The organism is Haematobacter genomosp. 1 (assembly GCF_002196855.1).
Taxonomy (GTDB): Bacteria; Pseudomonadota; Alphaproteobacteria; order Rhodobacterales; family Rhodobacteraceae; genus Haematobacter.
In genome coordinates, this window is the sequence record NZ_NIPW01000025.1 from 1 (window position 1) to 54,554 (window position 54,554).

The window sequence follows — 54,554 nt, forward strand, 5'->3', positions numbered from 1 at the left end:
GCAAACAGACCACATTTTTCACATTACCTTCACAACACCACTTATCCACAGAACACAATGCGCAAACCACCCACTCAAAGACACAATATTACCACGCACGCGTAAGCGCAGGTTTCACTCCCGCGAATCTGCCGTCTTCCGCCCCGTGCGCACGCCCTGCGGCCAGAATCGGAGGCCCAGAAGCACCAGGATGAGTGCGCAATAGACCATGGGCTGCATGGGCCAGGATTTCACGACCATCAGATAATGCACGCCACCTGCCAGAACGGCAGCATAGGTGAGCCGGTGAAGCCGCCGCCATTGCGGGCCCAGCCGACGGATCGACAGGTTGTTGGATGTCATCGCCAGCGGGATCAGGAGAACGAATCCCGCCATTCCGATGGTGATATAGGGGCGCTTCAGAATATCGGCCCCTGCCGCAGCCCAGTTCAGACCGATATCGAACACGAGCCATGCCATCAGGTGCAGCGCCGTCAATCCGAAGGCCGTCAGCCCGATGGCCCGCCGGAACCGCAGCAGATTGAGACCTGTGAAACGGCGGAGCGGCGTGATCGCCAACCCGAGGATCAGGAGCTGAAGCGCGCGCAGCCCCAATGCATGCTCCAGCTCCCGTACCGGATCGACGCCGATCGCCCCGGTAACCGCCTGCCAGAAGACAAACGCAGCCCAAAGCAAACCTGCCAGATAGATCGTCCACGTCGGGACTCGGCGGAGCCAGCGGTTGACGCTTTCCATCAGTAGTATTTCGTGAGGTCCATGCCCGAATAAAGGCTCGCGACCTGCTCGGCATAGCCATTGAACGGTTCAGTGTCCCGCCGGCCGCCGAACAGGCCCGCGCCGATGACCCTTTCCGTCGCCTGACTCCAGCGGGGGTGATCCACCTTGGGGTTCACATTGGCGTAAAAGCCGTATTCCCCCGCGTTCTGTTCCTGCCACGCCGTTTTGGGCTGAGTGTCCGTCAGCGTGATGGAGACGATCGACTTGATCGACTTGAACCCGTATTTCCACGGCACGATCAGGCGGAGCGGTGCGCCGTTCTGGTTCGGCAGCGGCTTGCCGTAGAGGCCGGTGGCCAGAATGGCCAGCGGATGCATGGCCTCATCGATCCGCAACCCCTCCCGATAGGGCCAGTCTAGCAGGCGGCTGGACTGGTAAGGCATCTCGCTCGGGCGGTAGAGCGTCTCGAAGGCCACGTATTTCGCGGACGGCTGCACACCGAACTTTGTCAGCAGGTCGGAAAGCTGCACGCCCTGCCAGGGGATGACCATCGACCATGCCTCCACACAGCGCAGCCGATAGGTACGGTCGCGGACCGCCACGCCTTTCAGCAGGTCGGCAAGGTCATAGGTGCCGGGCCGGTCCACCAGGCCGCCAACCTTGACGGACCACGGGCTGACGGTCAGGGCCCCGGCATTGCGGGAGGGATCCTCCTTGCCGTAACCGAATTCGTAGAAGTTATTGTAGTTGGTGATATCCGACAGCGCGTTCGGCTTTGCATCGGTGGACCACTTGTCCGCGGCAAAGGCAGGAGAGGCGGCCAGCGCCCCCATACCGGCAAGAACCGCGCGGCGATCCAGCCACAGACGTTCAGGAGTGATTTCGGACCAGTGGAATTTCAATGCCGCCTCCTCACGCTCTCAGGCGAGAACGGGATAATAGCGCGGTACCGGTGCAGGTCCGGTCACATTTAGCGGAAACCGGACAGGAAAACGCCGGGCGGAGGTCCGCCCGGCGCTGATTGCGTACAACCGATGGCTCAGTGCAGCACGGCATGCGCCTCGGGCGGATGCTTCCGGGACGGCGACGCGACGCGATCCCCGATGATCAGCCCGTCCTCGCCCGCCGTCACATGCACGGTCGCACCATCCAGAACGTCACCGCCCAGCAACATCTCCGCGAGCGGATCCTGCAGCGACCGCTGGATCACCCGCTTCAGGGGACGTGCACCGAAGACCGGGTCATACCCCTCATCGGCGAGCCACTTCCGCGCGCTTTCGTCCAGCTCCAGCGTGATCTTCCGCGCCGAAAGCCGTTTCTCCAGCCGCCGAAGCTGAATGGTGACGATACCGTCCATGTCGGCCCGCGTCAGCCGGTCGAAGATCACCATCTCGTCGAGGCGGTTGAGGAATTCCGGCCGGAAGTGCATCCGCACAGCCTCCATCACCTCCGCGCGCGCCGCGCCCGGATCGGACCCTTCGGGCAGCAGGGAGAGCGCCTGACTGCCCAGGTTGGACGTCAGCACGATCAGCGTCTGCTTGAAATCGACCCTCCGTCCCTGTCCATCGGTCAGAACACCGTCATCCAGCACCTGCAGAAGCACGTTGAACACGTCGGGGTGGGCCTTCTCGACCTCGTCGAACAGCACGACCTGATAGGGCCTGCGCCGCACGGCTTCGGTCAGCACACCGCCCTCGTCATAACCGACATAGCCCGGAGGCGCGCCGATCAGACGGGCGACGGAGTGTTTCTCCATGAACTCCGACATGTCGATGCGGACCATCGCGTTGTCATCGTCAAAGAGATAGTTGGCCACCGCCTTGGTCAGTTCGGTCTTGCCGACGCCGGTCGGCCCGAGGAACAGGAACGAGCCCAGCGGGCGGTTCTCGTCGTTCAGGCCGGCGCGGGCACGCCGCACGGCGTTGGAGACAGCGCGCACAGCCTCTTTCTGGCCGATGACGCGCTTGCCGAGTTCCTCTTCCATATGGAGGAGTTTCTCGCGCTCGCCTTCCAGCAACTTGGAGGTGGGAATCCCCGTCCAGCGTTCGACGACTTCGGCGATCTGCTCGGGGCGGACCGCTTCCTCGACCATCATGTCGGAGTTGCTCTCTGCCGCCGCGAGTTTCTTCTCAAGCCCCGGAATGATCCCGTAGCTCAGCTCACCGGCGCGGGCGAGGTTGCCTTCCCGTTTCGCCTGATCGAGTTCGGCGCGCGCCTTGTCCAGCTGTTCCTTCAGACCGCGGGATTCCTCCAGCTTGTCGCGCTCCGCCTGCCACTTGGCCGTCATCTCGGCCGAGCGTTGGGTGAGGTCGGCAAGCTCCTTCTGGAGTTTCTCCAGCCGGTCCCTGGAGGCCGCGTCGTCTTCCTTCTTCAGCGCCTCCTCCTCGATCTGGAGTTGCAGGATCTGCCGATCCAGCGCGTCCAGTTCCTCGGGCTTGGAATCCACCTCCATCCGTAGCCGCGACGCCGCCTCGTCCATCAGGTCGATGGCCTTGTCCGGCAGGAAGCGGTCGGTGATGTAGCGGTGCGACAGGGTCGCCGCCGCGACCAGCGCGGAGTCGCTGATCCGCACGCCGTGGTGCAGTTCATACTTCTCCTTGATGCCGCGCAGGATGGAGATCGTGTCCTCCACCGTCGGTTCTTCCACCATCACGGGCTGGAACCGGCGGGCGAGGGCCGCGTCCTTCTCCACGTATTTGCGGTATTCATCCAGCGTGGTGGCGCCGACGCAGTGCAGTTCGCCCCGCGCTAGCGCCGGCTTGATGAGGTTGGCCGCATCCATCGCGCCGTCCGTCTTGCCCGCGCCGACCAGCGTGTGCATCTCGTCGATGAACAGGATGACCTCGCCCGCCGCCGCGGTGATTTCGGACAGGATGGATTTCAGCCGCTCCTCGAACTCGCCACGGTATTTCGCGCCCGCGATGAGCGCACCCATGTCGAGCGCCAGCAGCTTCTTGTTACGCAGGGACTCCGGCACATCGCCGTTCACGATGCGCAGCGCGAGACCTTCCGCGATCGCGGTCTTGCCGACACCGGGCTCGCCGATCAGAACGGGGTTGTTCTTCGTCCGCCGGCTCAGCACCTGCATGGTGCGTCGGATCTCGTCATCGCGCCCGATGATCGGGTCGATCTTGCCTTCCTCGGCAGCTTCCGTGAGGTCGCGGGTGTATTTCTTCAGGGCGTCATAGCCTTCTTCCGCCGAAGCGGAATCGGCGGTGCGGCCCTTGCGGATATCGTTGATCGCCGTATTCAGATTCTGCGCCGTGACAGCGCCCAGTTCCAGCGCATCCTTCGCGGCGGATTTCACCATGGCCAGCGCCATGAGGATCCGCTCAACCGGCACAAAGGAATCGCCCGCCTTCTTGGCGATCTTTTCAGCCTCGTCGAGAACCTGGCCAAGCTTCGGGTCCATATAGACCTGACCGGTATCGCCGGAGACCTTGGGCAGCTTGTCGATCGCCGCCTCCACACCTTCGGCAACACGCGCAGGTTCTCCACCCGCGCGGCGGATCAGGTTGGCGGAAAGCCCCTGATCGTCATCCATCAAAGCCTTCAGAAGATGCTCCGGAGCCAGCCTCTGGTGGTTCTCGCGCATCGCAATGGTCTGTGCGGCCTGAAGGAAACCGCGGGACCGTTCGGTGAACTTTTCAAGGTTCATGACAACTCCTTCCAAGCGCCCGGATCGAATGCCTGCCATGCAGCACATTTCTCCCGAGCCTTCGTCGTTTCAAGATTTGGGAAGCGCATCCGCCGCTTGCAAGGTGGCGCCGGCGCTTCTTTCTTGCGCGGTGGGACGAGCGGCATTAGGAAACGCGCGACCGTGAAAAAAGGGGAAACGCCATGACCGCCGATGATCGCCTTATCGTTGCGCTCGACGTGCCCAACGCCCTTGCGGGGCTGGATTTGGTGGACCGGATCGGCGATGCCGCATCCTTCTACAAGATCGGCCTCGGCATGCTGACGGGCGGAGGTCTCGCCCTTGCGAACGAGCTGAAGCAGGAGCGGGGCAAGCGCGTCTTTCTCGACATGAAGCTCTTCGACATCGGGGCGACGGTGGAGGCAGCCGTGCGCGGCCTTGCGCAATACGATCTCGATTTCCTCACGGTTCACGGCGATCCGCATGTGGTCCGCGCCGCTGTGGAGGGGCGCGGCGGACATGCCACCCGCATTCTCGCGGTCACTATCCTCACCTCGCTGGACCGGGCCGATCTGGATGCTGGCCTGATCCGCGACGGCGATGTTGCCGATATCGTGGTGGAACGCGCCTCCCGCGCGTTCGAGGCCGGAGCCGATGGCATCATCGCCTCGCCCTGGGAGGCCGCGATGATCCGCGCACTTCCTGCCGCAGAAGGACGGCTGATCGTCACGCCGGGCGTGCGGCCGGCCACTTCCTCCAGCGACGATCAGAAGCGTATCGCCACGCCTGCCCGGGCGATTGGCGATGGGGCCGACCATGTCGTCGTAGGGCGACCCATCTGGCGCGAAGATGACCCGCGCGCCGCGGCGCAAGGCATCGTCGCGGAACTCTCCTCCGTTCAGGCGCGGCACCCGAACCGGGCCTGAGACTCAGTTGGCGGGGGCAGCAGGCGCGGGATTGACATCGGGTGCCTGTCCCGGAGCGACGGACGGCGCCGTCTGGGTCGGGGTCGGGGTCGATGGGACCGTTTCCACCGGCGTGCGCCCCATCGTCAGGAAATACACGGCGACGATCACCACCACCGCGCCGATGATCATGTACCAGCGATTGGACCCGGTACCGGACCCCGGGTGCGGCGTGCCGGGCAGCGGTCCCTTACGCGGGGGCGGGCTGTTGTCGGGGATGGCCATGCGATTTCTCCTCCTCTAACCTCTCACGAAACCCCCTGGGGCGGCGGGATGTTCCCTCGACCCATCGGTTGGACCATGAAACCGGGGGTTTTGGCATGAATCGCTTGACGGGAAGCCGTTTTGTCCTTAGACGGCCCGCAACGAATTCAGGGTCCGGGTCCTTCCGCGCCCCTACTCTGCAATGTAATGTGAGGATCTGAACGATGTCGCGCGTTTGCGAATTGACCGGCAAAGGGGTCATGACTGGTAACAATATCAGCCATGCCAACAACAAGACCCGTCGCCGCTTCCTGCCGAATCTGAACGAAATCACCCTGATTTCCGATTCGCTTGGCCGCAGCTACCAGCTCCGCATCTCCGCTGCGGCGCTCCGCACGGTGGATCACCGCGGTGGTCTGGATGCTTTCCTTGCCGCGGCGAAGGACGATGAGCTTTCCCCGAAAGCTCTGAAGATCAAGAAAGAAATCGCCAAGGCCGCAACTGCTGCCTGAGCGCTGTCCTTTCGATCCAGCAACAGCCCCGCTTTCTGCGGGGCTTTTTGCATTTTGAGGTTTGCCGGTATGGAAGATGCTGCGGAAAGACCCCGGGTGAGCATAGCCTATTGCACCCAGTGCAACTGGCTCCTGCGCGCCGCCTGGATCGCGCAGGAACTGCTTCAGACGTTCGGTGAAGATCTGGGGGAGGTCGCCCTGCTGCCGCGCACGGGCGGCATGTTCGAGATCAGGGCGGGCGATTCGCTGATCTGGGAGAGAAAGCGGGATGGCGGCTTCCCGGGCCCCAAGGAAATCAAGCAGCGCCTCCGCGATGTCATCGCGCCTGAGCGTGATCTGGGCCATACCGACCGCTGATCCGCATCAGAAATCGATCGCGAGGCCTTTCTTCTCCCAATCGCCGTAACGGACCGGCTCCGGCCCGTCGCGGCCGCCCAGCTCCACCGGCAGGCCGGGCTTGCTCTCTGCCGCCCGCCGCCGCGCTTCTGCTTCGGCAAGCGCGCGTTGCGCGGCCGGGGGAAGATCGGCGCGTGCTTCGGCGCGCTGCTCGGAGCTGTCATCGGACATGGGTCACCCCCTGCTTGTCTTGAAGGGCGGGATGCTATAGCGCCCCACCGGTCAAGGCAAGTCGCCGCCCGAGGGCGGGTCAGGAGGACGGATGGAAGTCACCGGACTGGCGGCGCGAGCCGCTGCACTGCGTCTCGTGGACGGGGTTCTGACCGACGGTCGGCCGCTGGCTGACCTTCTGCTGCCGGATGGCCCGCTTCAGCGTGAAACGCCCGACACCCGCGCGCGGGGTCAGCGTCTGGCTCTTGCCACGCTGCGCAATGTCGATCGTGCAGACGCCGTTCTGAAGCCCTTTCTGCGGCGGAACCCTATCCCACCTGTCAGGAATGCCCTCCGCCTCGCGGTGGTGGAGATGCTGGCGGAAGGCGCTCCGGCCCACGGCGTCGTCAATGCGACGGTGGCGCTGCTCGGGAAATCGGAAAAGACCTCCGGGCATGCCGGTCTGGCGAATGCCGTGCTGCGCAAGGCGGCGGAGGCTCGGGACATCTGGGACCGGCAGCCGCCGCAGCGTCTGCCGGGCTGGCTCCGCGGACGGCTGAACTCGGCCTGGGGCAACCGGGCCACGCAGGCCATCGAAGCCGCCCATGTGGCGGGGGCACCGACCGACATCACCCTGAAAGGCGCGCGACCGGAAGGTCTGGCGGCAGATGCGCTGCCCACCGGGAGCTTCCGCCTGAGCGGGACCGGCGCGCTCACCGCCCAACCGGGCTATGAAAGCGGCGACTGGTGGGTGCAGGACGCGGCCGCTGCCCTGCCCGCGCGCGGGCTGGCCATTCGCGACGGGGAGGAGGTGCTCGACCTCTGTGCGGCCCCCGGAGGTAAGACGCTGCAGCTCGCCGCGGCGGGCGGCCGGGTGACGGCGGTGGACATCTCCACCCCCCGCCTCGAGCGGCTGAAGCAGAACCTTGTCCGGACCGGCCTCTCCGCCACCATCGTGGCGGCGGATCTGGAGCATTGGTCCCCTGCGGCCCCGGTTCCCGCCATCCTGCTCGATGCGCCATGCAGCGCCACGGGAACGATCCGTCGCCACCCTGACCTGCCCTTCGTGAAGGGCCCCGACAGTCTCCGCCCCCTGATCGCCCTGCAGGAGCGGCTGATCGACCGGGCGCTCGGCTGGCTCGCCCCCGGGGGCAGGCTCGTTTACTGCACCTGCTCGCTCTTGCCGGAGGAGGGGGAGAAGCAGGTGGTCGCCGCTGTCTCCCGCCACCCGTCAGTCCGCATCGAGGCTGCAGCGTGGGACTTTCCCGGCATTCCGCTCGGCTGGCGCAGCCCCGAGGGGGGCTTGCGCATTCGGCCGGACGACTGGGCGGAAATCGGCGGGATCGACGGTTTCTACATGGCCCTCCTGCGCCGGGAGTGAATCGCGAGCGTCGATGACAGCCGCCGCGCGGCGCGCTAACCTCCGGCTGACCTGAGACGGGAGACGGGCGTGCGCAAGCGACAGGGGAATATGCTGGACGGGTTAGCGGCGCGGCTTGCTGCAGTCGGGCGCGTGGCACCGCATGTCGCAACCCTGCCGCCGCCCCGTATCGACGGTGATCCGGCGCGGGGAGCGCGGCTGATGGCAGCCGCACGCTCGCCTCTGGATGCCCCCCGAAATGCCCCCCGAACGCCCTTCGCCGAAACTGCGGCCCTTACCTTTCGCTGGCTTGATGACCTTGCCGCGCTTGGGAGCAGGGCGGCACGGGAACGGGCATGGCTGTGGGTGGAGGGCTGGGACAGGCAGACAGGCTGGCGCGCCGACCTTTCCGCAGGACGCCTCCGGCGCTGGATCGGACATGCGGAATTCCTGACCGGTCCCGGCAGATCGCCCCCCCGCGCGCTTCTTTCGGGCGCAACCCGCGAGATGCACTTCCTCCGGCGTCGCTGGAAATCCCTGCCTGAAGGACCCGCCCGGGTGGAGGCCCTGACGGCTCTCGTCACCGGCTCGCTGGCTCTGGCGCGGATGCGGTCCTTCACCGGACCTGCCGCCAGAGGGCTGGCGACAGAGGCGGCGCGGTCGGTCGATCCCGGGGGGGCCGTGGCTTCCCGCAACCCGGAAGAGCTGCTCGACCTGCTGACGCTGCTGCTGGAGGCCCGCGACGCGCTCTCGGCCGCGGGCCTGACGGTTCCGCCCGCCGTGGCTGACGCCATCCAGCGGGGCGCGCCCACCCTGCGCCTGCTGCGACAGGCGGATGGCGGACTGCCGCGCCTTCATGGCGGGGCCACACCCCCGCCCGGACGGCTGGAGCGCGCACTCCTTGCCTCCGGGGCGCGGGCCAATTCCATCGCCGGCGCCCCTGCGGTGGGAGCCATGGGATATCTCCGGCTCGCGGCGCCGCGGACGACGCTCATCGTCGATGCGGCACCGCCGCCGATGGGTGCGGCCTCGCGGCTCGCCCATGCCTCCACGCTGGCCTTCGAGCTGACCTCCGGCCGACGGCCGCTGATCGTGTCGTGCGGGCCGGGGAGCGCGCTCGGCCCCGATTGGGAGAATGCCGCCCGCGCCACCCCGTCCCACTCCGTTCTGGGCATAGAGGGACTGTCCTCCGCCCGGCTCGGGACCAGCCGGGACACGGAGGAGTTGCTCTCCGACGGGCCGCGAAACGTGCGGGCCGAGGTCACCACCGGCGACGATGGCCCGCTGCTCGTCCTCAGCCATGACGGCTATGTCGCGAGCCATGGCCTCACCCATGTGCGGGAACTGGAGCTTTCCCGCGACGGGCGGATGCTTCGCGGCTATGACGCGCTCGGCGCGGCGACAGAGGCCGATCGCCGGGTGCTGGAACGCGCGATCCTCAACAGCCGCCTGCAGGGCGTGCATTTCACCATCCGGTTCCACCTGCATCCCGCAGTGGAGGCTGAGGTGGAGGGAGAGCAGATCGTCCTCCGCCTGCCCAGTACGGAGGTCTGGATCTTCCGGCAGGCGGGGGCGGCGCGGATGTCGCTGGATGCCTCCGTCTGGCTCGATCCGCATCTTGCCGCCCCGCGGCCGAGCCGCCAGATCGTTCTTTCGGGCCTTGTGGCCGACAAGGCGGGCGAGGTGGGCTGGACGCTGGCGAAATCAGAGGATACTCCGCTGGCCATCCGCGACACCGAACCGGCGGAAGAGGAGCTTCCGCAGGCCGCCCGCGCCATCCGAGCCGATGCCTGAGCCGAAGGATCTGACCATGCCCGACCTGCTGCCGATCGCCCGCGCGCTGATCTCCGTTTCCGACAAGACCGGCCTTCTGGAGTTCGCCCAGAACCTTGCCGCGCGGGGGGTGGAACTGCTGTCCACCGGCGGGACATCGGAGATGCTCCGCAAGGCGGGTCTTTCCGTGCGCGACGTGGCCGACCTGACCGGCTTCCCGGAGATGATGGACGGCCGGGTGAAGACGCTGCACCCCAAGGTGCATGGCGGCCTGCTCGCCCTCCGCGATCAGCACAAGCCGGAGATAGAAGCGCATGGGATCGAGCCGATCGACCTGCTCATCGTGAACCTCTACCCGTTCGAGGCGACTGTGGCGAAGGGCGCCGACTACGACACCTGCATCGAGAATATCGACATCGGCGGCCCGGCCATGCTGCGCGCAGCGGCCAAGAACCATGCCTGGGTGACGGTCGTCACCGATGTGGAGGACTACCACGCGCTGCTGGCCGAACTTGACCGCAACGACGACCGCGTGTCCTACGCCTTCCGCCAGCGGCAGGCGCAGATCGCCTATGCCCGCACCGCCGCCTATGACGCCGCCGTCTCCACCTGGATGGCCGCCGCGCTGGAAGAGGCGAACCCCCGCCGCCGCGCCTTTGCCGGAACGCTGGCCCAGCCGCTCCGCTATGGCGAGAATCCGCATCAGGCGGCCGCCTTCTACCGCGACGGCTCCGACCGTCCCGGCGTGGCCACCGCACGGCAGTGGCAGGGCAAGGAGCTGTCCTACAACAATATCAACGATACCGACGCCGCGTTCGAACTGGTGGCCGAATTCCCGACCGACCGCGCCGCCTGCGCGATCATCAAGCACGCCAACCCCTGCGGCGTGGCGGTGGGCGGATCGCTGCTGGATGCCTACGGGCGCGCCTATGACTGCGACCGGACCTCGGCCTTCGGCGGGATCGTGGCGCTGAACCATGTGCTGGACGGCGCCACCGCCGCGAAGATCGCCGAGATCTTCACTGAAGTCGTCATCGCCCCCGACGCGGATGACGAAGCGAAAGCCGTCTTTGCCGCCAAGAAGAACCTGCGCCTGCTCACGACGGGCACCCTGCCCGATCCGACGGCAAAGGGCCTGACATTCCGGCAGGTCGCGGGCGGTTTCCTCGTACAGGACCGCGACAATGGCGACGTGACGGCGGCTGACCTGAAGGTGGTGACGAAGCGCGCGCCCACCGATCAGGAACTGGCCGACATGCTGTTCGCCTGGAAGGTGGCGAAGCACGTGAAATCCAACGCCATCGTCTATGTGAAGGATGAGGCGACCGTCGGCATCGGCGCGGGCCAGATGAGCCGGGTCGATTCGACCATGATCGCCGCGCGGAAGGCCGAGCACATGGCCGAACTCCTGCATCTGCCGGTTTCGCCCGCGAAGGGGTGCGTGGCGGCCTCCGACGCCTTCTTCCCCTTCCCCGACGGGGTGGAGGAACTGGCCCGTGCGGGCGCGAAGGCGGTGATTCAGCCCGGCGGCTCCATCCGCGATGCGGAGGTGATCGCAGCGGCTGACGCCGCGGGGCTGGCGATGGTGTTCACCGGTCAGCGGCATTTCCGTCACTGATGGCCGGGGGATCGCTCGGGATCATGGCGGGCGTGGCCACGGCCACGTTCGTTCTGGATCAGCTCAGCAAATTCGTGGTGGTCCATCTGATGTCGCTCGACCGCGTGCGGGAGATCGACATCTGGCCGCCCTATCTCAACTTCCGCATGGCATGGAACCGGGGCGTGAACTTCGGGCTGCTGCAAGGGGATGGCGATCTGGGCCGCTGGCTGCTGATCGCCGTCGCTCTGGTCATATCGGCCTGGGTCTGGCTGTGGATGCGCAAGGAACCGCAGACCGCCGCTGCGCAGGTTTCGGCCGGTCTTCTGATCGGCGGGGCCATCGGAAACGTGATCGACCGCGTTCTCTATGGCGCTGTGGCGGACTTTCTGAACATGTCCTGCTGCGGAATCGACAACCCCTGGGCATTCAACGTCGCCGATATCGCGGTGTTCGCGGGTGCCATCGGGCTCGTCCTGTTCACCGGACGCGACAAGAAGGCGTGACGCCCCGGTTCAAAACGGCTAAACGAGGACAAAACGGCAAGAGTGCGATGGAGCGGGGCATGATACAGGCGGGTCGGATCCGGGCGGGCAGGCTCGTGCTCGTGCTGGCGGCGGCTTGCGGCCTCGCCGCCTGCGGCAACGGAAAGCTCATCCAGCTTCGCTCCGAAACCCGCAGCCCGGACGAGTTCGCCATCCTGCCGACCAAACCGCTCGACATCCCGGCGGGGCAGGCGAACCTCGCTTCCCTCCCCGTACCGACCCCCGGCGGTGCGAATCGCACCGACCCGACCCCGCTCGCCGATGCGACCGCTGTACTGGGGGGCAATGCCGGTGCGGTGGAACGTCAGGGAACCGGCGGGGATGCCGCGCTTCTGGCACAGGCCGGACGCTATGGCGCCGATCCCACCATTCGGCAGGAGCTGGCCGTGGCGGATGCCGAATTCCGCAAGGACGAAGGCCCCCTGCTCCTAGAGCGGATGAGCCGCACGACCACCTATTTCAAGGTTTATGCGCCCTATGCACTCAACCAGCAGGCCGAAATTTCCCGCTGGCGCGCAAGGGGAGTGCCGACGGTCACCGCGCCGCCTCCGCCCGCCAACTGACGGAGGCCGGCCGGGACAGGCCGCCGCTCTCACGGCCTATTTTGGCGGATAGGCCGCCCTGCAGGCATCGACCCGCGCGCCCGTCTGCACGGTCAACTCACGCCGCTTCTCCAGCAGACTGTCCAGCTTGGCCTGTTCAGCCCTAAGGTCGATGGCCCGCGGGACGTTCGTCGTCACGGGCACATCGCGCTCACACATCATCGGGCGGTAATACCCGCGCCCCCAGGAGGGGCCGGGGCACCAGTCGAAATCCGTCACCCAATCCGTCCGGCTGTCGAGCGCGAAACCGCGGGCGATGTTGCCCTGCGTCTGGTCGATCAGCATGTTCACGGTGCGGAGATCGCGCGTCGCGGTGTTGAGACAGCGCTCCTGTGGCGTTGCGCAAGCCGCGAGTCCGAGAAGCAGAAAAAGAACGGGAAACGGGCGCGTCATGATGTCATCCTCCGCCAGGCCGGCGATCCGATATCTAGCGATTATGGAACCGAAAGCCAGACTCGGCTTGGCCATCGTCCGGCGGAGAGCTATTGGGTTCCCGAAAGGCAGGATCGTCATGGATATCAATTTCGACGAACGCAAGACGCGGGCGGCGGCATGGTTCCGAACGCTCAGGGATCAGATCTGCACCGCTTTCGAGACGCTGGAGGACACGCTTCCCTCCGACCGCCCGCCCGGACGTTTCGAACTGCGTGAAACCCAGCGGGGCGGCGGGAACGGCGGCGGCGGCCTCATGTCCGTCATGCGTGAGGGGCGGGTCTTCGAGAAGGTAGGCGTCAACGTCTCGGCCGTCCACGGCACGCTCGCCCCGGCCGCGCAGGCGGCGATGGCGGCGCGGGGCGTTCCGGGCATGGCGGAGGATCCGCGGTTCTGGGCCTCCGGCATCAGCCTCGTCGCCCATATGCGCAATCCGCTCGCCCCGGCGGTCCACATGAATACGCGCATGTTCTGGACGCCGCATACATGGTGGTTCGGCGGAGGCGCCGACCTCAATCCCTGTATCGAGTTCGCCGAGGACACCGCGCATTTCCACGCCATGCTCAAGACCGCCTGCGACCTGCATGGGCCGGATTTCTATACCCGGTTCAAGGCATGGGCCGACGAGTATTTCTACATTCCGCACCGCAAGCGTGCGCGGGGGGTCGGCGGCATCTTCTTCGACGATCTGAACACCAGCGACTGGGAGGCAGACTTCGCCTTCACTCAGGATGTGGGCCGTGCCTTCCTGCCTGCCTTCCTGCCGCTGGCGGAAAAGCGCAGTCGTGCCCCCTACGGAGAGGCGGAGCGGGAGGCGCAGCTCATCCACCGCGGCCTCTATGCGGAATACAACCTTGTCTATGACCGCGGCACAAAGTTCGGTCTGGCCACGGCGCATGACCCGGAAGCAGTGCTGATGAGCCTGCCGCCGCTCGCCCGCTGGCCCTGATCTCCTACTTTCTTCCGAAGGCCCGCCCCCCCGGCGGGCCTTTTCGCTCCTTGCGCGCCAGTGGGGGAGGAATATACTCCCCCCCAGTATCGGAGGAGGGGGATGCCCAACGACCCGCGCGAAAAGCAACAGGCGCTGATCCGTGTCCGCCGCATCCGCGGCCAGATCGAAGCTCTTGAAAGATCGCTTGAAGGCGAGGCCCAGTGCGAACCGATCCTGCAACAGCTCGCGGCTGTAAGGGGTGCGGTCAACGGATTGATGGGCAGCGTTCTGGAAAGCCATCTGCGCGAGGAACTGGCTACCCCCGCCGAACCCAATCCAAGGATCGAGACCGCAATCGCGCTCGTCCGGTCCTATCTCAAGTGAAGCGTGGAGGAGAGACCCATGAAATCGCGCGCCGCCGTTGCCTTCGGTCCGGGAAAGCCGCTCGAAATCGTCGAGATCGACGTCGATCCGCCGAAGGCGGGAGAGGTTCTGATCAAGATCACCCATACCGGTGTCTGCCACACCGACGCCTTCACCCTGTCGGGCGATGACCCGGAAGGGCTGTTCCCCTGCGTGCTGGGGCATGAAGGCGCGGGCATCGTGGTTGAAGTCGGCGAAGGCGTGACGTCCGTCGCGCCGGGGGATCACGTGATCCCGCTCTACACCGCCGAATGCGGTGAGTGTCTGTTCTGCAAATCCGGCAAGAGCAACCTGTGCATCGCCGTCCGCGCGACGCAGGGCAAGGGCGTGATGCCCGACGGCACGACCCGGTTCTCCTACAATGGCGAGCCGCTCTATCACTACATGGGCTGCTCGACCTTCTCCGAATACACCGTGGTGGCGGAGGTATCTCTCGCCAAGATCAACCCGGAAGCGAACCCGGAGCATGTCTGTCTTCTGGGTTGCGGTGTGACGACCGGGATCGGGGCCGTGCACAACACCGCGAAGGTGCAGCCGGGCGACAGCGTGGCGGTTTTCGGTCTCGGCGGGATCGGTCTTGCGGTGATCCAGGGTGCGCGGCAGGCGAAGGCCGGGCGCATCATCGCGGTCGATATGAACCCCTCCAAGTTCGAACTTGCCAAGCAGTTCGGTGCGACCGACTTCATCAACCCGAAGGATCACGACAAGCCCGTCCAGCAGGTCATCGTGGAGATGACCGGTTGGGGGGTGGACCACTCGTTCGAATGCATCGGCAATGTCAATGTGATGCGGGCCGCGCTGGAATGCGCGCATCGCGGCTGGGGCCAGTCGGTGGTCATCGGTGTGGCCGGCGCGGGGCAGGAGATTTCCACCCGCCCGTTCCAGCTCGTCACCGGGCGCCGTTGGCTGGGCACGGCCTTCGGCGGGGTCAAGGGCCGCACACAACTGCCGGGCATGGTGGAAGATGCGATGTCGGGTGCGATCGAACTCGCCCCCTTCGTCACCCACACCATGCCGCTGGACGAGATCAACACCGCCTTCGACCTGATGCATGAAGGCAAGTCGATCCGCAGCGTCATCCATTATTGAGCCGAGATATGGAACGCCTCGAATCGCACGCCTGTTTCGGCGGTCAACAGGAGGTCTGGCGCCATGAGAGCCAGGCCACCGGGACACCGATGACCTTCGGTGTCTTTCTGCCGCCCCAGGCGGCAAAGGGCCCGCTGCCGGTGATCTACTGGCTCTCCGGCCTCACCTGCACGGAACAGAACTTCATCACCAAGGCCGCCGCCCAGCGCTACGCGACGGAACACGGGGTGATTCTCGTCAATCCCGACACCAGCCCAAGGGGTGACGATGTCGCGGATGATTCTGGCTACGATCTCGGCAAGGGCGCCGGATTCTACCTGAATGCGACCCAGCAACCCTGGGCGGCCAACTACCGGATGGCCGATTATATCGCCGAGGAACTCCCCGCTCTGGTGGAGGGGGCCTTCCCGGTGTCCGACCGGCGTTCGATCATGGGTCACTCCATGGGCGGACACGGGGCGTTGGTCACCGCCTTCCGCAATCCGGGCCGCTACCGGTCCGTGTCGGCTTTCTCCCCGATCGTCGGCCCCTCCGACGTGCCTTGGGGAGAGAAGGCGCTCACCGCTTATCTCGGTCCCGATCGGGGCGCGTGGGCGGAATGGGATGCGGTGCGCCTGATTCCCGGCCTGAAAGAACGTCTGCCCCTTCTGATCGATCAGGGTGGAGCGGATGAGTTCCTTGTTCGCGAACTCCAGCCGGAGCGCCTGGTCGAAGCCTGCAAGGCTGCGGGCCATCCGGTGGAACTGCGCCTTCAGGATGGCTACGACCACAGCTACTACTTCATCTCGACCTTCATGGGCGACCACATCGCCTGGCATGCGAAGGCGCTGAAGGGCTGACCAACCGCCCGTGCGCTGCCAAAGGCGGCGCGCGGGCTTGTCGCTTCGGCGCGTCAGCGCCGTCCGCTTTTACAGATCGACCTCGACACTCGCGAGCGGGCGGGAGCAGCAGGCCAGGATGAAGCCATCCTCCACCTCATCCTCGAAGATGCCGCCCTGATGGTGCATCTCCACACTGCCGCGCGCCCGGACCTTGCAGGTGCCGCAGACACCCATGCCGCAGGCAAAGGGGGCAGCAATTCCCGCCGCTTGCGCCATTTGCAGGATCGTCTGTCCGGCCCCTACCGGCACTTCCACGCCTGAGCGCGCGAACCGCACGACCGCGCCTTCCGACACCGCGGGGGCTTCCGGCAGCAGCAGTCCGCCGCTGGCTGGCCCGAAACTTTCCTGATGCCAGGCTTCCGTGGCCAGCCCGTCCGCGAGCAGCGCCGCCTGCATCGCCTCCATGAAGCCCTGCGGCCCACAGCAATAGACCTGCCGCTCCAGCCGTTCCGGCACCAGCCGCCGCAGCAGCTCCGCATCCAGCCGCCCGGCGATCAGACTCTCCCCCTCGGCTTCTCGGCCAAGAATGAACAAAAGCCGAAGGCCCGGCATCTGCCCCGCCAGCAGCTCGAGTTCCCGCCGGAACAGGATGTCATCGGCAGAACGCGCCGCATGAACATACGTGACCTTCAGGCCCGGTGCGCAGTCCGCAACCCAGCGGAGCATGGACATGCAGGGCGTCGCGCCCGATCCCGCCGAAATCAGCAGTAACGGCCCGACCAGCGGATCGGGCAGGTGGAAGTTGCCCATCGGCTGGGTGAATTTCAGCCCGAATCCGGGGGCGAGGTTGTCGAACATCCATTGCGTCGCGACGCTCCCCGCCTTCAGCTTGGCCGTGATCGAGACGGAAAACGGCCGCGAGGGGGAGGAGGAGAGCGTATAGCTCCTGAGCACCGGCCCCTCCGCCGTCGGCAGTTCGACCGTGACGAACTGTCCCGGCCGATAGGCACACCAGCGCCCCGGCGGCGGACGAAAGGTGAAGGTTCGCACATCCGCCGTTTCGGCGCGGACACCCACGCACCGCAGCGGCTCCTCCAGCGCGTTCCAAGGGAGCGGCTGGGGCAAGGTCTGAACGATCATTCCGCGGCGATCCGTGCCTGACTGTCGGGGCCAAGACGGCGCTTCAGGGTCTCGCAATACCATTCCACGAACTGCATCACGCCGCCTTCGTGGATCTCCGAATAGGGCCCCGGCTGATAGGCGGGCGAGGCGATGCCGCGGGCATTGTCCTCCACGATCCGGCGATCCTCGTCATTGGTGTGGATCCAGACCTCGGTCAGCTTCTCCAGATCATAGTCCACCCCCTCGACCGCATCCTTGTGGACGAGCCATTTCGTCGTCACCTGCGTCTGGGTCGCGGAAATCGGCAGCACCCGGAAGGAGATGGCGTGGTCGATCAGAACGTGGTTCCATGTGCTCGGGTAATGGAACAGCAGCAACGCCCCGATCCCCTCCTCGCCCGGGAAACCGTCCGAGATCTTGCGCCCCACGGCGCGCCGCCCGGTCATCGTATAGCTCTCGGCATCCCGGAGCAGCGGCACCCGAACGGCGCGCGCCTGGCCGTCCGGCTCCATGTCGAAGCGCGAGGCGAGGCCCCTTTCCTCGCAGGCGGCCCAATGGGCTGCGATCTCGGGATCGCTCCCCGCCCCGTCCACCCCGGTGACCGAGGGCGCCTCGGGATAGGTCTTGCACAGGTCGGGATGGTTGGCCGCGCAATGATAGCACTCGCGGTTGTTCTCCCAGACCAGTTTCCAGTTCCCGTTCTCGACGATGGTCGATTCAAATGCGACCTTCGCCTCCTTCAGATTGTGGGCGCCGAAATAGGTCTCCATCCGCCGTCGCTGCGGAGCGAAGTCGGCAGGCGCGCTGGCGAGACTGATCCAGACGTAGCCGGCCGCGCTTTCGCAGGCCACGGGCTTCAGACCGTAGGGCTTGGGATCGAACTCCTCTCCCATCTGCCGTGCGAAAAGCAGTTGCCCGTCGAGATCGAACGTCCACTGGTGGTAGGGACAGACGAGCCGCGACGTACGCCCCTTTTCCGTAAGGCAGATACGGGAGCCCCGATGGCGGCAGACGTTGTGAAAGGCCCGGATCGCGCCATCGCGCCCGCGCACCACGATCACCGAGTAATCGCCGACCTGCACGGTAAAGAAACTGCCCGGCTGGGCGATTTCGCAATCATGGCCGACGAACAGCCAGTCGCGATACCAGAATTCCTCCAGATCCAGCCGGTAGATGTCGTCATCGCGATAAAAGGCCTGATCCAGACTGAAACCCGGCTTCTGGCGGGCAAGCAGCGCGGCAATCGTGCTCTGTAGGGTCATCGTAGCGTCCTGCGGACCGCGAAATGGCGGATGGGTTGCTGTCTTCCCGCGATGTGGAACCGGCGTGCGGGGATGGCTGCAGAATGCCATGAAACACAGGCGCGAATGGCCGAAATTCGACGCTTTTCGACAGCAGGGCGACGCGGGCGGAAACAGCCGTCGGACGGCTCTCCCTCAGCGATCCGTGGCGTCGGTTTCCGGTGTCGTGCGGGCAGGAGCGACCCCCTCCCGCCGCCGGGCGAGCGCCGCGTCGAGTTCGAGCGCCAACATCCGCAGCCGTTCGGGAACATCGTGAAGCCTGAGTTCCGCCGATATGTCCGACAGGAGCCGTGCGAGTTCCTCCTCCGTGCGCGCCGCCGCGTCATCCAGAGGTTTCTCGACCATGCTCAAATCTCCTGTCATTACCCGGAACCGTCAGCGCTCCGCCGGGTTATCCTACGCTGCCGATCACCGGATTCAAGGACGGTCCCGGATGATGACAACTTCTTCCCGCGATGAGGTGCGGACCGACGTGGTGGCGCTGATCCCTGCGCTCCGCGCTTTCGCATGGTCACTGTGCCGGGACACGACCGACGCCGATGATCTGGTGCAGGAAACGCTGTTGAAAGCGTTGGCCAATCTCGACAAGTTTGCCCCTGGCACCCGGCTGCGGGCCTGGCTCTTCACAATCATGCGCAATACGTTCTATTCTCGTATCCGAACCCAGGGGCGAGAGACGACGGGTGCGGAAGATTGCGTCTCGGGCGATCTGATCTCTCAGCCCACGCAGGAATGGAACGTTCGCGGCGGCGAGCTGATGGAAATCGTCCGCGGCCTGCCCGTTCATTACCGCGATACCCTGATCCTTGTCGTGATGATGGGAGAGAGCTACGAGGCGGCTGCCGAGATCTGCGGCTGCACGGTCGGCACCGTCAAAAGTCGTGTCAATCGCGCCCGCAACATGGTCATCTCCGCTCTGGGTGAGACCACCGTCTGACGGATGAGACGCCTCATCGGTGAGGCAGGGGTTGCTTTTGACCGGAAGCCTTCTGGCCGGGAAAAGCCTTCATCGCTGCTTCGGATGCTTGCCGGCTGCACGTCCAAAGGAATGCAACAAGTCATCCGTCGCCAGCGCTCGACCCCGGCACTGATCGATTCGGCAAACGGGAGAGACGCTTGCGCGCTGCCCGCGGCCGTCAGGTCCAGACCACCTCCGGCTCTTGCGGATTATCTTGCGTGTTGTGCAGCCTTTCAGCAGCGGTGCCCGCCGGCATGGTGATACCCGGCGATGTCTCCTCTGCCGGACGAAAGGCCGAAAGCATGCCGACCCATGTTCGGATGTCTTGGCGATGAAATCGCCCGCTCCCATCGCTTCGGAAAGATAGCGTCCCGCGGCGAGCGCTATGCCGCCCTCATACCGGCAGTGGAAGTTCGCGCGCAAATCATCCACCTGCTGCATCCGACGAGCGCACGACCCTTGAACAAGAGAAGGTTTCGCCGCCTTCCCGATCGAGATGGAACGAGATACCCCCGCCCTTGAGGCGCACATGCTGTCGCCCGAGGGGCGTCGCGCAGAACCTTCAATTCCCTCTGTGTTGCAGCGGTTGCCGCCACAAACGGCAAGCGTCTAGGTCCACCGTAGTAGCAACGGCGAACCTCTCATCCAGCGGGTCGGCGGAAATATTCCGCACGATGTGACGGAGGAACGCTGGGAGCGTCAAACAACCTTCGTTCCGATCGCGAGCAAGATTCCGTCCAATTACGATTGTAACGATATTTCTCGGCTTCCGGCCCATTCGTACGCTTGCAGGAGATGCCTATCGCGATGCGGACATGGCAGACATCGAAATAGGTGCGCAGTATCGCATCGCAAGAGTGGCATACGATGCGCCCCCGCACGCCGGTGATGACCGCCCTTTCGTGTCGATGTAGCTCCATCGCCGCCTGCTGCACCCGGCGAAGGCCGGGCGCGCTGTCAGGATGGCGCCCCGCCCCCTTTTGGCCTCAGGATCGGGCGGCCCTGCGCGAAGCGGGGCTGCGGGCCTTGCCACTCCGCGCCTTGGCGGCGGTTCTGTGGGGCTGATTCTCCGCCTTCGGGCCGGACAGGCGTCTCTGGGGCTCCGTCGCCGGGGAAGAGGAGGAGAGATAGCGCACGGCGGCATAGCCGAGGCCAAGAAGAGCAAGGGTACGGATCAGTCTCGGCATCTGTAATCTCCGGCTTGAGTTTCCGCCGCATAACGCGGATCGTGCCCTCGCTGTTCCGCCGCCGCCCTCTCCGGGGTGGAAATCCGTTCGGCAACACGTCATGAAGACGCAGCCCCAGCAGGACGTGCGACATGCTCAGACAGTTCTTCTCCTACTACCGGCCGTGGAAGCTGCTTTTCTGCATCGATTTCGGTTGCGCCGTGCTGTCCGGGATGTTGGAGCTTGCATTCCCGCTCGCCGTCCAGGGCTTCATCGACAGACTTCTGCCGCAGGGGGACTGGTCCTTTACCTGGCTGGCGGCGCTGGGGCTTCTGGTCATCTATCTGGTGAATACCGGGCTGATGGTCGTGGTGACCTACTGGGGCCACATGCTGGGCATCAACATCGAGACGGAGATGCGGCGGCGGGCCTTCGAGCATCTCCAGAAACTCTCATTCGGGTTCTTCGACAAGGTGCGGACGGGCAAGCTCGTCGCCCGCGTCACCCGCGATCTGGAGGAGATCGGCGAGGTCGCCCACCACGGGCCGGAGGATCTGTTCATCGCTGTGATGACCTTTGCCGGGGCCTTCATCCTCATGATGTGGATCAGCCTGCCGCTCGCCCTCATCACGGCGGCGATCGTTCCGGCGATGGTGCTGATCGTGATGGTCTATGGCGGCAAGATGACGGCGACATGGCGGGCGATCTACTCCCGCGTCGGCAACTTCAACGTCCGGCTGGAAGAGAACGTGGGCGGCATGCGCGTCGTGCAGGCCTTCGCCAACGAGGATCACGAGAAGGCGCTTTTCGCAAAGGACAACGCCAACTACCGCGAAACGAAGTTGTCCGCCTACAGGGTGATGGCCGCATCACAGTCGCTGTCCTACATGGGGATGCGGCTCGTTCAGGTGGTGGTGATGGTGGCGGGCGCGAGCTTCGTGCTCAACGGGTCGCTTTCCACGGGGGGCTTCGTCGCCTTCCTTCTGCTGGTCAGCGTGTTCTTCCGCCCGCTCGACAAGATCGCCGCGGTGATCGAGACCTATCCGCGCGGCATCGCGGGCTTCCGCCGTTACCTCGAACTGCTGGAGACGGAGCCCGAAGTGGCCGACCGGCCCGACGCGCGCCCTGCCACCGCACTCACCGGTGCGATCCGGTTCGAGGATGTGAACTTTTCCTACCGGGAAGACCGGCCGGTGCTCCGCGACGTGAACCTCTCCGTCCGTCCGGGCGAGACGCTCGCCTTCGTCGGCCCCTCGGGCGCCGGCAAGACGACGCTTCTGGCGCTGCTGCCCCGATTCTATGAACCGACATCGGGCCGTATCACCATCGACGGCACCCCGATCGACGCCTTTACCCTACAAAGCCTGCGGCGTCAGATCGGCATCGTCCAGCAGGACGTGTTCCTGTTCGGCGGCACCCTGCGCGAGAACATCGCCTACGGACGGCTGGGCGCGACGGAGAACGACATCATCGAGGCCGCCCGGCAGGCGCAGCTGGGCCCGATGATCGAGCGTCTGCCGGACGGGCTGGATACCGTGGTGGGCGAAAGGGGCGTGACCCTTTCGGGCGGACAGAAGCAGCGCGTGGCCATCGCGCGCGCCTTCCTGAAGAATCCGCCGATCCTCATTCTGGACGAGGCGACCTCCGCCCTCGACAACGAGACGGAGCGCGAGATCCAGATGGCGCTGGACGCGCTGGCGGTAGGGCGCACGACCCTCATCATTGCGCACCGTCTGGCGACCATCCGGCATGCAGACCGCATCGTGGTGATGGAGGATGGCCGTGTGGTGGAGACCGGCACCCACGCCGAACTTGCGGCCTCCGGCGGGCGCTATGCCCGGCTCAGCGCCGCGTAAGGGTCAGAACCGGTAATAATAGCCGACCGTATAGACCTCGATCCCCGGATTTGGCTTGGCCAGCCCGGCGTTCGAATAATGCCGGATGTCCGCCGTGAGATAACCCGGCCCGACGGGATAGGAGAGTCCGAAGCCTGTCTGAAAATGGCCCTGAGAGCCCATGTCATGCTTGCCGACCTGTTGATCGCTGAAAAAGCCGAACCCGATCATCAGTTCCACCCCGAGATCGCCCCAGATCGGCCGGTGCCAAACGGGCGCAAGCGTGATGAGCTGCACGGAGTCGTCTCCCGGGCCGGTCTGCCAGTTGGCGACGGTCACCTCGACCAGCCGCTCGAAACCCCAGCGCTCCAGATAGCTGCCGGACCACGGGCGGACATACCCCAGACGGAAAACAGCGTCCCCATCTGCGGTCGAGCCAGCGGCAAAAGTCAGCGACTGTGCGGTAGCAGGCGTGGCCAGCATGAAGCCCGCCGTAACGGCGACGGCCAGAAGCGTCAGCGGCGCGCCGATCGAGTTCCGCACCGAATTTCCATCTCTGGTCATGCTGCTCTCCCAAGGACCACTCCCTTGGGTTTAGCTTGCAACGGTTCATTGTCCATCACGCGCGCGTGAGAATTCGCCCGTCAGGGCAAGCCGGTCACAGTCAGCGGCGGCGGTTCATTTCCGACAGACGGAGGAACGCCCGTTCCATCACCGCCATGACGGGTGCGCGCTGCGAGGAGCGGAGCGTGAGGTCCGTATCGACCAACAGCCGGATCGCCTCCTCCAGCCGCCGAATGCTCCAGCTCTGCACCTGCCGCTGCATCCGCTCGCGGCTGCGGAACGGCACTGGTGGGCGGGCACGGGAGATCCCGGAAGCGGGACCACCCGGGTCGGACGCGGCGGCGTGGAGCGCGCGGAAATGCCGGGTGGCCGAGATGCAGAGCGTCACCGGGTTCACGCCCTGCCCCTCCAACCGCTGCAGGAGGGGGCCGATCTCTCCCGTCCGCGATTCGGCGACGGCGTGAAGCAGATCGTCCGTTTCCGCCTCCATCGTCACGGGAGCCACGGCGGCCACGTCGGCAGGGCTGACGGGCGCCGCATCGCCCAGATGGTAGAGCGCCAGCTTTTCCACCAGTTGCCGGAAATCGCCCGGCTCCAGTTCCCGGCCCAGCAGCAGAAGTTCCCCCATCGCCTCGGCGGAGATGGTGCCCACCCCCTCGCGCGACAGCGTGGCCTCGATCTCCTCCCGGCTGGGAGGATCGTCATAAAGCGCGATGGTCGGGGCTTTTGGATGACCTTCGAACAGCTTGCGAAGGGCGGAGCGGGGTGTGAGCGCACCTGCCGTCACCACGAGCTGGGCATCTCCCTGCCGCCAGTCCTGAAGCGCCGCGGTGATGGCGGGGGCGACAGTGTCCGTCGCCTCCTCCACCAGAACGACGCGGGGACCGGGGAAGAAGCCCTGCGCCCGCATCGCATCGCCTGCCTGCGCCGGATCCTTGCGCAGATCGCCGCCGGGAATGCGGGTCAGGCGCATCTCCGCCTCTCCCTCCGGGCCGATGAGGGTTGCGATCATTTCCTTGCGGCGGAGCGCGACCCGCATCGGATCCGTCCCGTAGACCAGCACACCCGGCACGGCGGGATCGGGCCGGGCGAGAAACCGCGCCGCATCGCGGGCGGAGAACTTCACGCCTTCCAGCTCCCATAGGTGGCGATGAGCTGCTCCGTCACCTGATCGGCAAGCTGCCGCATCAGGCGCTTCTCGCCATCCACCTTGGCCGCGCGGCTGGAAACCGCAGAGCCAAGGCCCGAATAGCCCACGAAATTGGAGCCGGTGCCGCTATGCACCTGTTTTCCGGTCGAGAGATCCTTCACCGAATAAGCCACTTCGCCGAAAAGCTGGTAGCGGCTCGTCAGGTCATCGCGGGAGATGCTCACCCCCCATTCTTTCGTGCGGATCCGGTAGGAAAGAGCATAGCGCGGCGCTTCCGGCGGGCCCAGCACCTCCTCCACCCGTGCGAGGAAGGCATAGGTTTCGGGGTCGGTCGGATCGTCCACCCGCATCGCGCCCCGAAGCGCATTGGCCCGTCCGTTTGTCCCGTAGGCAGGGGCGAAGCCGCAGCCCGCCAGCGGAACCAGAGCAGCCAGCAGGAAGGAACGGCGGTCAGGCGACCACATTGACGATCCGCCCCGGCACCACGATCAATTTCCTGGGCGCGGCGCCGGCCAGCACCTTCACCACCGTCTCGTCGGCAAGGACGAGCTTCTCCACCTCCGCCTGCGGCATGTCCTTCGGCACGGTGATCTCGCTCCGCCGCTTGCCGTTGATCTGGATGGGCAGGGTCACGTTGTCCTCCACCAGCAGGGCGGGATCGGCCTTGGGCCAGGGGGCGGAGACGACCATCCCCTCCCCGTCGAGCAGCGCCCAGACCTCCTCCGCGAGATGCGGAACCATGGGCGACATGAGCTGCGCCATCACGCGCATCGCCTGCCGCTTCGCCTCTGCCCCGGCGGCGGAGCGGGACAGGGTATTGGTCAGTTCGTAGAGCTTCGCCACCGCCTTGTTGAACGCAAAACCGTCGATGGTCCGCGTCACTTCGTCTATCGCGCGGTGGGTGGCGCGAATCAGCGCCTCATCCTCCGCATTGGGCGCGGCCTCCGATGAGGCCGTTTCCACAGCCAGACGCCAGACCCGCGACAGATGCTTGAACGCGGCCTCCGCCCCCGCCGCCGTCCATTCCACATCCCGTTCGGGCGGGCTGTCGGACAGGATGAACCATCGCGCGGTATCCGCGCCGAATTCCGCGATGATGCTCAACGGATCGACGACGTTCTTCTTGGATTTCGACATCTTGGCAGAGGGGATGATCTCCACCGCCTCGCCCGTGGCCTTCAGGCGGCCGTTCTCCACCTCCTCGGGCAGGTGATAGACGGGACGGTCCCGCTCATCGCGGGTCATGTAGATTTCGTGGGTGACCATACCTTGCGTGAACAGTGCGTCGAACGGCTCCGCCGCCTTTGCCGGCAGATGGCCGGTGATGTTCATCGCCCGCGCAAAGAACCGCGAATAGAGCAGGTGCAGGATCGCGTGCTCGATACCGCCGATATACTGGTCCACATTCATCCAGTAATCGGCTTCGGCCTTGTCGGTCGGCGTGGGGGCGCGGGGCGCGGTGAAGCGGGCGTAATACCAAGACGAATCGACGAACGTATCCATCGTGTCGGTCTCGCGCTTCGCCGGGCCTCCGCAGGAGGGGCAGGACACGTCCCGCCAAGTGGGGTGCCGGTCCAGCGGGTTGCCCGGCTGGTCGAAGGTGACGTCATCGGGAAGCCGGACGGGCAGGTTTTCCTTCCGCTCCGGCACGACACCGCAGGCCGCGCAATGCACCACGGGGATCGGACAGCCCCAGTAGCGCTGCCGCGACAGGCCCCAGTCGCGCAGGCGATAGTTGGTGACACCCTGCCCCACCCCGTTCGTCTCGCAGAAGACGACGGCGGCAGCGACGGCGGTCTCCCCGGTCTGCACCTCCTCGCCCGCGAAACCGCGGATGTAGCGGACAGGCTCCGACTTCGGCGGGACGAAGGGCAGTTCGGCGGCGCCGTCCAGCGGTTCGAACACCGGCTCGATCGGCAGTCCGTATTTCGTGGCGAATTCGAAATCGCGCGCATCATGGGCCGGGCAGCCGAAAATCGCCCCGCTGCCATAGTCCATCAGCACGAAGTTCGCGATATAGACCGGCAGTTCCCAAGAGGTATCGAACGGGTGCCGCACGCGGATGCCGGTATCGAAGCCCTTCTTCTCGGCCTTCTCCAGCGCCTCCTCGGACGTGCCGATCCGTCGGCAGTCCTCCACGAAGGCGGCAACGTCGGGGTCATGCCGCTCCAGCGCTTTGGCAAGCGGATGATCCGGCGATATGGCCGCGAAGCTCGCCCCCATCAGCGTATCGGGCCGGGTGGTATAGACCTCGATCCGGTCGTGCCCTTCCGGCGCATCGACGGTGGAGAAGGCGAACCGCAGCCCCTTCGATTCGCCGATCCAGTTCCGCTGCATGAGCCGGACCTTTTCCGGCCACTTCTCCAGACCGTCCAGCGCCTGCGACAGCTCGCCCGCGAAATCGGAAATGCGGAAGAACCACTGCGTCAGCTCCCGCCGCTCCACCAGCGCGCCGGAGCGCCAGCCGCGGCCGTCGATCACCTGCTCGTTGGCCAGCACGGTCATATCCACCGGATCCCAGTTGACCTGCGCGGACTTGCGATAGACCAGCCCCGCCTCCAGCATGTCGAGGAACAGCGCCTGTTGCTGGCCGTAATACTCGGGATCGCAGGTGGCGAACTCCCGGCTCCAGTCGATGGAGAGGCCGAGCGGCTTCATCTGCGCCTTCATGTCGGCGATGTTGGAATAGGTCCATTCCTTCGGGTGGCCACCCCGCTCCATCGCGGCGTTCTCCGCCGGCATGCCGAAGGCGTCCCATCCCATGGGATGCAGCACCGAGAAACCGGAGGAGCTTTTGTAGCGCGCCACCACGTCGCCCATGGTGTAGTTCCGCACATGCCCCATGTGGATGCGTCCCGAAGGATAGGGGAACATCTCCAGCACGTAGTATTTGGGCCGGGCGGGATCGTGTCTGGCGGTAAACACATCCGCTTCCGCCCAGGCGGCTTGCCATTTCGCTTCGCTGGCGGAGGGATCGTAGCGGGACATATGGGCTTCCTCAGGCGGCTCGGGATCCGGGCCGGAATACACCGGCCACGCCGCCAAGGTCTAGGCCATTCGCCCGCGGTCGCAGCAAGACCGGCTGCACCGGCCGGATGCTAGAGGCGACCGTCCTGAATGCGGAGCTGCCGGGCGCGGGTCAGAATCGCATCTTCCACCTGGCGCACCGTCTCCGCGCTCACCGCGCGGCCGCCCTGGGTCTGGAGCGAAACCTTCAGCGACCGGGCATCGAGCGCGGGATCACGCACATAGACAGTGGCGCGATAGGCGCGCCCGCCGCCAGGGGGCGTGCCGTACCCCGTCACGATCACCCCGCCGAAGGGATCGACCGTCTGGATCGGCAGGAAGTTCAGCACGTCCAGCGCCGCGTTCCAGATATACTTGTTGACGTTGACGGTGGTGTTCGGGTTGTCCCGCTCGGAGAACAGATCCCAGACCGTGCCGCCTTCGGCCCGCCCGGCAGCAAGCTCCTTTTCCAGCGACCCGACCGGGATGTTCTGATCGGTGGTGTTGTTGGCGCAGCCCGCAAGAAGCAGCGCGCCACAGAGAAGTCCGACAGCCGCCCGGCTTCCGCCCAGGGTGACTTGCGAGAGAGTGCCAAGGGCCATCCGTCCGATCCGTTCTGCGCAGTCTGCCTTCCCTGTTGTCTATCCGACGGTCCCGAAGCGGACAAGTCCCTAAGCCTTTTCCATCGCCCCGCAGCGGAAAACCCGGTGTGGCAAAGCTGCACCATGCATCATCCCTTGTCAGGCGGGGCACGCGGCTCGCTTGCAATATGGGGTCCGGGCGGGAAATACAGTCTCATTCCCAGTTCGGATTTCCCTGGATTGGGCTGCACCTTGAACCACGAGGGAAAACGATGAAAAAGATCCTGTTCGCGACGACCGCGCTGGTGATGACCGCTGGTGTCGCCGCTGCCGAAGTCGCGGTCACCGGCGACGGCCGCATGGGTATCGTCTACGATGGTGAGAACGCCAACTTCAACAGCCGTATCCGCGCCATCTTCACCATGGCCGGTGAAACGGACGGCGGTCTGACCTTCGGCGGCTCCATCCGTGCCGACAACTCTGCCAATGGTACCGTGGGTGCCGCGGGCAACATCTTCATCTCGGGCGAATTCGGCAAGATCGCCATGGGCGACGTCGATGGCGCTCTTGAGAACGCCGTGGGCGATCTCTCCGGGATCGGTTATTCGAACGCCAACTCCATCATGGAATGGTACGAAACCGAATACCTGAACTACACCAATATTCAGGACCCCTACCTGCTGTATTCCTACAGCTTCGGTGACTTCGGCTTCTATGCCGGCATGAGCGACGGCACCGCCGGCGGTATGCACGGCAACACCGACAAAGACACCCCGCGCTTCGAGCAGTACTCGGTCGGCGCGACCTACGACTTCGGCGATTTCGGCGTGGCTGGCGGTTACGAATCCCGCAAGGCCGAAAACTACGAGCGTGAATACCAGTGGATCGTCAGCGCCAACGCCGCCTTCGGCGACGCGGCTCTGAAAGGCTTCTACGGCAAAGGTAAAGCCTACAACTTCGCGGGCAACGACTACGACGTCAACACTGGCGACCTGATCGCCCCGTCCGTGTTCCAGAAGTTCGACCAGTACGGCGTGTCCTTCGACTACAAGATGGGCCCGACCACGGTCACCGCGTTCTACCGTGAGCTGAGCCTCGACACGACGGGCGACGCGAAATACTACGGCCTCGGCGCGGCATACAACCTCGGCGGTGGCGCGACCCTCAAAGGCGGCGTCATGAAAATGGACCGTCCGGATGGTGCCTACATCCAGGACAACCAGTCCGGCTCGATCATCGCGCAGGACGAAACCGTCGCCGACTTCGGCGTCGTGTTCAAGTTCTGATCCGACGACCATCTACGGAGAGAGCGGGCCTTGGCCCGCTCTTTTCATTTGGTCCGGCGGGTGGTCGGATCTGTTCATTTTCGTGCTGCTGTGATCCCTTTCACCGCAAAGAAAGGAATCCAGGATGCCGCTTATCGATATCAGGAACCGTATAGCCAAGGCCGAAGCAGAGGCGGGCCGCGCGCCGGGATCGGTCCATCTCATAGCGGTGTCAAAGGTCCAGCCGAACGCGCGGGTTGAGGCCGTTCTGGAAGAAGGTCAGCGCCTGTTCGGAGAGAACAAGGTGCAGGAGGCCGCCGCCAAATGGCCGGATTTCCGCGCCCGTTTCCCGGAAACCGAAGTTCACCTGATCGGCCCGCTTCAGACCAACAAGGCCAAACAGGCCGTGGATCTGTTCGAGGCGATCCACGCCCTCGATCGGCCCAAACTGGCCCATGTCCTTGCCGATCTCGCACAAAAGCGCGGTCGCTCTCCCCGGCTGTTCATTCAGGTCAACACCGGAGAGGAGCCGCAGAAGGCCGGTTGCCTCCCCGCCCAAGCGGATGCCTTTGTCGCCGAATGCCGGGCGATGGACCTGCCCGTTGTCGGGCTGATGTGCATACCCCCGGTGGAGGAGGAACCCGCGCTTCACTTTGCACTTCTGGCAAGGATCGCAGCCCGGAATGGCCTTCACGAGCTTTCCATGGGCATGAGCGATGATTTCGAGACCGCCATCGCCCATGGTGCAACCTATGTGCGGGTCGGCTCCGCCCTCTTCGGGGCCCGCAACCCCCAAGGCTGATCATTGACACGCAGCGCCGTTCGGGGCGTCAGGCGTCTAGCCAGCCACAACAGGTTGTGGCGCGACAGTCCGATGCACCCCGCCGTCGGCGCACCGGGCCGTCGCCAACTGTGTAGAAAAATCGCAGACCCCCGACCCGGCAGCGCATCGGGCCAGTTCCAGTCCGTAACCAATATGAGATCGTAGAGCGGGTCGGGCCGCCGAAGGCTCTCGTGACTCCAGTCGTGCGGCGCCGCGACGAGCTGGTTGTACTCCGGGTCAGCCACATCGTCCGACCACAGGTCCCCCGGACGGATCGGGACGGCCCAGCGAGGGAGCCGCCGCTGTTCGATCCTGTCGGGACGGTAGAGCATGGCGACGATCTCGTGCCGCCCGACCGGGGTTCCGCCATCCCCCTCGCGCTTGTCGGGCACGATACCGCCCCGCCCTATGGTGCAGGGCATCAACCGGTTCCCATAGCGCAATCCGGTGGGTGTCAGGACGAGATCTCCCGTCAAAGCAGATGCCCCGACTTCCGCGCCTTGGTGGCCAGATATCCCTCATTGAATGCGGTCCTGCCAACTTTCAGCGGCACACGCTCGACGACATGGATGCCATTGGCCTCCATCATCCGCACCTTTGCGGGGTTGTTGGTAAGCAGCCGGACCTCCGAAAATCCAAGCCGCGCCAACAAGGCCGCGCCGATGCGAAAATCGCGTTCGTCATCCTCGAAGCCCAACCGGTGGTTGGCTTCCACGGTGTCGAAGCCCTGATCCTGAAGCGAGTAGGCGCGCATCTTGTTGGCCAGACCGATACCGCGACCCTCCTGATTGAGGTAAAGGAGCACACCCGCCCCTTCCTCTCCCATCCGCTCCAGCGCGGCATGAAGCTGGGGACCGCAATCGCATTTCAGGCTGCCCAGCACATCCCCCGTGAAACAGGCGGAATGCAGCCGTGCGAGAACCGGCTCCGACCGCGGCGGGCGACCTATTTCAACGGCATAGTGCTCTTCCCCTCCATCCTCCGGCCGAAAGACGTGCAGCCGCCCCGCTTCCGCCGCAGCCATGGGCACGCGCGCCGAAACGACCGGCAGCAGGGGCACCGACTGCCGAAGTTCATCCGCCGCGGCAGTGGCAGAGAGGAGTGTCAGCTCATTCTCCGTGGCAAAGGTCGCAGGATGATCGAGCGGCACCAGCACCGCGGAGGGCAGCAGATGCGCGGATTTCGCAAGCTGGAGCGCCACACGATGCAACTCCGCCCCTCCCTCCCGCTCCGCCAGTAGCGGCCCCTTCATCGGCACGCGGAGATCATCCGCAGGATCTGCCACGCATCGGAGCCAGCGCGCATCCACATCGCCGGGCACGGTGATCCGGGCGAGATCATTGTCATAGGCCCGCGCCTTCAGCGTCTCCGCCCGCCAGCCGGTGATGGCGAGAACGGGGTGCCCGATCGCGCGCAAATCGCGAAGCCGCTCCTCATCCAGCGTTTCCACGGCCAGCGCCAGCGCACCTTCGGTATCGGTCATCAGAACCACGGGCAGACCCATCCGAAGGTCCGCACGCGCCCGCGCGATCCGCTCGACAATACCGGGAATGAGACTCATGAACCTGCCCTCTCAAGACACCCCCCATCTAGGCGCTGCTGCAGGAAATTGAAACATTTCCCCGCCCCGCGACACGTCGGCGTGAGGCTTTGTAGCAATTGGCCCGCTTCCCTTGCCGGACAGCGCCGGGATGCCAATGTCCCCTGCACACGATACCGAGAGGAGAGAGCCATGGCCAACCTGAAGAAAATCCTGCTCGTCGATGATGACGACGATCTCCGCGAGGCGCTCTCCGAACAGCTCGTCATGACCGAGGATTTCGACGTGTTCGAAGCCGAGAACGGTCAGGACGCGATGGAAAAGGTCAAGGGTGGCATTTTCGATCTGGTGATCCTCGACGTAGGCCTGCCGGATACCGACGGGCGAGAACTCTGCCGCCGGATGCGCAAGCAAGGGGTGAAATGTCCTGTCCTCATGCTGACCGGCCATGACAGCGACAGCGACACCATTCTGGGGTTGGACGCGGGCGCGAACGATTACGTCACGAAGCCGTTCAAGTTTCCGGTCCTGCTTGCCCGCATCCGCGCGCAACTCCGCCAGCATGAACAATCCGAGGATGCGGTATTCCAGCTTGGCCCGTATACGTTCAAACCCTCGATGAAGATGCTGATCGACGAGCGGGAGCGGAAGATCCGTCTGACGGAGAAGGAAACGAACATCCTGAAGTTCCTCTACCGCGCCTCCGAGGGCGTCGTGCCGCGCGATGTGCTGCTGCATGAGGTCTGGGGCTACAATGCGGGCGTCACCACCCACACGCTTGAAACCCACATCTACCGCCTTCGCCAGAAGATCGAGCCTGATCCCTCGAATGCGCGGCTTCTGGTGACCGAGTCGGGCGGTTATCGGCTGGTCGCCTGATTTCACGCGATCTGGCGGAACCAATGTGTCTCCCGGAGCATTAGGTCCGCGAAGCCCTCCCGTATCGGGGTCAGGATACGGAACTCCCTGTTGGCACCTCAAAGGCCCGGCCCTGTGCCGGGCCCTTTTTTGTCCCGCTCCCTTGCCCTCCCCGCGCCCGGTTGGCATGGTCCCGCCGCCAGCCGGAGACGCCCATGACCTTTACCATCGCCACCTGGAACATCAACTCCGTCCGCCTTCGCGAAGGGCTCGTTCAGCGCCTGCTGGCAGAGGAATCGCCTGACATCCTGTGTCTGCAGGAATGCAAGTCGCCGGTTGAGAAAATCCCGGTCGAGCAGTTCCGCGCCCTGGGCTACACCCACATGGTCGCACGGGGGCAGAAGGGCTACAACGGCGTCGCAATCCTGTCGAAGCTGCCGCTCCGCGATGCCGGCGACCGGGACTTTGCCACGCTGGGCCACGCCCGCCATGTCGCGGCCGAGCTTGAGAACGGCGTGACGATCCACAATTTCTACGTCCCTGCCGGCGGTGACATTCCCGACCGGGAGGCCAATGTGAAATTCGGCCAGAAGCTCGACTTCCTGACCGACATGACGCGGTTCTTTCAGGTGGAGCGGCCGCATAAGGCCATTCTCGTCGGCGATCTGAACATCGCCCCGCGGGAAGACGACGTGTGGAACCACAAGCAACTGCTGCGCATCGTCAGCCATACACCCGTTGAGGTCGAGCATCTGGAGCAGGTGCGGGAGTCCGGGCGCTGGGTGGATGTGACGCGGCAGGACATACCGGACGGACGGCTTTACAGCTGGTGGTCCTACCGTTCCCCGGATTGGGACTCGGCAGACAAGGGGCGTCGCCTCGACCATATTTGGGCCACGCCGGATATCGTTTCAGCCGGTCATGGAAGCCGGGTATTGCGGGCGGCGCGCGGCTGGCAGCAACCCTCCGACCACGTGCCGGTTTTTGCCACTTTCGACCTGTAGGCCTACTGCAGGTCGAAGGCGTTGACCTCCACCCGGCGGCGCTCCCCGCGCCCCGCGGTGGCACCCGTCAGGCGCACCTCCGTTCCCGGGCCAAGGTCGGCACCGCGCCAAAGCGCCGTGTCTATCCGCACCGGAATGTCGCCGGAAGCATCGCGGAAAATGAAGACATCCTCCGCATGATGGGCAATGAGCGCGCCGTTCAGGCTGACGCGGGACGCTTCGCCCGCGGACCGCACCTCCGCGACGGAGGAGATCGTGCTCCGCCCGGACGACCCCATATACTGCGCCAGCGCCGGAGCTGCGGCCGCACCAGCGAGAACCACGAAGGCGAGGGGCATCTGCTGCATCTTCATGACGAGAGACCTTTCTCGGAATCGCTTGACGGTTGTCACCTATCTCACATTGAAACCGCAAAGGGTTTGTAACGGTTCCCGTCGAGCGCGCATAAGTTGCGGCAAAGATACCGCGTCTCGCTTTCGCTCTTGGTGTTTCGGATCGGTCGCCTCATATAGAGGGCAACGATTTTCCAAGGGGGCATATCCATGCTGGGACTGAGCGAGAAGAGCACAGCACCGCAGGCAGACGCCGAGCTGATCAAGGACACGACCGAAGCGACCTTCATGGCCGACGTGGTGGAGGCGAGCCGCGATATTCCGGTCATCGTGGATTTCTGGGCACCGTGGTGCGGCCCCTGCCGCCAGCTTGGCCCTGCGCTGGAAGCGGCGGTCACGGCGGCGGGCGGACGCGTCCGCATGGTGAAGCTGAATGTCGATGAGGCGCAGACGATCTCGTCCCAGCTCCGCATTCAATCGATCCCCACGGTCTATGCCTTCTGGCAGGGCCAGCCCGTTGACGGCTTTCAGGGTGCCTTGCCCAATTCCGAAGTGAGCGCTTTCGTGGAACGCGTCGCGGCGCTGGCCGGTGACGGCGGTCTGGGAGAGGCGATCGCCGCGGCGGAGCAGATGCTGGCAGAGGGCGCAGCGGAGGATGCCGCGGAAACCTTTGCGGCCATTCTCGGCGAGGATCCGGCCAGCGCCGCTGCCCTTGGCGGGCTTGTGCGGGCGCGGCTCGCGCTTGGACAGGTCGAGGAGGCGGCAACCCTGCTCGACACCCTGTCGCCCGAGCTTGCCGCGGCGCCGGAGATCGACGCCGCCCGCGCCCAGATCGAGCTTGCCCGACAGGCCGCGAATGCGGGCCCCGTAACGGAACTCCGTGCGCGGGTTGAGGCCGATCCCGCCGATCTTCAGGCGCGCTTCGATCTCGCGCAGGCGCTTCACGCCAGCGGCGATGTGGAGGGCGGGGTCGACGAGCTTCTGGACCTGTTCCGCCGTGACCGGGAATGGAACGACGGTGCCGCCAAGGCGCAGCTCTTCACCATCTTCGATGCGCTGAAACCGCAGGATCCGATCGTGCTGAAGGGGCGCCGCCGTCTCAGCTCCATGATCTTCTCCTGACGGGCGGTGCCCGCCATGGCGATGATCAAGGAATCCGACCTGCCCGATACGCTGCCGCTCTTTCCCTTGCCGGGAGCGCTGCTTCTGCCACGGTCGAAGCTGCCGCTGCATATCTTCGAGCCGCGCTATCTCGCGATGATGGAGGATTGCCTGCGCACCCGCCAGCGGCTGATCGGCATGATCCAGCCACAGGAGGACGGGGTGTTCGCCATCGGCTGTGCAGGGCGGATCTCCTCCTTTTCTGAGACGGAGGACGGGCGCTATCTCATCACGCTGACGGGGATCGCGCGGTTCCGGTTGTTGGAAGAAGTTCCGGGCTTCACCCCCTATCTGCGGGCGCGGGTGGACTGGTCCGACTACCCCCGCGACATCGGCCATGCGGAGACGGATCCGTCTCTTGAGCGGGAGGAGTTTCTGGACCTGCTCCACCGCTTCATGGAGTCGCACAGCCTGTCCACCGACTGGGGCAGCCTGAAGGAGGCGGAGGACGAGATGCTCATCAACGCCCTCTCGCAGCTTCTGCCCCTTGAGGTGGAGGACCGGCAGGCCCTGCTGGAGGCCCCGACCCTGCCCGAACGCCGGGAAGTGCTGACAACCCTGCTTGAATACGGGCTGCGCGGCGGATCGAAAGAGGAGATAATGCAATGACCATCGACCTTGCCCCCGCCGAGGCAGCGGAAGCCCCGCTGTTCGACCGCCGGATGCTGGAATCGCTCGTCTGTCCCGTCACCCATCAGGCGCTGTCCTACGATGCGGAGCGGCAGGAACTGGTCTCCCGCGCGGCAAAGCTGGCATTCCCGATCCGCAGCGGCATCCCGATCATGCTGGTGAGCGAGGCGCGCTGCCTGTGAAGCTCAGAGCCGGCGCGCCGCGGCTTCCCCCGCATGGCGGCCGGTGGCGAAACAGGCGGTGAGGAGATAGCCCCCCGTCGGTGCCTCCCAATCCAGCATCTCGCCCGCGACATAGGTTCCGGGCAGGGCGTGGAGCATGAGATCCGCGTCCACCCCGTCCCAGCGCACACCGCCTGCCGTGGAGATCGCCTCGTCCAGCGGGCGGAGGCCGCCATGCCGGATGGGCAGATGTTTCAACAGCCGCGCAAGCCCCAACGGATCCGTCGGCAGCGGTCGTCCGAATTCCTGGATCAGCGCGATGGCCGCGGGCGACAGCCGAAGCGCCTTGCGCAGGCGATTGGCAAGGCTCTCACCCTTCCGGCCCGCGCCAAGCCGTTCCGCCGCCTGCGCTTCCGTCATGTCGGGGATCAGATCCATCAGCAGCGGCGCGCCGTCCCGCACGTCCGCGACCACGGAATAAAGCCCGCCGCCTTCCAGCCCGCGGGCAGAGATCACCACCTCCCCCCGGCTGCGCAGGGCGCCTGCGGAAAGGGCGATCCCCTTCAGCGGCGCGCCGTGATGGCGCTCCATCATCGGCGACCACGGAACGATCAGCCCGGCATTCGCGGGCCGGAACGGCGCGAGCGGCACACCCTTTGCCACCAGCTGCTCCGCCCATGCCCCGTCCGAGCCGAGCCGGGCCCAGCTTGCCCCGCCAAGCGCCAGCACCGTCACATGGGGGGAGATCCGTCGCCTCCCCGCGGGCGTGTCGAAGGCGAAAGCCCCGTCCTCCCAGCCGGTCCAGCGCCAGCGGGTGCGGATCTCCACCCCCCCTTGCCCGAGCCGCAGAAGCCAGGCGCGGAGCAGCGGAGAGGCTTTCATCGCCCGCGGAAAGACCCGGCCCGTGCTGCCGGTGAACACCTGCTCCCCCAAGTCCTCCGCCCAGTGGATGACCTGCTCCGGCCCGAAGGCGGTGAGCATGGGGCGAAGCTTCTCCTCCGCCGTGCCATACTGGGCAAGAAACGCCTCCAGCGGTTCGTTCCTGGTCAGGTTCAGGCCGGATTTCCCCGCCATCAGAAACTTGCGCGCGGGCGAGGGCTTGCCCTCCGCCACCACGACGCGGCGACCGGCGGCGGCGAGAACCTCCGCCGCCATCAGGCCGGCCGGCCCCGCGCCGATCACCAGCGCATCGACGGGTTCCGGGCGCTCAGCCAAGGAGCGCCTTGATCCCCGCCGTCACCCCTTCCTTCGCGGCGAGCGCGGCTGCGGAGAGATCGTGTGCGGTTTCCATCAGCGCCTCAACCGGAACGAGACGGTCCACCAGCCCCCAGTGCAGCGCCTCTTCCGCGCCGATCCGCTGACCGGCGAGGAAGATCATCCGGGCCCGCGACGGGCCGACCAGCGCCGCCAGACGACCGGGGTCCGGCGCGGGCGGGACAAAGCCCAGCCGGATTGCGGGATAGAAGAACGTGGCCTGCGGCACCGCGATCCGCAGGTCGCAGGCAAGCACCATGCCGTGCGCACCCCCTGCCAGCGTGCCGTTCAGCGCCGCGATGGTCAGCCCCGGCACCCCCGCCACGGCGGCGGAAAGCTCCACCCAGATCGGGTCGGTCGCAAGCCCCGCGCGCGCCTCGTCCAGATCGGCCCCGGCGGAAAACACCTTGCCGCTGCCCGTCAGGATCACGGCGCGGGCTTCCGCCCGGCGGGCTTCCACCATGATCTCGACAAGCCGCACCAGCATGGCGCGGGTCAGCGCATTCGCCTTCTCCGGGCGATCGAGCGTGACGATCCACGCCCCCTCCGCCGTTTCCGTGAGGCGGATCACGCGGAAAGCCCCAGTCTTGCGCGAAGGCCCTCGTCCCGGAGCGCGAGCTCCTCCCCCAGATGGCCGTCCGCCTCCGGGCCGCACATCCACAAAAGCGCCCGCGCTGGCCATTCCGGCGGCACATGGACCGAAGGATCGAGCTGGCTCACCCGGTTGATGCCGGAGGCCCGGATGCGGACCTGCATCTCCGTCCGCACGGTTCCGGGCGACAGGCCCATGACGCGGATACCCTTCTGGCGGTTCTCCAGATCGCAGGCCCGCGTCAGCATCGCCGCGCCCGCCTTGCCGGAGCAATAGGCGCTCCACCCTTCCAGCGGGTTGTGCGCGGCGCCGGAGGAGACGGTGATGATCGTACCCGCCTCCCGCGCCAGCATTCCCGGCAGAACCGCCCGCATGCCGTTATAGACACCGGTCAGGTTGATGGTGACGGAGGCCGCCCAATCCGCCGGATCGCTGTCCGCGAGCGGGGCAATCGGATCGACGACACCCGCGTTGTTGATGAGGATATCGGGCGCGCCGAACACCGCCGCCAGCCGGTCCACCGCGGCACTCAGCTGTCCGAATTCGGCGACATCGCAGGGCAGCGCATGGGCATTCGGCCCAAGTTCCGCCGCAAGCCCGGCAAGCTGCGCCGCGTTCCGGCCCACGAGCCCCACGCGCGCGCCCTCGGCCACGAAAAGCCGTGCCGTCGCCGCGCCGATGCCACGCCCTGCGCCGGTTATCAGCGCAATCCGCCCCTCTAGTTCCGCCATCCTGTCACCTCTCCGTCAGCACGCGTCCGGGATCGGGCGAAGGGCTTGACCTGCCTTCCGGCGCACCAGATGGTGGCCCCGGCCTCCAGACGCGAAGGGTTCGACGATGCCGTATCGGAAGTTCATGCCGCAGCTCGCCCGCCCCGTGCTTAGCGCGGCGGCGATCCTCATGGCAACCACGCTCGCCGCGCGGGCCGATCTGACCCCGGCAGGGTTGTGGCAGGACTGGCAAGCGCAGGCGAATGCCGCGGGGCAGGAACTCTCGGCCGGAAATACGGCGGAAGCGGGCGGGACGCTCACGCTCACGGATGTCGCCTTCAGCGCGATGCACGGGTCGGACCGGATCAGCGGCACCATCCCGCAGATCGCCCTGACCGGCGCGGGCGGCGCCGTCGATGTCACCTTCAGCCCCGAATATCCCGTTCTGGTGGAGAGCACCCTCCCCCCCGATCCCGAGGCGCTTGCCGACGGGGAGGAGGAGGCCGTGCCGACGCGGATGACGCTCCTCATCAGCCATCCCGGCCTCGCTCTTCATGCGACGGGCCAGCCGGAGGATGTCACCTACCAGATGGCCATGCCGAACCTCACCGCCACGCTGGAGGAGATGGAGAGCGGCGAGACGGTGGACGGATCGCTCGCCCTTCAGATGACGGCGAGCGGTGTCACCGGCACCTACCGCTTCACCGGCGCGGCCAACACGGAGCGTGAGATCGACACCCGGACGCAGGTGGAGGCTGCGGGGCTCACCCTTTCCCAGAGCGGGCCGGAGGGGGAGGAGGCGATGACCGACGGCCCCGGCGGCAGCTATCAGATGGTTCTGTCCGCCCAATCGGTCGAAACCCGGTCCACCGGGGCGCTGCCGGTGATCGCCGGGGGCGCGACCTTCGCCGACCTGATCCGCCTTTCCGCCAGCGGAACGCTGAGCCACGGGCCGGTGAGCCTGACGCTCACCGAGACCGACCCGGAGGGCCAGCCGCGGATCGTGGAGGCGACAGCCGAGCGCGGCAGCGCGGATTACGCGCTCACCCACGGGCAGGTCGCCTACAAGGGGGAGACGGAGGCCGGGCGGTTGAGCGTCAGCGGCGGGCCGGAAGCGCCCCCGATGTCGCTCACCGCGGATCGTGCGAATTTCGACGCGGCCTTTCCCGCGCGGGTCGCGGAGACCGCCGAACCCTTCCGCTTCATGAGCAGGCTGGAGGGGGTGCGCGCAGACGACCTGCTGTGGCAACAGGTCGATCCCACCGGCATTCTGCCGCGCGACCCGGCGCTGGTCTCGCTCGCGCTCTCGGGCACGATGCGCTGGCTGGCCGACCCGTCGGCCATGGCCGAGGCGCCCTATCAGTTCGAGACGGTGAATATTGACGATCTGGACATCTCCGCCATCGGCGCGGGGGTGAAGGGGCGCGGCAGCTTCACCATCGACAACAGCGACCTGACAACATGGGACGGCCTGCCGAAACCCGTGGGCGGGCTGGACCTGACGATCCGGGGCAGCGATCAGGCGGTGGACAGGCTCGTGCAGCTTGGCCTGCTCGCGCCCCAGCAGGCGATGGTCGCCAAGATGATGCTGCAGGGATTCTCCCGCCCCGGACCGGAGCCGGGCACGCTGACGACCCGCATCGAGCTGACCCAGAGCGGGTCGGTCCGCGCCAATGGCAAGGGCCTGCTGCCCTGAGCGCGCTTGCCCTCGCGCCGGGGGTGGCCTACCTCAGAACGGTAATGGAGGCCCGAAAGAATGGCGGATCTTGAGAAACTGACCGTGGCGGTGCTGGACGCGGCCCGCCGCGCAGGGGCGGAGGCGGCGGATGCCCTCGCCGTGGACGGCTCCAGCGTGGAGGTGGATGTCCGTCACGGGCGGCTGGAGCAGGCGTCCCGCTCCGACGGGGTGGAGATCGGTCTCCGCGTGCTGATCGGCAAGCGGCAGGCCTGCGTCTCCGCCTCCGACGTCAGCGCGCGCACGCTGGACGAGATCGCCGAACGCGCCGTCGCCATGGCGCGCGCCGCGCCGGAGGATCGCTGGGTCGGCCTCGCGGAGCCCGGGCAACTGGCGCGGGACTGGGACACGGCGGCGCTGGAACTTTCGGCGGAGGAGGAACCACCTACGCCCGCCGATCTTGAAAGCCGCGCGCGGGAGGCGGAGGCCGCAGCGCTCTCGCACACCGGTATCGAACAGGCGGAAAGCTCTGCCACGGCGGGGGTGCGCCGCATCCATCTCGCCACGAGCAACGGGTTCTCGGGGGGCTATGTGCGGTCCTGGCATTCCCTCTCCTGCCTCGCCATCACCGGGACGGGCACCGGCATGGAGCGGGATTACTATGCCGACAGCCGCGTCCGACTGGCCGACATGGACAGCGCCGAAACCGTGGGCCGCATCGCGGCGGAACGAACGCTCGGCCGCGCCGGCGCGCGGAAGCCGGCGACGGGCATGTTCCCGGTGCTGTTCGACGAGCGGATCTCGAGTTCGCTCATCGGGCACCTGCTGGAGGCGGTGAACGGCAGCGCCATCGCTCGCGGTTCTTCCTGGCTGCGCAACGCGCTGGGAGAGGTCGTGCTGCCGGAGGCGATGAGCCTTACCGAAGACCCGCTCCGCCCCGGCGTTTTCGGCTCCCGCCCCTTCGACGCGGAGGGTCTGCCCGCCCGCTCCCGCCAGATCGTGCGCGACGGGGTGCTGACGGGCTGGACGCTTGATCTCGCCACGGGGCGGCAGCTCGGCATGGAAAGCACGGGGAATGCCGTGCGCGGCACCAGCGCCCCCCCCTCTCCCGGCGTCACCAACGTCACGCTGAGCCAGGGGCAGGCCACGCGCGACGAGCTGCTTGCCGCCATGGGAACCGGGCTTCTGGTCACCTCCTTCATCGGGGCCACGATCAATCCCAATACGGGGGATTATTCGCGCGGCGCATCGGGATTCTGGGTGGAGGGCGGCCAGATCGCCTATCCGGTGAACGAATGCACCATCGCGGGAAACCTGCGCGACATGCTGGCGCGGATCGTTCCGGCCAATGACGCGCGCACTCACCTGTCCCGCGTGGTGCCGAGCCTTTTCGTCGGGGAAATGACGGTTGCCGGATCATGACCTCGCCCTTCTGATCGACGCGGCGCAGCGGGCGGGGGAGATCTCCTCCCGCTACTGGCGCCGAGAGCCGGAGGCATGGGAGAAACCGGGCGGCGCGGGGCCGGTGACGGAGGCGGATCTCGCCGTCAACCGGATGCTTCGGGAGCAGCTGACCACGGCGCGGCCCGAGTATGGCTGGCTGTCGGAGGAAAGTGACGACAGCGAGGCTCGCCTTGGTGCACGTCGGGTGTTCATCGTGGATCCCATCGACGGCACACGCTCCTTCATGGCGGGAGAGCCGAGCTTTGCCCATTCCATCGCTGTGGCGGAGGAAGGGCGCGTGATCGCGGGCGTCGTGTATCTTCCACAGATGTCCGCGCTCTATACCGCCACAGCCGACGGACCGGCGGCGCTGAACGGCGTGCCCATCGGAGCCAGCGGGCGGACGGATCCGTCCGGTGGCACGATCCTCGCGACCCGGCCCGTGCTTCAATCCGGCATGTGGCGGGGCGGATTGATCCCGCCGATGCGGCAGGTATTCCGCGCCTCCATCGCCTTCCGCCTCTGCCTGATCGCGGAAGGGCGGTTCGACGCGCTGGTCGTGCTCCGCGACACCTGGGAATGGGATATGGCAGCGGGGGCCCTGATCGCCGCACGGGCGGGTGCCGTGGTGACGGACCGGCGCGGAGAGCAACCCCGGTTCAACCGGCGCGTCCCGCTGGTGCCGGGCATCGTCGCCGCCTCGCCCGAACTGCAGGGCAAGCTGCTGGACGGGCTGCTGCCCGATCCGTGAACCAGCCTCCCTTGAGGCGCGCGGGCACATGTCGTAACTTCCGCCATCCTCAACAAGTCTGGAAGGACCGCCCATGCAACGCCTGCATCTCGTGTTCGGGGGAGAGCTGAAAGATGTCTCCTCAACCGTTTTCAGCGATGTGAAGGCGATTGATATCGTCGGCATCTTCCCGGACTACGCTTCCGCCTATTCGGCATGGAAATCGGCCGCACAGCGCACGGTGGACGAAGCCCAGACCCGCTACTTCATCGCGCATCTCCATCGCCTGCGCGATGAGGAGCGCGAAACGAGCACGACCGAGGAGCTCGGTGGCTGACCTCGGCGCACAGGCTTCACGGGCGGAAAACCTGCCTTCCGCCACGGCGGATGCGAAACCGATAGCTGCCGGGAAAACCGGCGGATCCTTTGCGCTGCGCACCTATCTGCGGATCGGGGCGGCCCCTCCGCCCGGCGCTTCCGACGCGGGGGCACTCCTTCCCGCACGGCCTGAGGGGACTGTCCTGTGGTTCCATCTGGCCTCCGCCGGCCATCGGGCCGCGGCGGATGAGCTTGTCCGCCGCCTCCGCCGCGTTCGTCCTGCCGCTCAGGTGGTGATGACGGGCGAGGAGACCGGCACGGCGAGCCCCCAGACGGAGGCCGCGGCCTCCCGGTTTCTGGAACACTGGCAGCCCGGGCTGATCGTTCTCGTCGGCGGAGAGCTGGTGCCCGCGGTGATCGATGCCGGCCATCGCCGCGGAACCCCGATCATCGTTATCGACGGGGTGAGCGCGCCGGCCCGGGGCGGCTGGCGCTGGTGGCCCGGCGTTTCCCGCGCGATGCTGCGTCGGATTTCCAGGATACTGGTGCAGGACGAAGCCGCGCTCCGGCACTGGCGGCGCATGGGCGCGCGCCCTGAGCAGGTGGAAATCTCGGGCCGTCTGGAGGAGGGGCATGGCGCGCTCCCCTGCACCGAGGCGGAGCGTGACGATCTCGCCAATATGCTCCGCGCGCGTCCCGTCTGGCTCGCCGTGGGCCTGCCCGAGGCGGAGGAGGCCGTGGCCATCGCCGCGCACCGTGCGGCTCTGGGGTTGCGGCACCGCCTCATGATGATCGTGGTTCCCGAAGACCCGGAAAACGGCCCCTCCCTTGCCCGTCGCCTTCAGGACGACGGTTGGGACGTGGCGCTCCGCTCGCGGGAGGAGGAGCCGGTGGAGGCAGAGCAGATCTATATCGCGGATACGGAGGGGGAGCTTGGCCTGTGGTATCGCCTTGCTCCCGTGACCTATTTCGGCGGCACGCTTTCGGGCAAGGGCACGCCGCGGCATCCGTACGAGGCCGCTGCGCTCGGCTCCGCCATCCTGCACGGACCAAAGACCGGCCCCCATACGGCAGCCTATGCCCGGCTGGGGCGCGGAGGCGCGGCGCGGGTGCTGCGGGGGGCGCCGGAATTCGGCAGCGCGCTCAGCGAGTTGCTGGCTCCCGACCGGGCGGCGCAGATGGCCCACAACGCGTGGGAAGTGACGTCCAGCGGCGCCGAGGTCACTGATCGGGTCGTGGAGCTTCTGCTCCGCGCGCTTGATGAGGCCGCGGCGGCTAAGATCGGCGGGGCGGGTTGATGCAGGCACCGAGGTTCTGGTTCACTGCACCGGATCGGCCGGACTGGCGTGCGCGGCTCCTTGGCCCACTGGGCTGCATCTACGCCTCCGCCACTGCGCGGCGTGTCGCGCGCGCGCCCGAGCTTCAACCGGATGTCCCGGTGATCTGCGTGGGCAATATCAACGCGGGCGGCACGGGAAAGACGCCGACCGTCATCGCGCTTCTCCAACGTCTGGCGGAGCGCGGCGTAACGGCGGGCGTGGTCTCTCGCGGTTATGGCGGCAGGCTTCCCGGCCCGGTCCGGGTCGATCCCACCCGCCACCGGGCGGAGGAGGTGGGTGACGAACCTCTGCTGCTCGCCGCCTTCGGGCCGGTCTGGGTGGCGCGCGACAGAGCGGCAGGGGTAAGGGCGGCCATCGAGGGCGGAATGAAAGCCGTGCTGCTGGACGACGGATTGCAGAACCCTGCCGTTGCCAAGTCCCTCTCCCTCGTGGTCGCCGATGCGGCGACGGGGTTTGGCAATGGCCGCGTCCTGCCCGCCGGGCCGCTGCGGGAGCCGGTGGCGAAGGGACTGAAGCGGGCGGACCTGCTTCTGACGATCGGCGATGCCGCTGCGCAGGCACGATTCGATGGCCAATGGGGGGCGGACATCCCGATGCCCCGGCTGCGCGGTGCGCTGATCCCGCTTCAGACCGGGATGGACTGGGCGGGGCTTCGCGTTCTGGCCTTTGCGGGGATCGGACGTCCCGAAAAGTTCTTCGCCACGCTGCGCTCGCTTGGCGCAGAGATCGTGCGGGCGGAGGCTCTGCCGGATCATGCGGCCTTTTCAGCCCCGCTGCTCAACCGGCTTGCGGCAGATGCGCGGACAGGGGCGTTGCAGCTCGTCACGACGGAAAAGGACGCGGCGCGGTTGCCCGCCTCCTTCCGCTCCAGCGTGCTCACCCTGCCCGTTCGCCTTGTACTGGAGGACTGGGGGCCGCTGGATGCGGCCCTCGATCGGATCGGCCTTTAGCAGGCTGCGGAAAAGTCCGAACGGTCATGCCTATGTGTCGGAAATCGGAAAATCGGTCCGGAAACGCCCGGAAGTATAAAGATTTCCGGCTGGACTTCGTCGGATTGCGAACGATTTCCACTCCAACACAGGCCAAAAAACCTTTTTCAGCAGCCTGTTAGCGGGCCGCTGGAAAAAGTCGTGGGCCTCCCCGGCCATGCGCCGAAAACCAGAAAAGCGGTCCAGTCACGAGCCGAAACCTGCGGTTTCCGGGGAGATCTTCACCCATGTAGGGAAGCTCTCCACCCCGGAGCAACCTCGGAATACTGTTTCAGCACCCTGTTGAACGGCTGCTGAAACAAGCCTTCAGATCTGTACCGGAGCGAAAACCGTTTCATGATCTGACACATTCCGGGTCATTCCCGGGCAGATTTCCTGATTTTCAGAGCAAGTATCAGACTTCAGAGTTCATTCAGCAGCCTGTCAGCTACTGGATATCGGCAAAGACGCGGCGGAGACGGTCCACAGCCTCCTCCACCCGGCTGCGCGGCGTGGCGAGGTTGAAGCGGAGGAAGCCGTCCCCGCCCCGCCCGAAGGTGGTGCCGTGATTGGCCGCGATACCCGCCTCTCCCTCCACCCGCCGCAGCACTTCGGCCTCGCTCATGCCAAGACCGGTGAAATCCACCCAAGCAAGATAGGTCGCCTCCAGCGGCATGGAGAAAAGCCCCGGAATGGCCGAAAGGCCTTCATCGAAAAGCCGGCGGTTGCCGTCGAGATAGGTCATCAGATCATCCACCCAGGCCGCGCCCTCGGGTGAATAGGCGGCGGTGGCCATGTGCAGACCGAAGCTGTTGGGCGAGATCCCCATCGCGCCCAGCGTCGCCTGAAACTGCTTGCGCAGATGCGGGTCGGGGATGATCACATTGCCGGTATGGGCGCCGGCGATGTTGAAGGTCTTGGTCGTAGCGGTCATCATCACCAGACGGTCGAGGATGTCCGGCGCGGCCAGCGGCATGGCCGTATGCTTCTGCCCCGGATAGACCAGATCGTGGTGGATTTCGTCCGAGACGAGGATCAGGCCGTGCCGCTTGGCGAAATCGGCAAAGCCGCGCAACTCCTCCACCGTCCAGACACGACCGCCCGGATTGTGCGGCGAACACAGGATCATCATCTTTTCCCGCCCGGTCATCCTTGCATCCGCAGCGGCGAAATCGGGCACGTAACGGCCGTCGTCCAGCGCCAGGGGGCATTCCACCACCTCTCTCCCGGCGGCGCGGATGACGCGGGCAAAGGCGTGGTACACCGGCGTGAACAGCACGACACCATCGCCCGGTTCCGTCCATGTCTGCACGCAGAGACCCGTGGCGTTCACCAACCCGTGCGTGGTCATGATGGCCTCGGGCGCGACATCCCAGTGGTGCCGTTCGGCCATCCACCAGCGGATCGCCTCAAGATAAGCCCCGTCATCGCCGAAATAGCCATAGACACCGTGCCGCGCCATGCTTTCGATCGCCCGCTGCACCGCTTCGGGAGGACGGAAATCCATGTCCGCCACCCACATCGCGATGCCGCTGTCGGCAGGCACCCCGTAGTTCCGGCTCATCATGTCCCACTTTGAGGAATGCGTGCCGCGGCGGTCGATTACCTCATCGAAATCGGGAGCAGAGGTCATGGGTATCTCCTTTTCTGGGCCGAAGCCTTATCTCCGGGGTTTCGGGGTGCAACCCCCTATCCTTGGCGGTGAAAGAGAAAGTGGTGGCGAATTTCTGCGGCATCCCCATATTTGCCGATACATGCGCCACCGAGCCGCCCGCTGATCAAGGAGCAAGCCATGGCCGATACGATCTTTGCCAGCGCCCGCGCCGAAGACCCGCTGGCCTCGCTTTCCGCCGCACCGGAGGGTGCGCTTGCGATCATCACCCATGTGGAGGGGCCGTCCTATCGGCCCGTCGGCGCGATGATGGCCGTGTTGCCGGGGGGCGGGCGCATAGGGATGCTGTCCTCGGGCTGCATCGACGGTGATGTGGCACTTCACGCTGCCGAAGCCCTGACGGATGGCGCTCCGCGCAGGTTGCGTTATGGCGCAGGCTCGCCCTTCATGGACATAGAGCTGCCCTGCGGAGGCGGGCTGGACATCCTGATCCTGCCCCGCCCCGACCAGGCGGTTCTTGCCAGAGCGGTGGCGGCGCGGGAGGCGCGCAAAACGATCTCTCTCGTGGTCGAGCCCGACGGACGCCTTTTGGAAGAGCCCGCGGGCAGGGCGGCGACCGGGCTTGAGGGCGACCGATTCCACCTGTCCCTTACGCCTGATCTACGGTTTCTCGTATTCGGCCGGGGGCCGGAGGCCGCCACCTTCGCGGCCTTCGTGCGAAGTGCAGGCTGGCCCATCGAGGCGTTTTCTCCGGACCCCGAGAGCCTCCTCGGCTCCGGCGCCGTCGTGACCGCCCTTCCGCGCCCGATCATGCCCGATGTCGCGGTCGATCCGTGGACGGCAATCGTCCTGTTCTTCCACGATCACGATTGGGAGCCGGAGATCCTGAAGGGTGCGCTGACGACGACCGCCTTCTATATCGGCGCCCTCGGCAGCCAGCGGGCACGCCGCGTGCGATCGGCACGGATGCGCGAACTGGGGGTGAGCGAGGCGGATATTGCCCGGGCACGCGGCCCGGTCGGTCTCATCCCTTCCGCGCGCGATCCCCGGACGCTGGCTGCGTCCGTTCTGGCGGAGGTGCTGGGAGAGGCGCAACGCATCCCTCTCTGAACCCGTCTTTCGACGGGCACCGTCCATGCCACGCGGCAGGAGCCCGACCCCGCTACTCCGCAAGGCGGCCGTAGAAATCCGACGCCGGATCCGTCAGCACCATGCTGCGCAGCCGTTCCCATAGATAGCGGCGAAGTGTGCCGAATTCCGGCTCTCCCCGTGGATCGCGCCGCCAGCGCGGGCGGGGGAACGGAACATCGATGACCTCTGCCACCCGCCCCGGTCGCGGCGACAGCAGCACCACCCTGTCGCCCACCAACAGCGCCTCATCCACGCTATGTGTGACAAAGAGGATCGCAGGGCCATGCGCCGCGCTTTCCGTCAGGCGCATCGTCTCCGCCTGCATGAGCTCACGTGACTGGGCATCGAGGCTGGCGAAAGGCTCATCCATCAGCAAAAGCCCCGGCTCGCGCGCCAAAGCCCGCGCCAGCGCGGTGCGTTGGCGCATGCCGCCGGAAAGCTGTGCCGGATAGGCGTCGGCGAACCGGGTCAGTCCGACGAGATCAACATAACGCCGAACGCGCTCTGCACGCAGCACCTCGGGCAGGTCGGGAAGCGCGAAGGCCACGTTTCCCGCGACGGTCTTCCACGGCAGAAGGCGGAAGGACTGAAAGACGATCGCGCTTTCAACGCCCGGTACCGGACGCTTCCCCCGGACTAGCACCCTCCCGCCCGTGGGCCGCACCAGTCCGGCGGCGATGCGCAGCAGCGTGGTCTTGCCGCAGCCCGAGGGGCCAAGCAGGACGACCGTCTCCCCCTGCCGGGCCGTGAGGTTGATGTCAGACAAGGCCGCCGCGGGCGAGCCCGCGAAACTGTGCGACACATGCTCAAAGGCAAGGTAGGGATCGGCACTCGTCATCGGCAGGCGATCATCTGCGGGAGCCATCATCTGCTGGGGCTGTCCCGACCCTCTGCCACTCCGATCCTGCCCAACACGGCGTCCTCAGGTCCGAAATCCACCCAGCTTTCCATTGCCGGCCGGGGTTTGCCGGCGAAATCTTCGGTCTCCCAAAGCCAGTCCACCGTGGTGTCCAGCTCCGCCTTCTCCAGACCGCCGTTCACGCTCCAGCTCTGCGCGAAGGCCTGACCGAGCTTGACGAGCGTTTCGTGGGACACGTCGGGGCGGGCCTTCTCCATCGCTGCAACCCATGTCGCGGGGTCGGCGGCGAAATCCCGCGCGGCGAGGGTCATCGCCTCGATGACCGCGCGGACTTCCTCTCCACGCCGCTCCAGCACGGCCGTCGTGACGGCATTGACCTTGGAGACGACGGGCGCGGCGGCGTAGAAATCCTCAACCCCGACCAGCACGGACAGGCGATCCGCCTCCGGTATGGACAGGAAGGTGCCGATCGACATGGTTGTCGCCGCGATCCGCCCCGCCACAAGCGCCTGCGCCCGCACGTTCGGCTGCCCGAGCGGCACGAGATCCACCGTGGTCGGGTCTACCCCCTTTGCCGCCAGCACCCGGAGTGAGAGCAGGTGATCCACGCTGCCGATGCGCCCGATCCCGAAAGCCTTGCCCGGAAGCTCTGACGTGGAGGTCAGACCGGAGGCGACGATCATGTAGGGAAGCGCCTTGTTGGGCGAAGTCACGGCGCGCAGGTCGTCCACTCCCTGCAGGCGGAGCTGAAGGAGGGCCTCCACCCCGACATTGGCCATCTCCCCCTCACCCGAGCGCAGCGCGGCAATGGCAAGCGGGGTCTGCTGCACGCGCACGAATTCCACATCCACCCCGGCGCGGTCGAAATACCCCTCGCTCTTCGCCAGCTCCATGACCGAATTGGGAACCAGCGGTGTTTCCATATCGGTCACGATCACCCGAAAGGGTGCTGCGATCGCGGGTACTGCTAGCAGGATAGCGACGGCGCCCGCCGCGCACAAAGCTCTGACAGTCATCTGTTTTCCTCTCCCCATCTTTCCCTCGCCTTAACGGGCCGATGCGGTTCTCCACCGCGTCAGCCGGTTCTCCAGATGACGGAGCGTCTCCGTGACCGCAACGCCCACCAGAGACAGAGTGAGCACGACGACGAAATACTCGGCCATCCGAAAGGAGTTGCCATAGATCGCCAGCAGGCCGCCAAGCCCTGTCACCGCGGTGTAAAGCTCCGCCACGACCGTGTTTATCAACCCGATCGTTGCACCGAGCCTGAGCCCTACCATCAGGATCGGCAAGGAACCCGGAAGGATGACATGCAAAAAGATCCGTCCCGGCGACGCACCGGTCGCGCGGGCCATTTCCACCAGATCGGGATCGGCCTCGGAGACGCCGGTATAGGCGTTGAGGATCACGGGCATCACCGCCCCCATGAAGACGATGAAGGCCTTCGCCTCCACCCCCAGCCCAAGGAGCACGATGATGAGGGGCACGAATGCCACGCGGGGGGTCGCGGCCAAGGCATAGACAAAGATGTCCAGCATGCGCCCGAGCGGTCGCACCACGCCCATGAGCACGCCCACGACGATCCCCACGACACCCGCGCTGATCGTACCGAGCAGGTAAACCCGCAGGCTCGCCAGAAGCGCGGTCGTGAGTTCGCCATCGGCAAACAGCCGGCGCGCAGCCGATAGCGTGGCAAGCGGCGTCGCGAACAGACCCGGTGGAAGCCTCTCGGCCGTGATCTGCCATGCGAGAAGGATCAGCGCGAGAAACAGCAGCCTGAGGCCGATAACCTTCACGTCGTCAATCCTTGCTCCCCGCCGCGGTGGACAAGAGAGCAGAGGGGCGGGAGGATTTCCAGCCCCCATGCGCAATCCTTCAGGGAAGCGTGCGCAGCCCGCCCCCTTCCGTCACCAGCTGCTGCGCTAGATGGCGGGCGAGCGGCCACGGGCCGTAGCCGCTGTCGCTGTCGATCCCGCCCGCATGGCCGAGATCGAGCATATCGGCCTGCCATATCTCGGCAAGCCGCCGGGCGTTCAGCCATGGCAGCGCGGGGTCATTGCGGCTGGCGACCAGCACGGCGGGAACGTTCAGCGGCAATTTTGGCGGCGCGAAAATCTCCAGCCCCCGCGGAGCGACCAGCAATGCGCCCCCGGCCCTGATCTGCGGCCAGGAGGCGATCACGCGCGCAATCAGCGAGGCGCCCAGACCATGGCCGACCAGAACCGCCCCCGGGTGCTGAAGCAGAATACCGGCAAGTTCCACCTCCCATTGCCGGGGACAGGGTCGATGCCACTCCAACTGTTCTACCAGAAGCGCACCGGGAACGGTGCTTGCCAACCAGTGCTGCCAGTGCGGCGCAGGCGCGCCTCCCAGACCGGGAACGATAAGCATCTTGACCATGAAACCTCCGGACAAAGGCAGGCTCTCCGCGTCTTGCGGGGAGAGCACTGCCGGGTCATGAACGGGCGAGAGCAGGGATGGTTCCCAAAAACATCGCCCGATCCGGGGTTTGGCGGCTGAAGGTCAGGCCAGCTTGGGGTCAGGCCAGCATGTCCCGCACCATCGGTGCGACACGGGTTCCGTAAAGTTCGATACAGCGCATCAGATTGTCATGCGGCAGCGGTCCGGCGGAATATTTCAGGTCGAACCGCACAAGGCCCAGAGCCTTCACCGAGCGGGCGATCTTGCGGGCCACTGTCTCCGGCCCGCCGACGCAGAGCGCGCCCTGCTCCACCTCCCGCTCGAAATCCTCGCGCCGGAGCGGCGGCCAGCCCCGGCCCGCGCCGATCCGGTCGTGCATCTCCGCATAGGGGCCGAAGAACTCCGCCTTGGCGGTTTCGTCATCCACCCCGACATAGCCGGGCGAATGCATCCCCACCGGCTGCACCGGCGCGCCCGTCTGGGCAAAAACCTTGTGATAAAGGTCCACGTAGGGGCGGAAGCGTTTCGGATCGCCGCCGATGACCGCCAGCATCATCGGCAGATCATAGCTCGCCGCGCGCACGACCGATTCCGGGCTGCCGCCGACCCCGACCCAGGTGCGCAGCGGCCCCTGCTCCAGCGGCGGAAACACCTCGGTGTTCTTCAGCGGCGCACGTACGCTGCCCTGCCAGGTGACCGGCCCGCCCTTCGCCAGCTCGGCAAAGAGCGCGAGCTTCTCCTCGAAAAGCCGCTCGTATTGGTCCATCGGATAGCCGAAGAGCGGAAAGCTCTCAGTGAAGGAGCCGCGCCCCACGATCACCTCCGCCCGCCCGCCGGAGATGGCGTCGAGCGTGGAGAACCGCTGAAACACCCGCACCGGCTCATCCGAGGACAGCACCGTGACGGCGGAGCCAAGGCGGATCCGTTCGGTTCGCGCGGCGATGGCGGCCAGAACCACTTCCGGAGCGGAGACGGCGAAATCGGCGCGGTGATGTTCCCCGACCCCAAAGAAGTCGAGGCCGAGGCTATCGGCCAGAACCCCTTCCTCCACCACGTTACGGATTGTCTGCGCGTGGGTTTCCGGCCCGCCGGCGGCAGTATTCATGACGTCCCCGAACGTGTCGAGACCGAGTTCCAGAGCCTGTGCCATGGGAATTCCTCAATGGTTTTCTGGCAGATAGGCACTCTGGCCGAAATGTTCCAGATCGGGCGGCCTGCCTGCGGAACCCGCCCCGCGTTCCGGCGTTGGGGGCGTGGGTCTGCCTTCGAGCGGCAGCCCTCCCCGCATATCGCCAGAGGCCTCTTGCCCAGCCCAAAAGGACACCCCATGCCCCCACGCTCGACGCGCGACCTCTCCGCCACACGACGCGGCTTTCTTCAGGGCGGGGCGGTCGGCGTCACGGTTGCGGCTTTTGCCCGGCCAGCGCTGGCCCGGGCAGAGTTCGGGCGGACGGAGGATGTCCCCCCGCTCGACCGCTATCAGCGCGTCTTTCTCAGCGACGCGGAATGGGTCTTCATCCTGGCGGCCGTGGCACGGCTCATCCCTTCGGAAGGCGAGGGGCCGGGGGCGATAGAGGCGCGGGTGCCGGTATTCATCGACCGCCAGCTCTCGGGCGACTTCGGCAGGGCTGCGACCCTCTACATGCGGGGGCCCCATGTGCCCGATGCCGATCCGCATCTCGGCTATCAGAGCCCGCTGTCGCCCGCGCAGATTTACCGGGGCGCAATCCCGATCTTCAACGACTGGTGCATCCGCCAGAAGAGCGCGGCCTTTGCCGACCTCGCCGCCGCAGAGCAGGATGAGGCGATCACGGCACTGATGGCGGGAAAGGTTCCGCTGCCGCCGGAGATGCGGGATTTCGGCGACCTTCTTCTCCAGAATACGAAGGAGGGGTATTTCGCGGACCCGATGTATGGCGGCAACCATGGAATGCAGGCCTGGGTGCATATCGGCTTTCCCGGCGCGCGCGGCAGCTTTCTGGAATGGATTGATCAACGGGATGTGCCCTATCCGCTCGGCCCCGTGTCGATCTCCGGCGACAGGGCCTGAGCGATGGCACGCACCGAGAAGAAGAAGGACGCGGTCATCGTGGGGCTCGGATGGACAGGTGCCATCCTTGGCATGGAGCTCGCAACCGAGGGGTTGGAGGTCGTCGCGCTCGAGCGCGGCAAGGACCGGGCGACCGTGCCGGATTTCCAGTATCCCAACATCATCGACGAATTGCGCTATGGCGTGCGGCTCGAACTCATGCAGAAGCCCGCTCGCTCCACCCTGACGATCCGGCGCACGCTGACGGAGCAGGCGCTGCCCTATCGGCAGCTCGGCTCCTTCCTGCCCGGCGACGGGGTGGGAGGGGCCGGGGTTCACTGGAACGGCCAGAACTGGCGGCCGATGGAGAACGAATTCCGCCTGCGCTCCTATGTGCGCGAGAACTGGGGCGAGGGGATCATTCCCGCGGGCATGGATCTTTACGACTATCCTCTCACCTATGCGGAGCTGGAGCCGTTCTTCGACCGGTTCGAATACATGGCGGGCATTTCCGGCAAGGCGGGCAACATACGCGGGCAGATCATTCCGGGCGGCAATCCGTTTGAGGCCCCCCGCTCCCGCGATTATCCCATGCCCGCACTGCCGCAGACGCTGGACGCCACGATGTTCGCAGAGGCGGCGCGCGCCATGGGCTATCATCCCTTTCCGCGCCCCGCGGGCAATGCCTCCCGCTCCTATGTGAACGAATACGGGATGCAGCTTGGCCCCTGCAACTTCTGCGGGTTCTGCGAACGCTACGGCTGTCTGAACTACTCCAAGTCCGCGCCGCAGACCTGCATTCTGGACGCGCTGCGGCGGAAGCCCAACTTTTCCTATCGCACGGAAGCAGAAGTGATGCGCGTGGAGCTTGCCCCCGACGGCAAGACCGCGACCGGCGTCACCTATTTCGACGAAGCGACGCAGGAGGAGGTGTTTCAGCCCGCCGATCTGGTCGTTCTCTGCGCCTACCAGTTTCACAATGTGCATCTCATGCTGCTGTCTGGCATCGGCAGGCCGTATGACCCGGCCAGCGGGGAGGGCGTCACCGGGCGCAACTATGCCTATCAGGTCATGGGGGATACCTCGCTCTTTTTCCGGGAGCGCAATTTCAACCCGTTCGTCGGAGCGGGCTCGAACGGCATGTGTATCGACGATTTCGCCATCAGCCAGATCGATTTCGGGCGCGAGGGATTCATCGGCGGCAGCTACATCTCCGCAGGGATCACCAATGGCCAGCCGATACGCTCCATGAGCCTGCCGCCCGAAACGCCGAAATGGGGCAGCGGCTGGAAGAGCGGCGTGAAGGAATGGTACGGGCGCTCCATGTCCATCGGATCCCACGGGTCCAACATGTCCTATCGGGATACCTATCTCGACCTCGATCCGACCTACAAGGACCGGTTCGGGCGCCCGCTCCTCAGGATGACCTTCGACTGGAAGCCGAACGATATCCGCATGACGCAGTTCATGAAATCAAAGATCGAACCCATCGCCGAGTCGATGGCTCCCGACTTCCAGACCTCCTCCTACATGACCCATGCGAGCCGTTACGACGTGCGGCCCTACCAGACCACGCATAACGTCGGCGGGGCGATCATGGGGGCGGATCCGTCGCTTTCGGCGGTGAACCGCTATCTCCAGACATGGGACAAGCACAACGTCTTCGTGATGGGGGCATCGGCCTTTCCGCAGAACATCCAGTACAACCCCACCGGTCTTGTGGGCGCACTGGCCTATTGGGCGGCGCACGCGATCCGCACCGAGTATCTTTCCAACCCCCGCCCGCTGGTCTGAGGAGGTCGCGCCATGCTGACGTTTCTGCGCCTGCTCCTCGGCCTCGCGCTCATCGGGGTCGTGGTCG

Annotated in this window: 58 protein-coding genes (1 of these 58 running past the window's edge); 31 read left to right on the plus strand and 27 right to left on the minus strand. The window is 66.0% G+C overall.

Translation table 11 applies throughout. The features are described from left to right. Positions 1–114: 114 nt before the first annotated feature. The 3 genes from msrQ to clpB form a co-directional block, all read right to left on the minus strand. Positions 115–735, minus strand: a complete 621-nt coding sequence (msrQ, locus tag CDV49_RS13005; RefSeq protein WP_088215865.1) for a protein-methionine-sulfoxide reductase heme-binding subunit MsrQ — start codon at positions 733–735, stop codon at positions 115–117. Next, complete coding sequence (gene msrP / locus CDV49_RS13010; protein WP_088215866.1) at positions 735–1,619, minus strand: protein-methionine-sulfoxide reductase catalytic subunit MsrP; 885 nt, start codon at positions 1,617–1,619, stop codon at positions 735–737. Before msrP ends, msrQ begins: the two co-directional genes overlap by 1 nt. A 137-nt stretch (positions 1,620–1,756) precedes the next feature. Then, positions 1,757–4,375 (minus strand): ATP-dependent chaperone ClpB, encoded by a 2,619-nt coding sequence (clpB, locus tag CDV49_RS13015; protein WP_088215867.1) that lies wholly within the window; start codon positions 4,373–4,375, stop codon positions 1,757–1,759. Positions 4,376–4,557: 182 nt separating this feature from the next. Between clpB and pyrF the strand changes: the two genes are divergently transcribed. Further along, positions 4,558–5,280, plus strand: a complete 723-nt coding sequence (gene pyrF / locus CDV49_RS13020) for an orotidine-5'-phosphate decarboxylase (RefSeq protein WP_088215868.1) — start codon at positions 4,558–4,560, stop codon at positions 5,278–5,280. Positions 5,281–5,283: 3 nt separating this feature from the next. On the opposite strand, the gene CDV49_RS13025 is transcribed toward pyrF, so the two are convergent. After that, a complete protein-coding gene (locus CDV49_RS13025) occupies positions 5,284–5,544 on the minus strand; it encodes a hypothetical protein (protein WP_088215869.1) in 261 nt (86 codons plus the stop codon). A gap of 203 nt (positions 5,545–5,747) precedes the next feature. Between CDV49_RS13025 and rpmB the strand changes: the two genes are divergently transcribed. Beyond that, positions 5,748–6,035, plus strand: coding sequence for a 50S ribosomal protein L28 (gene rpmB, locus CDV49_RS13030; RefSeq protein ID WP_088215870.1), 288 nt, complete (start codon positions 5,748–5,750; stop codon positions 6,033–6,035). A 69-nt stretch (positions 6,036–6,104) separates the two neighbouring features. After that, positions 6,105–6,392, plus strand: a complete 288-nt coding sequence (locus CDV49_RS13035) for a SelT/SelW/SelH family protein (protein WP_088215871.1) — start codon at positions 6,105–6,107, stop codon at positions 6,390–6,392. 6 nt (positions 6,393–6,398) lie between these two features. On the opposite strand, the gene CDV49_RS13040 is transcribed toward CDV49_RS13035, so the two are convergent. Next, a complete protein-coding gene (locus CDV49_RS13040) occupies positions 6,399–6,602 on the minus strand; it encodes a DUF1674 domain-containing protein (protein ID WP_088215872.1) in 204 nt (67 codons plus the stop codon). Positions 6,603–6,693: 91 nt separating this feature from the next. Between CDV49_RS13040 and CDV49_RS13045 the strand changes: the two genes are divergently transcribed. From CDV49_RS13045 to CDV49_RS13065, 5 genes are all read left to right on the plus strand, one after another. Next, on the plus strand, positions 6,694–7,962 hold the full coding sequence (locus CDV49_RS13045) for an RsmB/NOP family class I SAM-dependent RNA methyltransferase (protein ID WP_088215873.1): 1,269 nt from the start codon (positions 6,694–6,696) through the stop codon (positions 7,960–7,962). Positions 7,963–8,031: 69 nt separating this feature from the next. Continuing rightward, positions 8,032–9,735: a heparinase II/III family protein gene (locus CDV49_RS13050; RefSeq protein ID WP_143413171.1), complete on the plus strand. Its 1,704-nt coding sequence runs from the start codon at positions 8,032–8,034 to the stop codon at positions 9,733–9,735. 16 nt (positions 9,736–9,751) lie between these two features. Beyond that, the gene (gene purH / locus CDV49_RS13055) at positions 9,752–11,332 is read left to right on the plus strand and encodes a bifunctional phosphoribosylaminoimidazolecarboxamide formyltransferase/IMP cyclohydrolase (protein ID WP_088215961.1); all 1,581 of its coding nucleotides are present in this window, start codon (positions 9,752–9,754) and stop codon (positions 11,330–11,332) included. Beyond that, positions 11,332–11,817 (plus strand): signal peptidase II, encoded by a 486-nt coding sequence (lspA, locus tag CDV49_RS13060; protein WP_088215875.1) that lies wholly within the window; start codon positions 11,332–11,334, stop codon positions 11,815–11,817. The genes purH and lspA overlap by 1 nt, the downstream gene beginning before the upstream one ends. Before the next feature lie 59 nt (positions 11,818–11,876). After that, positions 11,877–12,419: a DUF3035 domain-containing protein gene (locus CDV49_RS13065; protein ID WP_088215962.1), complete on the plus strand. Its 543-nt coding sequence runs from the start codon at positions 11,877–11,879 to the stop codon at positions 12,417–12,419. A 36-nt stretch (positions 12,420–12,455) separates the two neighbouring features. On the opposite strand, the gene CDV49_RS13070 is transcribed toward CDV49_RS13065, so the two are convergent. After that, complete coding sequence (locus CDV49_RS13070) at positions 12,456–12,851, minus strand: hypothetical protein (RefSeq protein WP_088215963.1); 396 nt, start codon at positions 12,849–12,851, stop codon at positions 12,456–12,458. A 118-nt stretch (positions 12,852–12,969) separates the two neighbouring features. Between CDV49_RS13070 and hemF the strand changes: the two genes are divergently transcribed. From hemF to fghA, 4 genes are all read left to right on the plus strand, one after another. Further along, positions 12,970–13,839 carry an oxygen-dependent coproporphyrinogen oxidase gene (hemF, locus tag CDV49_RS13075; RefSeq protein ID WP_088215876.1) on the plus strand — a complete coding sequence of 290 codons (870 nt, stop codon included), beginning with the start codon at positions 12,970–12,972 and terminating at the stop codon, positions 13,837–13,839. Positions 13,840–13,941: 102 nt separating this feature from the next. Then, complete coding sequence (locus CDV49_RS13080; protein ID WP_035743314.1) at positions 13,942–14,205, plus strand: metal/formaldehyde-sensitive transcriptional repressor; 264 nt, start codon at positions 13,942–13,944, stop codon at positions 14,203–14,205. Positions 14,206–14,223: 18 nt separating this feature from the next. Next, positions 14,224–15,333, plus strand: coding sequence for an S-(hydroxymethyl)glutathione dehydrogenase/class III alcohol dehydrogenase (locus tag CDV49_RS13085; protein ID WP_088215877.1), 1,110 nt, complete (start codon positions 14,224–14,226; stop codon positions 15,331–15,333). Between the two features lie 8 nt (positions 15,334–15,341). Then, entirely contained in the window at positions 15,342–16,172 is an 831-nt protein-coding gene (fghA, locus tag CDV49_RS13090) for an S-formylglutathione hydrolase (protein WP_088215878.1), read from the plus strand. Between the two features lie 69 nt (positions 16,173–16,241). Here the strand turns inward: fghA and CDV49_RS13095 are convergent, their stop codons facing one another. The 3 genes from CDV49_RS13095 to CDV49_RS13105 all read right to left on the minus strand — a co-directional run bounded on the left by CDV49_RS13095 (position 16,242) and on the right by CDV49_RS13105 (position 18,922). Continuing rightward, positions 16,242–17,294 carry a hybrid-cluster NAD(P)-dependent oxidoreductase gene (locus tag CDV49_RS13095; RefSeq protein ID WP_179209203.1) on the minus strand — a complete coding sequence of 351 codons (1,053 nt, stop codon included), beginning with the start codon at positions 17,292–17,294 and terminating at the stop codon, positions 16,242–16,244. Next, complete coding sequence (locus tag CDV49_RS13100; RefSeq protein WP_088215880.1) at positions 17,291–18,538, minus strand: aromatic ring-hydroxylating oxygenase subunit alpha; 1,248 nt, start codon at positions 18,536–18,538, stop codon at positions 17,291–17,293. The genes CDV49_RS13095 and CDV49_RS13100 overlap by 4 nt, the downstream gene beginning before the upstream one ends. A 174-nt stretch (positions 18,539–18,712) precedes the next feature. Further along, complete coding sequence (locus CDV49_RS13105; RefSeq protein WP_088215881.1) at positions 18,713–18,922, minus strand: hypothetical protein; 210 nt, start codon at positions 18,920–18,922, stop codon at positions 18,713–18,715. A gap of 91 nt (positions 18,923–19,013) precedes the next feature. On the opposite strand from CDV49_RS13105, the gene CDV49_RS13110 reads away from it, so the two are divergent. Next, positions 19,014–19,514, plus strand: coding sequence for a sigma-70 family RNA polymerase sigma factor (locus tag CDV49_RS13110; RefSeq protein WP_373447804.1), 501 nt, complete (start codon positions 19,014–19,016; stop codon positions 19,512–19,514). Between the two features lie 1,007 nt (positions 19,515–20,521). Here CDV49_RS13110 and CDV49_RS20260 read toward each other — a convergent pair. Then, positions 20,522–20,722: a hypothetical protein gene (locus CDV49_RS20260; RefSeq protein ID WP_143413172.1), complete on the minus strand. Its 201-nt coding sequence runs from the start codon at positions 20,720–20,722 to the stop codon at positions 20,522–20,524. Positions 20,723–20,853: 131 nt separating this feature from the next. On the opposite strand from CDV49_RS20260, the gene CDV49_RS13115 reads away from it, so the two are divergent. Continuing rightward, positions 20,854–22,557, plus strand: coding sequence for an ABC transporter ATP-binding protein (locus CDV49_RS13115; RefSeq protein ID WP_088215883.1), 1,704 nt, complete (start codon positions 20,854–20,856; stop codon positions 22,555–22,557). A gap of 3 nt (positions 22,558–22,560) precedes the next feature. Here the strand turns inward: CDV49_RS13115 and CDV49_RS13120 are convergent, their stop codons facing one another. From CDV49_RS13120 to CDV49_RS13140, 5 genes are all read right to left on the minus strand, one after another. After that, entirely contained in the window at positions 22,561–23,100 is a 540-nt protein-coding gene (locus CDV49_RS13120; RefSeq protein WP_088215884.1) for an acyloxyacyl hydrolase, read from the minus strand. A 100-nt stretch (positions 23,101–23,200) separates the two neighbouring features. After that, entirely contained in the window at positions 23,201–24,226 is a 1,026-nt protein-coding gene (gene holA, locus CDV49_RS13125; RefSeq protein WP_088215885.1) for a DNA polymerase III subunit delta, read from the minus strand. Next, complete coding sequence (locus tag CDV49_RS13130; RefSeq protein WP_088215886.1) at positions 24,223–24,714, minus strand: hypothetical protein; 492 nt, start codon at positions 24,712–24,714, stop codon at positions 24,223–24,225. Before CDV49_RS13130 ends, holA begins: the two co-directional genes overlap by 4 nt. Next, positions 24,701–27,238, minus strand: coding sequence for a leucine--tRNA ligase (leuS, locus tag CDV49_RS13135; RefSeq protein WP_088215887.1), 2,538 nt, complete (start codon positions 27,236–27,238; stop codon positions 24,701–24,703). The genes CDV49_RS13130 and leuS overlap by 14 nt, the downstream gene beginning before the upstream one ends. A gap of 110 nt (positions 27,239–27,348) precedes the next feature. Next, complete coding sequence (locus CDV49_RS13140) at positions 27,349–27,858, minus strand: DUF3576 domain-containing protein (RefSeq protein ID WP_088215888.1); 510 nt, start codon at positions 27,856–27,858, stop codon at positions 27,349–27,351. A 251-nt stretch (positions 27,859–28,109) separates the two neighbouring features. Between CDV49_RS13140 and CDV49_RS13145 the strand changes: the two genes are divergently transcribed. Both CDV49_RS13145 and CDV49_RS13150 read left to right on the plus strand, forming a co-directional pair. After that, complete coding sequence (locus CDV49_RS13145; RefSeq protein WP_179209204.1) at positions 28,110–29,123, plus strand: porin; 1,014 nt, start codon at positions 28,110–28,112, stop codon at positions 29,121–29,123. Between the two features lie 124 nt (positions 29,124–29,247). Further along, positions 29,248–29,904 carry a YggS family pyridoxal phosphate-dependent enzyme gene (locus tag CDV49_RS13150; protein ID WP_088215890.1) on the plus strand — a complete coding sequence of 219 codons (657 nt, stop codon included), beginning with the start codon at positions 29,248–29,250 and terminating at the stop codon, positions 29,902–29,904. Here CDV49_RS13150 and CDV49_RS13155 read toward each other — a convergent pair. Continuing rightward, on the minus strand, positions 29,853–30,347 hold the full coding sequence (locus tag CDV49_RS13155; protein ID WP_088215891.1) for a L,D-transpeptidase family protein: 495 nt from the start codon (positions 30,345–30,347) through the stop codon (positions 29,853–29,855). The two genes, CDV49_RS13150 and CDV49_RS13155, sit on opposite strands and share 52 nt — an antisense overlap. Before the next feature lie 50 nt (positions 30,348–30,397). Continuing rightward, entirely contained in the window at positions 30,398–31,486 is a 1,089-nt protein-coding gene (gene ribA / locus CDV49_RS13160) for a GTP cyclohydrolase II (RefSeq protein WP_088215892.1), read from the minus strand. A 171-nt stretch (positions 31,487–31,657) separates the two neighbouring features. Between ribA and CDV49_RS13165 the strand changes: the two genes are divergently transcribed. Both CDV49_RS13165 and CDV49_RS13170 read left to right on the plus strand, forming a co-directional pair. Next, complete coding sequence (locus CDV49_RS13165; RefSeq protein WP_035743345.1) at positions 31,658–32,344, plus strand: response regulator transcription factor; 687 nt, start codon at positions 31,658–31,660, stop codon at positions 32,342–32,344. Positions 32,345–32,538: 194 nt separating this feature from the next. Next, positions 32,539–33,327 carry an exodeoxyribonuclease III gene (locus tag CDV49_RS13170; RefSeq protein ID WP_088215893.1) on the plus strand — a complete coding sequence of 263 codons (789 nt, stop codon included), beginning with the start codon at positions 32,539–32,541 and terminating at the stop codon, positions 33,325–33,327. A 2-nt stretch (positions 33,328–33,329) separates the two neighbouring features. On the opposite strand, the gene CDV49_RS13175 is transcribed toward CDV49_RS13170, so the two are convergent. Further along, a complete protein-coding gene (locus CDV49_RS13175; RefSeq protein WP_088215894.1) occupies positions 33,330–33,680 on the minus strand; it encodes a NirD/YgiW/YdeI family stress tolerance protein in 351 nt (116 codons plus the stop codon). A gap of 189 nt (positions 33,681–33,869) precedes the next feature. Between CDV49_RS13175 and CDV49_RS13180 the strand changes: the two genes are divergently transcribed. From CDV49_RS13180 to CDV49_RS13190, 3 genes are read left to right on the plus strand one after another with little or no spacing between them, the layout of a single operon-like run. Next, entirely contained in the window at positions 33,870–34,781 is a 912-nt protein-coding gene (locus tag CDV49_RS13180; RefSeq protein WP_088215895.1) for a thioredoxin family protein, read from the plus strand. Between the two features lie 21 nt (positions 34,782–34,802). After that, positions 34,803–35,429, plus strand: a complete 627-nt coding sequence (locus tag CDV49_RS13185; RefSeq protein ID WP_088215964.1) for an LON peptidase substrate-binding domain-containing protein — start codon at positions 34,803–34,805, stop codon at positions 35,427–35,429. After that, entirely contained in the window at positions 35,426–35,632 is a 207-nt protein-coding gene (locus tag CDV49_RS13190; protein WP_088215896.1) for a Trm112 family protein, read from the plus strand. The genes CDV49_RS13185 and CDV49_RS13190 overlap by 4 nt, the downstream gene beginning before the upstream one ends. Before the next feature lie 3 nt (positions 35,633–35,635). On the opposite strand, the gene CDV49_RS13195 is transcribed toward CDV49_RS13190, so the two are convergent. Genes CDV49_RS13195 through CDV49_RS13205 form a run of 3 tightly spaced genes read right to left on the minus strand, consistent with a single transcriptional unit; the run spans position 35,636 to position 38,188 of the window. Then, positions 35,636–36,826, minus strand: a complete 1,191-nt coding sequence (locus CDV49_RS13195; RefSeq protein ID WP_256947339.1) for a TIGR03862 family flavoprotein — start codon at positions 36,824–36,826, stop codon at positions 35,636–35,638. Continuing rightward, positions 36,819–37,436, minus strand: coding sequence for an enoyl-CoA hydratase/isomerase family protein (locus CDV49_RS13200; protein ID WP_088215897.1), 618 nt, complete (start codon positions 37,434–37,436; stop codon positions 36,819–36,821). The genes CDV49_RS13195 and CDV49_RS13200 overlap by 8 nt, the downstream gene beginning before the upstream one ends. Next, on the minus strand, positions 37,433–38,188 hold the full coding sequence (locus CDV49_RS13205; RefSeq protein ID WP_088215898.1) for an SDR family oxidoreductase: 756 nt from the start codon (positions 38,186–38,188) through the stop codon (positions 37,433–37,435). Before CDV49_RS13205 ends, CDV49_RS13200 begins: the two co-directional genes overlap by 4 nt. Before the next feature lie 106 nt (positions 38,189–38,294). Between CDV49_RS13205 and CDV49_RS13210 the strand changes: the two genes are divergently transcribed. The 6 genes from CDV49_RS13210 (at position 38,295) to lpxK (ending at position 44,623) form a co-directional block, all read left to right on the plus strand. Next, positions 38,295–39,863 (plus strand): DUF2125 domain-containing protein, encoded by a 1,569-nt coding sequence (locus tag CDV49_RS13210; protein WP_088215899.1) that lies wholly within the window; start codon positions 38,295–38,297, stop codon positions 39,861–39,863. A gap of 60 nt (positions 39,864–39,923) precedes the next feature. Continuing rightward, positions 39,924–41,264, plus strand: a complete 1,341-nt coding sequence (locus CDV49_RS13215; RefSeq protein WP_088215900.1) for a TldD/PmbA family protein — start codon at positions 39,924–39,926, stop codon at positions 41,262–41,264. Beyond that, positions 41,251–42,036 carry a 3'(2'),5'-bisphosphate nucleotidase CysQ gene (locus CDV49_RS13220; protein ID WP_088215901.1) on the plus strand — a complete coding sequence of 262 codons (786 nt, stop codon included), beginning with the start codon at positions 41,251–41,253 and terminating at the stop codon, positions 42,034–42,036. Before CDV49_RS13215 ends, CDV49_RS13220 begins: the two co-directional genes overlap by 14 nt. A 73-nt stretch (positions 42,037–42,109) precedes the next feature. Continuing rightward, positions 42,110–42,352: a DUF4170 domain-containing protein gene (locus CDV49_RS13225; protein ID WP_035712519.1), complete on the plus strand. Its 243-nt coding sequence runs from the start codon at positions 42,110–42,112 to the stop codon at positions 42,350–42,352. Continuing rightward, complete coding sequence (locus CDV49_RS13230; protein ID WP_179209205.1) at positions 42,345–43,631, plus strand: 3-deoxy-D-manno-octulosonic acid transferase; 1,287 nt, start codon at positions 42,345–42,347, stop codon at positions 43,629–43,631. The genes CDV49_RS13225 and CDV49_RS13230 overlap by 8 nt, the downstream gene beginning before the upstream one ends. Beyond that, the gene (gene lpxK / locus CDV49_RS13235) at positions 43,631–44,623 is read left to right on the plus strand and encodes a tetraacyldisaccharide 4'-kinase (RefSeq protein ID WP_088215903.1); all 993 of its coding nucleotides are present in this window, start codon (positions 43,631–43,633) and stop codon (positions 44,621–44,623) included. The genes CDV49_RS13230 and lpxK overlap by 1 nt, the downstream gene beginning before the upstream one ends. Positions 44,624–45,089: 466 nt before the next feature. Here lpxK and CDV49_RS13240 read toward each other — a convergent pair whose 3' ends face one another. Then, positions 45,090–46,274 (minus strand): MalY/PatB family protein, encoded by a 1,185-nt coding sequence (locus tag CDV49_RS13240; protein WP_088215904.1) that lies wholly within the window; start codon positions 46,272–46,274, stop codon positions 45,090–45,092. A gap of 159 nt (positions 46,275–46,433) precedes the next feature. Here CDV49_RS13240 and CDV49_RS13245 point away from each other — a divergent pair, with 159 nt between their 5' ends. Next, positions 46,434–47,363, plus strand: a complete 930-nt coding sequence (locus CDV49_RS13245; protein WP_088215905.1) for an XdhC family protein — start codon at positions 46,434–46,436, stop codon at positions 47,361–47,363. A 52-nt stretch (positions 47,364–47,415) separates the two neighbouring features. Here the strand turns inward: CDV49_RS13245 and CDV49_RS13250 are convergent, their stop codons facing one another. The 5 genes from CDV49_RS13250 to CDV49_RS13270 all read right to left on the minus strand — a co-directional run bounded on the left by CDV49_RS13250 (position 47,416) and on the right by CDV49_RS13270 (position 51,814). After that, the gene (locus CDV49_RS13250) at positions 47,416–48,222 is read right to left on the minus strand and encodes an ABC transporter ATP-binding protein (protein ID WP_088215966.1); all 807 of its coding nucleotides are present in this window, start codon (positions 48,220–48,222) and stop codon (positions 47,416–47,418) included. A gap of 26 nt (positions 48,223–48,248) precedes the next feature. Next, positions 48,249–49,259 (minus strand): ABC transporter substrate-binding protein, encoded by a 1,011-nt coding sequence (locus CDV49_RS13255; protein ID WP_088215906.1) that lies wholly within the window; start codon positions 49,257–49,259, stop codon positions 48,249–48,251. 30 nt (positions 49,260–49,289) lie between these two features. Continuing rightward, complete coding sequence (locus tag CDV49_RS13260; RefSeq protein ID WP_256947341.1) at positions 49,290–50,039, minus strand: ABC transporter permease; 750 nt, start codon at positions 50,037–50,039, stop codon at positions 49,290–49,292. Between the two features lie 79 nt (positions 50,040–50,118). Then, positions 50,119–50,643, minus strand: a complete 525-nt coding sequence (locus tag CDV49_RS13265; RefSeq protein ID WP_088215908.1) for an RBBP9/YdeN family alpha/beta hydrolase — start codon at positions 50,641–50,643, stop codon at positions 50,119–50,121. A 139-nt stretch (positions 50,644–50,782) separates the two neighbouring features. Continuing rightward, the gene (locus CDV49_RS13270; protein ID WP_088215909.1) at positions 50,783–51,814 is read right to left on the minus strand and encodes an LLM class flavin-dependent oxidoreductase; all 1,032 of its coding nucleotides are present in this window, start codon (positions 51,812–51,814) and stop codon (positions 50,783–50,785) included. A gap of 177 nt (positions 51,815–51,991) precedes the next feature. Between CDV49_RS13270 and CDV49_RS13275 the strand changes: the two genes are divergently transcribed. The 3 genes in view from CDV49_RS13275 to CDV49_RS13285 are tightly spaced (at most 12 nt apart) and all read left to right on the plus strand, a layout consistent with a single transcriptional unit that may run on beyond the window. Beyond that, complete coding sequence (locus CDV49_RS13275; protein ID WP_088215910.1) at positions 51,992–52,714, plus strand: gluconate 2-dehydrogenase subunit 3 family protein; 723 nt, start codon at positions 51,992–51,994, stop codon at positions 52,712–52,714. Positions 52,715–52,717: 3 nt separating this feature from the next. Continuing rightward, entirely contained in the window at positions 52,718–54,487 is a 1,770-nt protein-coding gene (locus CDV49_RS13280; RefSeq protein WP_088215911.1) for a GMC family oxidoreductase, read from the plus strand. A gap of 12 nt (positions 54,488–54,499) precedes the next feature. Beyond that, positions 54,500–54,554, plus strand: the beginning of a protein-coding gene (locus CDV49_RS13285; RefSeq protein ID WP_088215912.1) for a cytochrome c. Its footprint extends 1,262 nt past the window's final position; only the first 55 of its 1,317 coding nucleotides appear in the window; its start codon is at positions 54,500–54,502; its stop codon lies beyond the right edge, outside the window.

Excerpts from the sequence above, each read along its gene's own strand:
- msrQ (WP_088215865.1), bottom strand. The coding sequence starts at position 735 with ATGGAAAGCGTCAACCGCTGGCTCCGCCGAGTCCCGACGTGGACGATC.
- clpB (WP_088215867.1), bottom strand. The coding sequence starts at position 4,375 with ATGAACCTTGAAAAGTTCACCGAACGGTCCCGCGGTTTCCTTCAGGCC.
- pyrF (WP_088215868.1), top strand. The coding sequence starts at position 4,558 with ATGACCGCCGATGATCGCCTTATCGTTGCGCTCGACGTGCCCAACGCC.
- CDV49_RS13025 (WP_088215869.1), bottom strand. The coding sequence starts at position 5,544 with ATGGCCATCCCCGACAACAGCCCGCCCCCGCGTAAGGGACCGCTGCCC.
- rpmB (WP_088215870.1), top strand. The coding sequence starts at position 5,748 with ATGTCGCGCGTTTGCGAATTGACCGGCAAAGGGGTCATGACTGGTAAC.
- CDV49_RS13035 (WP_088215871.1), top strand. The coding sequence starts at position 6,105 with ATGGAAGATGCTGCGGAAAGACCCCGGGTGAGCATAGCCTATTGCACC.
- CDV49_RS13040 (WP_088215872.1), bottom strand. The coding sequence starts at position 6,602 with ATGTCCGATGACAGCTCCGAGCAGCGCGCCGAAGCACGCGCCGATCTT.
- CDV49_RS13045 (WP_088215873.1), top strand. The coding sequence starts at position 6,694 with ATGGAAGTCACCGGACTGGCGGCGCGAGCCGCTGCACTGCGTCTCGTG.
- purH (WP_088215961.1), top strand. The coding sequence starts at position 9,752 with ATGCCCGACCTGCTGCCGATCGCCCGCGCGCTGATCTCCGTTTCCGAC.
- lspA (WP_088215875.1), top strand. The coding sequence starts at position 11,332 with ATGGCCGGGGGATCGCTCGGGATCATGGCGGGCGTGGCCACGGCCACG.
- CDV49_RS13065 (WP_088215962.1), top strand. The coding sequence starts at position 11,877 with ATGATACAGGCGGGTCGGATCCGGGCGGGCAGGCTCGTGCTCGTGCTG.
- CDV49_RS13070 (WP_088215963.1), bottom strand. The coding sequence starts at position 12,851 with ATGACGCGCCCGTTTCCCGTTCTTTTTCTGCTTCTCGGACTCGCGGCT.
- hemF (WP_088215876.1), top strand. The coding sequence starts at position 12,970 with ATGGATATCAATTTCGACGAACGCAAGACGCGGGCGGCGGCATGGTTC.
- CDV49_RS13080 (WP_035743314.1), top strand. The coding sequence starts at position 13,942 with ATGCCCAACGACCCGCGCGAAAAGCAACAGGCGCTGATCCGTGTCCGC.
- CDV49_RS13085 (WP_088215877.1), top strand. The coding sequence starts at position 14,224 with ATGAAATCGCGCGCCGCCGTTGCCTTCGGTCCGGGAAAGCCGCTCGAA.
- fghA (WP_088215878.1), top strand. The coding sequence starts at position 15,342 with ATGGAACGCCTCGAATCGCACGCCTGTTTCGGCGGTCAACAGGAGGTC.
- CDV49_RS13095 (WP_179209203.1), bottom strand. The coding sequence starts at position 17,294 with ATGATCGTTCAGACCTTGCCCCAGCCGCTCCCTTGGAACGCGCTGGAG.
- CDV49_RS13100 (WP_088215880.1), bottom strand. The coding sequence starts at position 18,538 with ATGACCCTACAGAGCACGATTGCCGCGCTGCTTGCCCGCCAGAAGCCG.
- CDV49_RS13105 (WP_088215881.1), bottom strand. The coding sequence starts at position 18,922 with ATGGTCGAGAAACCTCTGGATGACGCGGCGGCGCGCACGGAGGAGGAA.
- CDV49_RS13110 (WP_373447804.1), top strand. The coding sequence starts at position 19,014 with ATGACAACTTCTTCCCGCGATGAGGTGCGGACCGACGTGGTGGCGCTG.
- CDV49_RS20260 (WP_143413172.1), bottom strand. The coding sequence starts at position 20,722 with ATGCCGAGACTGATCCGTACCCTTGCTCTTCTTGGCCTCGGCTATGCC.
- CDV49_RS13115 (WP_088215883.1), top strand. The coding sequence starts at position 20,854 with ATGCTCAGACAGTTCTTCTCCTACTACCGGCCGTGGAAGCTGCTTTTC.
- CDV49_RS13120 (WP_088215884.1), bottom strand. The coding sequence starts at position 23,100 with ATGACCAGAGATGGAAATTCGGTGCGGAACTCGATCGGCGCGCCGCTG.
- CDV49_RS13130 (WP_088215886.1), bottom strand. The coding sequence starts at position 24,714 with ATGTGGTCGCCTGACCGCCGTTCCTTCCTGCTGGCTGCTCTGGTTCCG.
- leuS (WP_088215887.1), bottom strand. The coding sequence starts at position 27,238 with ATGTCCCGCTACGATCCCTCCGCCAGCGAAGCGAAATGGCAAGCCGCC.
- CDV49_RS13140 (WP_088215888.1), bottom strand. The coding sequence starts at position 27,858 with ATGGCCCTTGGCACTCTCTCGCAAGTCACCCTGGGCGGAAGCCGGGCG.
- CDV49_RS13145 (WP_179209204.1), top strand. The coding sequence starts at position 28,110 with ATGAAAAAGATCCTGTTCGCGACGACCGCGCTGGTGATGACCGCTGGT.
- CDV49_RS13150 (WP_088215890.1), top strand. The coding sequence starts at position 29,248 with ATGCCGCTTATCGATATCAGGAACCGTATAGCCAAGGCCGAAGCAGAG.
- CDV49_RS13155 (WP_088215891.1), bottom strand. The coding sequence starts at position 30,347 with ATGCCCTGCACCATAGGGCGGGGCGGTATCGTGCCCGACAAGCGCGAG.
- ribA (WP_088215892.1), bottom strand. The coding sequence starts at position 31,486 with ATGAGTCTCATTCCCGGTATTGTCGAGCGGATCGCGCGGGCGCGTGCG.
- CDV49_RS13165 (WP_035743345.1), top strand. The coding sequence starts at position 31,658 with ATGGCCAACCTGAAGAAAATCCTGCTCGTCGATGATGACGACGATCTC.
- CDV49_RS13170 (WP_088215893.1), top strand. The coding sequence starts at position 32,539 with ATGACCTTTACCATCGCCACCTGGAACATCAACTCCGTCCGCCTTCGC.
- CDV49_RS13175 (WP_088215894.1), bottom strand. The coding sequence starts at position 33,680 with ATGAAGATGCAGCAGATGCCCCTCGCCTTCGTGGTTCTCGCTGGTGCG.
- CDV49_RS13180 (WP_088215895.1), top strand. The coding sequence starts at position 33,870 with ATGCTGGGACTGAGCGAGAAGAGCACAGCACCGCAGGCAGACGCCGAG.
- CDV49_RS13185 (WP_088215964.1), top strand. The coding sequence starts at position 34,803 with ATGATCAAGGAATCCGACCTGCCCGATACGCTGCCGCTCTTTCCCTTG.
- CDV49_RS13190 (WP_088215896.1), top strand. The coding sequence starts at position 35,426 with ATGACCATCGACCTTGCCCCCGCCGAGGCAGCGGAAGCCCCGCTGTTC.
- CDV49_RS13205 (WP_088215898.1), bottom strand. The coding sequence starts at position 38,188 with ATGGCGGAACTAGAGGGGCGGATTGCGCTGATAACCGGCGCAGGGCGT.
- CDV49_RS13210 (WP_088215899.1), top strand. The coding sequence starts at position 38,295 with ATGCCGTATCGGAAGTTCATGCCGCAGCTCGCCCGCCCCGTGCTTAGC.
- CDV49_RS13215 (WP_088215900.1), top strand. The coding sequence starts at position 39,924 with ATGGCGGATCTTGAGAAACTGACCGTGGCGGTGCTGGACGCGGCCCGC.
- CDV49_RS13225 (WP_035712519.1), top strand. The coding sequence starts at position 42,110 with ATGCAACGCCTGCATCTCGTGTTCGGGGGAGAGCTGAAAGATGTCTCC.
- lpxK (WP_088215903.1), top strand. The coding sequence starts at position 43,631 with ATGCAGGCACCGAGGTTCTGGTTCACTGCACCGGATCGGCCGGACTGG.
- CDV49_RS13240 (WP_088215904.1), bottom strand. The coding sequence starts at position 46,274 with ATGACCTCTGCTCCCGATTTCGATGAGGTAATCGACCGCCGCGGCACG.
- CDV49_RS13245 (WP_088215905.1), top strand. The coding sequence starts at position 46,434 with ATGGCCGATACGATCTTTGCCAGCGCCCGCGCCGAAGACCCGCTGGCC.
- CDV49_RS13250 (WP_088215966.1), bottom strand. The coding sequence starts at position 48,222 with ATGACGAGTGCCGATCCCTACCTTGCCTTTGAGCATGTGTCGCACAGT.
- CDV49_RS13255 (WP_088215906.1), bottom strand. The coding sequence starts at position 49,259 with ATGACTGTCAGAGCTTTGTGCGCGGCGGGCGCCGTCGCTATCCTGCTA.
- CDV49_RS13265 (WP_088215908.1), bottom strand. The coding sequence starts at position 50,643 with ATGGTCAAGATGCTTATCGTTCCCGGTCTGGGAGGCGCGCCTGCGCCG.
- CDV49_RS13270 (WP_088215909.1), bottom strand. The coding sequence starts at position 51,814 with ATGGCACAGGCTCTGGAACTCGGTCTCGACACGTTCGGGGACGTCATG.
- CDV49_RS13275 (WP_088215910.1), top strand. The coding sequence starts at position 51,992 with ATGCCCCCACGCTCGACGCGCGACCTCTCCGCCACACGACGCGGCTTT.
- CDV49_RS13280 (WP_088215911.1), top strand. The coding sequence starts at position 52,718 with ATGGCACGCACCGAGAAGAAGAAGGACGCGGTCATCGTGGGGCTCGGA.